Genomic DNA, 55,299 nt, shown 5'->3' on the forward strand with positions numbered 1-55,299 from the left:
CCTCATTTGTGTTGTCGGATCGAATTTGGAATCGCGTCGCGATGGCGCGGGAGTTGAGCGTCTTTTCCATGCCCTGTCAAAGCCAAAGCCGCCAAATTCCGCGCCTGGGCGGCGAATTGGCCGACATTTGACGCCGGGAGCGTCCCGCGCGGAAACAGAGCGTGCTTAACAGCGCGCTAAGGGTAGGACGGCGGCCACCGATTCGCTGCGCTGCAGCGCTCCTGCTGCGCGCGCTCAGTGAGCGGTCGTGGCAGTAGCCGGTGGGCTGCCCAACTGGCCAGGCTGACTGGCGAGATCGTCCGCCTCGGTCCATTCAATCGCTGCCGGCACCGCCGTCAACGCGACTTCGAGCACCTGGTCGACGTGTGCCACCGGGATGATCTCGAGCCCTTCGATCACATTGGCCGGAATCTCGGCAAGGTCCTTCACGTTGTCTTCTGGAATCAGGACGGTCTTGATTCCGCCGCGAAGCGCGGCGAGCAGCTTCTCCTTCAGCCCGCCGATAGCCAGTACCCGGCCGCGCAGCGTGACCTCGCCGGTCATCGCCACGTCCGGGCGCACCGGCACCCCCGTCAGGGTCGAGACGATGGAGGTGACCATGCCGACCCCGGCGCTCGGCCCGTCCTTCGGCACCGCCCCTTCAGGCAAGTGGATGTGGATGTTCTTGCGCTGAAAGATCGAAGGCTTGATGCCATAGGCCGGGGCGCGCGCCTTGACGAAACTGAACGCCGCGGCGACGCTTTCGGTCATCACTTCGCCGAGCTTGCCGGTGGTCTTGACCTCGCCCTTGCCGGGCACGGTGACGCTTTCGATCGTCAGCAGTTCGCCGCCGACTTCGGTCCACGCCAGGCCGGTAACCGCGCCGACCTGCGCCTCGTCCTCCGACATCCCGTGCTTGTATTTGCGAACCCCCGCGAATTCACCGAGGTTGTCCGGCGTGATAATCACGCGCTCGACCTTCTTCTCGAGGATTTGCCGCAGCGTCTTGCGCGCCAGCCGGGCGATCTCCCGCTCGAGCGTGCGCACGCCGGCTTCCCGGGTGTAGTAGCGGATCAGGTCGCGCAGGCCGTCTTCGGTCAGCTCGAACTCGCCCTGCTTGAGGCCGTGCGCCTCGACCTGCTTCTTGATCAGATGGCGCTGAGCGATCTCGACCTTTTCGTCCTCGGTGTAGCCTTCGAGACGGATGATCTCCATCCGGTCGAGCAGCGGCTGCGGCAGGTTGAGAGTGTTCGCGGTGGTCACGAACATGATGTCGGAAAGGTCGATGTCGAGCTCGAGATAGTGATCCTGGAACTTCGAGTTCTGCTCGGGGTCGAGCACCTCGAGCAGCGCGCTCGCGGGGTCGCCGCGGAAGTCCTGGCCGAGCTTGTCGATTTCGTCGAGCAGGAACAGCGGATTGCTGGTTCCGGCCTTGCGGAGGTTGGTGACGATCTTGCCTGGCAGGGAGCCAATGTAGGTACGCCGGTGGCCACGGATCTCGGCCTCGTCGCGCACGCCGCCGAGCGACTGGCGAATGAACTCGCGGCCCGTCGCACGGGCAATCGACTTGCCGAGGCTGGTCTTGCCGACGCCGGGAGGGCCGACGAGGCACAGGATCGGGCCCTTGAGCTTGTTGGTGCGCGCCTGGACAGCCAGGTACTCGATAATGCGGTCCTTGACCTTCGACAGGGCGTAGTGATCCTCGTCGAGGACCGCCTGGGCCTTGGCGATGTCCTTCTTGAGCCGGCTCTTCTTACCCCACGGCAGGCCGAGCAGCACGTCGAGATAGTTGCGGATCACCGTCGCCTCGGCGCTCATCGGCTGCATCGTGCGCAGCTTCTTGAGCTCGGCGCCGGCCTTCGCCTTGGCCTCCTTCGAGAGCTTGAGGGTCTCGATCTTCTGCTGCAGCTCGGCGAGTTCGTCGACCTCGCCCTCCTCCCCGCCGCCAAGCTCGCTCTGGATCGCCTTGAGCTGCTCGTTGAGGTAATATTCCCGCTGGGTCTTCTCCATCTGCCGCTTCACCCGGCCGCGGATCTTGCGTTCCACCTGCAGCACCGAGAGCTCGCTTTCCATCAGCGAGAAGACCATCTCGAGCCGCTTCAGCGCGTCCGTCTCGGTCAGCAACGACTGCTTGGTGGCGACCTTGCTGGTCAGCGCCCCGGCGATCGCGTCAGCGAGGCGGCCAGCATCGTCGATTTCGGCGAGCTCGGTCTCGATGTCGTCGGGCAGCTTCTTGTTGTGCTTGGCGTAATCGCCGAACTGCTCGAGCGCGCTGCGCATCAGCGCGGAAACTTGCGTGCCGCCGAGCTCTTCCTCTTCGATCAGCTCGGTCGTGGCGAGCACGTAGTCGTCGCGCTCCTCCAGATTGGTCAGCCTAGCGCGCTGCTGGCCCTCGACGAGAACGCGCACGGTGCCGTCGGGCAACTTCAGGAGTTGCAGCACCTGAGCGACCGTACCGATGTCGTAGAGATCGTCGCGTTCGGGATTGTCGCAGCCCTGATCGAGCTGGGCGACGAGGAGGATATCCTTGTCGCCGGCCATCGCCGCCTCGAGCGCCGTCACCGACTTGTCGCGCCCGACGAACAGCGGGACTACCTGGCCGGGGAACACGACCAAGTCGCGCAAGGGAAGCAGGGGAAACTGATTCATGAAGATATTCATCCGTCCAATATAACACCGCGCGGCAGAAAGCGCTCCAGCGCGCGTCTTGGCCCTGAATATGGGAAGCGCCGCGCACGCCCGCAACGGCGATAGCGGATTCGCTGTGGATGGAGGCGCGCTCCTGCCGTTTACGCGAATTTAGGGATGTCCCTTCATTCCCCGAGAATGTCCTTTGGCCGCGCAACCGCCCGCGATATTGCCGAACGAAGGGCCGAACCGCGCACTCCGCTGAATTGCCCCGCCCGATTGCGAACCTGCTTTGGCGACAGGACCGGTTCGCTGTCGGACCTGTCGGTCACGGGAACCCGCTTCCACACCGTCGATCCGCCGAGGGAGGGCACCACGGCGCTTCTTGAATGGGAGGGGCATGATTCGATCTGCCGCGTCGTCTGGACCAAGCCGGACACCTGCGGCCTCGTATTCGAGCCGCCGATAGCCCGCCACATCGTCGAGAAGTACGCACCGGCCGTCGGCCCCGTGGAGCCCCCGGCCGAGCTTGGCCGGATTGCGCCAGGAAAGCGCAGCTCGCTACGCGCGGTCCTGGTCAGAGGCGGCGACGAACCCTAGTCAGCCCATCCCCGGCAGCTTGAAACCGGGCGGCAGGCCCATTCCCGATTGCGCCTTGTGCATCTCGAGTTCGGCCGCGAGATCGGCCTTGGTGCGAGCATCGTTGAACGCGGCAGTCACCAGATCCTCGAGCATTTGCTTGTCCTCGGGCACGATCAGGCTGTCGTCGATCGACACCGACAGGATGCGGCCCTTGGCGGTAGCGCGGATCTTGACCAGCCCACCACCCGCGGAACCTTCAACCTCGAGCGAATCGAGCGTCGCCTGGACGTCACTCATCTGCTGCTGGATCTTCTCGGCGGCGGCTTGCGCGGCCTTGAGCATCTCTTCCATGTCCATCGCTTGATCCTAGGCTCTCTTGTTCCAGTTGCGGTTGCCTTGCGCGCCTTCCGCCTCGTCGACCAGCTCGGCGCCGGGGAACGCCGCGAACGCCGCCTCGACCAGCGGCGCGCTGCGGATCCGAGCGTCCTCGGCGGCCTTCACCGTCTCCGCCTGCTCGCGCAATGTGGGCAACGAAAGGCCCGTTCCCGCAGCGACCTGCCAGCGTTCGCCGGTCGCCTTGAGCAAGGCATCGCGCACTTCCGGCGCGGGGTCTTCGCCAAGTCCCGGCGCGACCTCGTAAACCAGCCTCCCGGGCGCCAGTTCGATGACCCGCAACCAGTCGCGCATGACTTGCGCAACCCTGATCGCGCCCGACTGTTCGACCCGCTCGACCAGCCGTTGCCAGCTTTCGAGCGACAGCGGGGCTGACGCAGACGCACCATTGCTTCCTTGCGGCGCAGCGGGAGCGTCGGCAACGCCGTTGGCGGCCATCGTCTCGAGCGCTTTTGCCAGCGTGCCCGGATCGGGCATCTCGGCGGCGTGAAGCACGCGCAGCAGCGCCATCTGCGCAGCGACCAGCGGGTCGGGCGCCTTGCGCACTTCGTCATGACCCTTGAGCAGCAACTGCCACAGCCGGTGGAGCTGCCCCGGCGAGAGCGACCCGGCCCACCGTTCGAGATCCTCGCGCTCCTCCTGCGTCGCCGCGTCGGCCGCGTTGCTGCCAATCTGGGCGACGGTGATGCCGTGGGCGAGCTCCATCATCGCCCGCATCAGCGCGAGTGGTTCGACGCCGAGCGCGTATTGCCGGTCGACCTCGGCGAGCAGCGCCTGCGGATCGCCTTCGAGCAGGGCCGCAAACAGCCGCCGCCGCGCGCCCTTGTCGGCGAGGCCGAGCATGTCCTGAACGCGTTCGGCGGTGATCTTGCCGCCGCCTTCGAGGTCGGCATGGGCGATCGCCTGGTCGAGGATCGACAAGCCGTCGCGGCTCGACCCCTCGGCCGCCGAGGCGATGATCGCCAGCCCCTCGGGCTCGGCCTCGACGCCTTCCTGGCGGCAGATCGAGGCGAACTGCTGCTCGAGAAGAGGCTTGGGGATGCGCTTGAGGTCGAAGCGCTGGCAGCGGCTGAGCACCGTCACCGGCAGCTTCTCGACCTCGGTGGTGGCGAAGAGGAACTTCACGTGCGGCGGCGGTTCCTCGAGCGTCTTGAGCAAGGCGTTGAACGCGTTGCGCGAAAGCATGTGGACTTCGTCGATGATGTAGATCTTGTAGCGCGCGCTGACCGCGGCGTAGCGCACCGCCTCGATGATCTCGCGCACGTCGTCGACGCCGGTGTGGCTGGCGGCATCCATCTCAATTACGTCGATGTGGCGGCCCTCGGCGATTGCGAGGCACGGTTCGCACACGCCGCAGGGATCGATCGTCGGCCCGCCCTGCCCGTCGGGGCCGACGCAGTTGAGCGCCTTGGCAATCAGCCGGGCGGTGCTCGTCTTGCCGACCCCCCGCACGCCGGTCATCAGGAAGGCGTGCGCCAGCCGGTCGCGAGTGATCGCGTTGGCCAGCGTCTTGACCATCGCGTCCTGCCCGATGAGCTCGGAAAAGGTCTGCGGCCGGTACTTGCGGGCGAGCACGCGGTAGGGAGTCGCCGCCGGTGCGGGCGCCGCCTTCGGAGCCTCCGGGGCGGTTTCGCCGAACATCGCCGCCTGGCCGGCGGATTCGAGCTCCGCCGCGCTAGGCTTGCTCTCGCCCTCCCCGTCCGGCGGCGGATCGTCGCCGAAGATGTCGCCGGAATCGGTCATGCCGGCAGGTTAGGGATTGGGGCGGAGAATGTCATGCGGTGAAAAAGGAGCCGGGCGACCCGCTGCCATCCGTTGTGGCTGCTTCCTTCCGGACCTGACCAGGTTGGCGGACGCGAACGCCCACCCGACTCCCGGGCGGGCATATGGCGGGAGTGGCGGCGATTTGCAAGTTAGCGGAAGTTGTCGGCGTAGGCCTGCAGCTTGAGCTTCCTCGGCGGCGTCTGGTGGACGATCGCGGAAATACCGCACTTCGTCGCGTAGGCCTGTGCCGCCTCGCAAGTGTCGAACTTGAGCCGCACCTGCTCGCGGGTGTCGCCGCTGCCGGCCCAGCCCATCAGCGGATCGGGCTTCTTCGCCTCGAGCGGAGCGAACTCGAGAATCCACTGGTCGGTTAGCGCCTTGCCCGACTGCATGGCATTCTTCGGGCGCTGGTAGATACGGGCTTGCATGCGGGTCCTCTATGTCAGCCGCGACTGTTTTGGAAGGCGTTCTTGGTCTTCAAGCTGGGTTTCTCCGCCCACGGTTCCTCGGGCCAGCGATGCTTCGGATAGCGGCCTTTCATTTCCTTCGCGACGTCCTTCCAGCTGCCCCGCCAGAAGCCCGGCAAGTCGCGCGTCGCCTGGATCGGCCGCCCAGCAGGGCTGGTGAGTTTGAGCAGCAACGGTGTGCTGCCGATCATGGGGTGAGCCTCAAGCCCAAACAGCGCCTGGACGCGTACCTCGACCGCGGGGGCATCGGGACCGGAGTAGTCGATCGCGTGGCTCGACCCGGCCGGCGTGGCAAACTCGCGCGGGGCCACGCGATCGAGCCGCTGGCGCGCGTCCCAGTCGAGCGGGGCGAGCAGCGCGTCGATCAGCTTTCCTTGAGGGATGGCAAGATCGCGCCGCCCCTGTAGCAAGGGAGCGAGCCAGTCCTCGGCGCTGGCGGCCAAAGTTTCCGGCGAAAGCGCATCGATGCCGGCGAACCGCGCGCGGGCGAGTAAGTCTTTCGGTAGGATATCCGCAAGGTTTTCCAGAGCCTTCGCCACCAGCAGCGCGGTGACCGCCTCCGCATCGGGCGTGGGATCCGGCCCGCTCGCCAGCGTTATCGCACCGAGCCGCCGTTCGAGCCGCGCTTCGGCGCGCTCGCCGGTCCACCTGAGCAGGCTGCGACGTTCCACGCGCTCCCCAAGCCACTGCTCGACTTCCGCGGTGGTCAGCGGAAGCGCGGCTGTGATCCTCGCGCCTTTGGCCTGACCCTGCGCGTCGCCGATGGCGAGCCACTCGGCGGAGGCTAGCGGCGAAGTGGAATCGAGGACGTAACCGCGCCCACCAGCCGAGAGCCAGCTTTCCCCCGAATTATCCCGGCGGCGCGCCAGATTATCCGGCAGCGCCATCGCCAGAAGAATGCCGAGCGGCGCGCCTTCGCCTTCCAATTTGCCGACGACAGCGCTTGCCCTCCTGGCCCAGCCCTGCGCCAGCTTCCGGCTTGCATCCGCCCGTGTTGAGCGATCGCCGTCCCACCGCGCCAGCCGCTGCGCCAGGTCTTCGCTGCGCCCGCCGAGGCCGCGTTCCTGTAGCAGGAGCGCGAGCTTGGCCGCCTGCTCGGCCGCCCCGTGCTCGGCGCCGTAGAGCAGCATGGCCGCTTGCCACGGGGCGATCGGCAACGAAGCGATCTGGCGTCCGCGATCGGTGATTTGCCCTGCCCCGTCGAGCGCAGCGAGCGCCTCCAGGCGCCCGCGCGCCGCGCTGAGCGCCGGCAACGGCGGCGGATCGAGCCACGGCAGCGAGGCCGGGTCGGCCACACCCCAATGCGCCAATGCCAACAGCAGCGGCGCGAGGTCGCTTGTGAGCATCTCGGGCGGATCGAACGGCGCGCGGCCGGGGTGCGCGGCTTCCTCCCACAGGCGATAGGCCACGCCGGGCCCCTGCCGCGCCGCTCGGCCCGCCCGCTGGGCCGCCGCGGCCTGGCTGGCGCGGTGGGTGACCAGGTGGGTCACGCCGGCGGCTAGATCGAACTCGGCGCGGCGCGAGAGGCCGGCATCGACCACCACCGAGACGCCGTCGAGGGTGATCGAGGTTTCGGCGATCGCGGTGGCAAGCACGATGCGGCGACGGCCTTGCTGATCACGCCGGATCGTCGCACGTTGGGCCGCGGGTTCGACCTGGCCGTGGAGCGGCAGGATCGGCACGTCGGGCAAGCGCTTGGCCAGACGCTCGCGCGTGCGTTCGATCTCGCCGACTCCGGGGAGGAAGGCGAGGACGTCTCCCTTCTCATCGCGCCATGCCTGCAACACCGCGCTAGCCATCGCTTCGTCGGTGCGCAGCTCGGGCCGGCTGCCGAGCCACTCGATACGCAGCGGGTATGCCCGGCCTTCGCTTCGGATCACTGGCGCGCCGTGCAGCAGGCGAGCAAATCGCGCTCCGTCGATAGTAGCCGACATCACCACGATCCGCAGGTCCTCGCGCAGGACCGACTGGCTTTCGATTGCCAGCGCTAGACCGAGATCGCTGTCGAGGTGTCGCTCGTGCGCTTCGTCGAACAGGACCGCCGACACGCCGGCCAGTTCCTGATCGCCGAGGATGCGGTTGACGAAGATTGCCTCGGTCACGACGAGGATGCGGGTGGCCGCCGATTGTTTGCTGTCGAGCCGGGTCAGGTATCCCACGCGCTGGCCGACCGGTTCACCGAGCAGTTCGGCCATGCGCTCGGCCGCCGCGCGCGCTGCCAGCCGCCGGGGGCTGAGGAGGATAACTTGCCCCGTGCACCAGGCCTCACCAAGCAGCGCGGGCGCGACGGCGGTAGTCTTGCCGGCGCCAGGTGGCGCGACCAGCACCGCGCCGGCACCATCGCGCAAGGAGGCGAGCAGGTCCGGCAGGATGGCGTGGATCGGCAGGTCTGTCACCAGTCCTGCCTTATCGAAATGGCGGGCGTCAGTAACCCCGGCTAACCGCGAACTGCGCCGCCTCGATCATCGCTGCCCTCGCACGGCCGTCACGGAAGATCGACAGCGCGTCGCAGGCGCGCTGAGCGAAGTGCCGCGCGCGCTCGCGGGTGGCAGCGATCGCGTCGTGGCGGCGGATCAGGTCGACCGCGTGGGCGAAGTCCTCGTCCTCGGTGCGGAAGCCGGCAATCGCGTCTTCCCAGAAGCGCCGTTCCTCGTCCGCACCGCGGGCGTAGGCGAGGATTACCGGCAAGGTCATCTTGCCTTCGCGGAAGTCGTCGCCGCGGTCCTTGCCCATGTCGGCGGTGCCGGTGTCGTAATCGATCGCGTCGTCGACCAGCTGGAAGGCGATGCCGAGATTGCGGCCGTAATCGTCGAGCGCCTGCTCCTCGGCCGCGCCGCATTCGGCGACGACCGCGGCGATGCGGCTGGCGGCGGCGAACAGCGCGGCGGTCTTGGCGCCGATGATGTGCAGGTAGCGCTCTTCGCTGGTCTCGATCTTGCGCTGGGCGGTGAGCTGGTCGACCTCGCCCTGGGCAATGATCGCGCTCGCGCCGCTGAGAATCTTGAGCACCTTGAGGCTGCCGTCCTCGACCATCAGTTCGAACGCGCGGGAGAACAGGAAGTCGCCGACCAGCACCGTCGCCGGGTTGCCGAAGACGATGTTCGCCGCCGACTTGCCGCGGCGCTGCTCCGAACCGTCGACGACGTCGTCGTGCAGGAGGGTGGCGGTGTGAATGAATTCGACCGCCGCGGCGAGCTTGTGGTGGCGCGTGCCGTTGTAGCCGACCAGCTCCGCCCCGGCGAGCGTGAGCATCGGCCGCATGCGCTTGCCGCCGCCCGCGATCAGGTGGCCGGCGAGCGCGGGGATCAGCGGGATCTCGCTCTGCATCCGGTCGAGGATGGTCGCATTGACCGCGTTCATCGCCGTGGCGGTCAAGTTAAGGATCGGCGCCAGCGTCGGCTCTTTGCGGGGAAGCGGGACGACCTCGGCGCTCATGGGGCGCACTTGGCGCTGCAACGGGCGCTTGGCAAGCGCGGAATCGCTGCTAGCGTCGCCGGCCTATGGCTGCCCAGGCGAACGACCAGAAACCCGACGAAGTGCTCGCGGGCTTCCGCAAGAGCATCGACAACATCGATGCCGCGCTGATCCATATGCTCGCCGAGCGCTTCCGCATCACCAAGGAAGTCGGTGCCTACAAGGCGCGCACCGGCATGGCCCCGGCCGACCCCGGACGCGAGGAGCAGCAGATCAAGCGCTTGCGCAGCCTGGCCGAGGAAGCCGACCTCGACCCTGAATTCAGCGAGAAGTTCATCCGCTTCGTGATCGACGAAGTGATCCGCCACCACCAGCGCGCGCAGCGAGGCTAACCCGCGCGCTGTCTAGTGGTGGTGATGACGCCCGCTGTCGCCGGAGCCAGGATCGTTTGAGCCATTTCGATCATGGCCGGGGTGGTGTCCGCCCCTCGAGCCGTGGCGCTCGTGATCGCCGGAGTGGTGGTCACCGCCGCGGTTGTGATCGCCGTCACGATGGCTGCGATTCCCTCCGCTCGAGTCCTGGCCGCCATCTCGGTGATAGCCGTTCCAATTTTCATGATGATCGCCGCCGCCCCGGCGCGACTGCCAATAGTGCCGCTGGCTGTCGCTCCAGCGATGCCGCGCGCCCGAGCGCTCGTACACGTAATAGCCGGTGCCAGGGTAATAGTAGTCGTCGTACCATCCATAGTACGGACTTGCGTAGCCGTACGACAGGCCGGTGTAGCCGTAGCCGCCATAGCCGTCGGTGGTGCACCCGCCGACGGCAAGCGCCGCGCCGCCGATGAGCGCGAAGCGCAGGATGGAGCTTTTCATGGGACCTCTCCTGATCGTCGTTGTGCGCCAAGAGTAGGAGAGGCCGGTTGTATCGGGCCTGAACCCAGGTCTTCAGCGGACCGCCGGTGCGCGCGGCAAACGTAGCCTCACAAGCAGCCCGCCGAGGTCCTCGCTCTCGTCGAGGTCGACGGTGCCGCCGTAGATCTTGGCCACGTCGCGAACGATCGCGAGGCCGAGGCCGGTGCCCGGCTTGTTGGTGTCGAGCCGTGCGCCGCGCCTGAACAGGTCACCGCGCTGCTCCTGCGGAATGCCGATCCCATCGTCCTCGATCCAGACCGAGCAGAGCGCCTCGTCGGGCTCGGGGTCGACGGTGACGAAGACGCTGCCGCCCCCGTACTTGGCGGCGTTCTCGATCAGGTTGCCGAGGATTTCGTCAAGGTCCTGCCGCTCGAGCGCAACTTCCGCGGTTTTCGAGCCATCGATGTCAAAGCGCACGGCGGGATAAAGCCGGGCGACGGCGCCTTCGACCCCTGCGGCGCTCTGCATCACGTTGGCCCGCGCGAGCCCGGTCGCGCGGCGGCCCACCGCGCGGGCGCGCGCCAAGTGGTGGTCCACCTGGCGACGCATCACCGTCGCCTCGCGCAGCACGGTACAGTCGAGGTCGGGCGAGTGCGCACTGGCGGCGTTGGTCAACACGGTCAGCGGCGTCTTCAGCGCATGGGCGAGGTTGCCGGCGTGGGTGCGCGCTTCCTCGGCCTGCTGCTCGGAATGCGCCAGCAAGGCGTTGAGCTCCTCGACCATCGGCTGCACTTCCAGCGGCAGCGGATCGGTCACGCGGTTGGTGCCCGTCGTGCGAATATGGGCGATCGCCTGGCGCACGCGGCGCAGCGGGCTGAGGCCGTACCATGTCTGCAGCATCGCCATCAGGAACAGCCCGATGCCGAGCACCGCGAACGACCAGGCGAGGATCGCCCGGACGTTGGCGATCTGCTGATCGACCTCGCTTCGCGCGCTCGCTACCATGAACCGCCAATGTGTCTTGCTCCCGGGGAGCATGACCGAGCGTTCGACGACCCGCAGCGGTTCGCCCGCGAACTGGTACGAATCGTAGTAGAGCGGTTCCTTGACGAAGCCCTTGACGGGGCTCTTGAGGGTGCGATCCCACAGCGATTGCGACGGGAACGGCTCGTGTCCCTCGCCGGTGATCTGCCAGTAGACGCCGCTGTTCGGCTCGAGGAAGCGCTGATCGCCGAGCGGTCGGGTAAAATAGACATCGCCATCCGGATAGAGCTCGGCCGAGCCGATCATCGCGGTCAGGACATAGCCGAGCTGCTCGTCGAACTGGCGATTGAGGAGGTTGGTAAGCGTGCGGTTCAGGGCAAGGCCGCCGAGCAGCAACAGGATGGTTATCCACCCTGCCGCGATCAGGATCATCCGCCGCGACAGGCTGCCGGTGTGGGGCACGGCAGCAGGAGCGCCCGCCGACGCCGCCTCCGCTGGCGCGCCGGACGCTTTCGCCGGCGCTTCGCCCGCGGGAGCGGCGCTATTCGCGCGGCGGTTCGTCGGGATCGTCGAGGCTATAACCGAGTCCACGGATGGTGGTGATGACATTGGCGCCCAGCTTCTTGCGAATCCGGGTGACGAAGACCTCGATCGTGTTCGAATCGCGGTCGAAATCCTGATCGTAGATGTGCTCGATCAGTTCGGTGCGGCTGACCACCTTGCCCTTGTGGTGCATCAGGTAGCTCAGCAGCTTGTATTCCTGCGCCGTCAGCTTGACCGGCTCGCCGGCACGGGTCACCCGGCCCGAACGGGTATCCAGCCGCACGTCCCCCGCGGTGAGTTCGGAACTGGCGTTGCCCGCGGCCCGGCGGATCAGCGCGCGCAGGCGGGCGATCAGCTCCTCGGTCTGGAACGGCTTGGCGAGGTAATCGTCGGCCCCGGCATCTAGTCCGGCGACCTTGTCCGACCAGCTGTCGCGCGCTGTGAGCACCAGGACGGGGAAGTTGCGCCCCTCCTTGCGCCACATGCCGAGCACGGTGAGACCGTCGATCTCGGGCAGGCCGAGGTCGAGAATCGCCGCGTCGTAGTCTTCGGTCGAGCCGAGAAAATGGCCGTCTTCGCCGTCGGTGGACAAGTCCACCGCATAGCCGTTCTGTTCGAGCGTGCTCTTGAGCTGTTGGCCCAGGGTCGGCTCGTCCTCAACGATTAGGATGCGCATTCACCGGTCCCCTGTAGTGTCGCGGCCTCGAAATGGGGCCGAAACATGAACGCGTCAACAGGCGGTCCGTTTCGCAAACGTTATTTCGAGATCCTGAGAATCCGGCCGGTCCGGCCGTCGACGTCGACCCAGATGACCTGGCCCCTCGCGTTATCGATGAACTTCAGGCGATAGGCGCGAGCCGCTTCGATGAATTCGGGCGTCAGGTATTCGATGCTGCCGCGGTTTTCGATCTGCGGCACGACCATGCGTTCGATCTCGCGCAAGGTGAGCAGGTTGCCGGCGCGCATTTCCTTGCGCGCGCTTTCCTGGTCACCGCGCTTCTGCTGGGCGAGCGCGGGCGTGGCGGAAAATCCGCCCGCCAGCAGCGCACCGGTCACAGCAAGGGTCAACAGCCTGCGCATCATGCGCTTGTGCCTAGCGGTACCGCTTTGAACAAGTTGTGAATGTCAATTGCGGGGTGCGTTCAGGCTGAGCGCTCTGCTCACCGGGTCATTTCGTACTTCAAGGTGAGGCTGACCGTGGTGCCGACCTCGCCTGCCTCGATCGGGGTCTTCGCGTCGGCCGCCTCGGCGCGCACGGCATAAGGCATGGGCGGAAGCGGGCCGCGGCTCTGTACGTTTTCCGAGACTTCGAGCAGCCGCACGCCGGTGTAGCCCGCCATCCGCGCATAGTCCTGTGCCATCGAACTACCACGCTGGAAGGCCTTGTTGCGCGCCGCCTGCTGCGGGGCGCCATCGTCGTCGAGCATGAAGGTCGGGCCGCTGATGTTGTTGGCGCCGGCGGCGACCAGCGCATCGAGGACGTCACCGACTTTGTCGACCTGGCGCACTTTCGCCGAAACCTGGTTGCTCGCCTCGTAACCGGCGAATACCGGCGTGCCGCCGCCGTTCGGATAATTGAACTGCGCGTTGAGGTTGAAGTTCGACGTCTGGATGTCCTTGGCGGCGATGCCGAGCGCCTTGAGCCGGTCGACAACCTTCTGCATCGCGGCGGCGTTGAGGCGGACGGCGTCCTTGGCGGTCCGCGCGCGGGTCGTCACGCCGGTGCCGACCTGGGCGATGTCGGGCGCCGAATTGACCGTTTCGCTGACCGACAGTTCGACCACCGGGGCCTGGGCCTGGATTTGCACTTCGGCGGCCGCGGCGGGCGCGGCAAGCGCGCTCATCGCAAGCAGGGGAATGGCATAACGGATCATCGATCTCTCCTTTGCAGCAGCAGCTGCCCTCGCAGTGATTACGCAGCGGTGAACCGGGTTGTTCCGCCCTTCTGCAGCCGCTAGGCGCGCCGCTCAATGGCGGAACCCCCGATCCTCTCCTGGGAAGGCCTCGGTCTGCAGCAAGGCGGGCGCTGGCTGTTCGAGAGCCTCGACCTGCACGTCGGGCCGCGCGACCGGCTGGCGCTGATCGGGCGCAACGGCGTCGGCAAGACCACTCTGCTGCGACTGATCTCGAACCGCATCGAAGCCGACCGGGGGACTCGCAAGATCAAGCCCGGCACGCGCATCGTGCTGCTCGAGCAGGATCCCGACTTCGCCGGCAACGCCACGCTGATGGACTTTGCGCTGAAAGGCGACGACGCGCCGCAGCGGCACGAAGTCGAAGCGATCGCCGGCCAGCTCGGCATCGACTTGGACCGCGAGGCGGCCACTGCCAGCGGCGGCGAGCGACGCCGGGCAGCGCTGGCCCGCGCGCTGGCGCAGGCGCCCAACCTGCTGCTGCTCGACGAGCCGACCAACCACCTCGACTTGTCGGCCATCGAATGGCTTGAAGCCTGGCTCTCGCGCCACAAGGGCGCGTTCATCGTCATCAGCCACGACCGCACCTTCCTCAAGCGGCTGACGCGAGCGACGCTGTGGCTCGATCGCGGCAGCCTGCGGCGCAAGGAGGTCGGCTTTGGCGGCTACGAGGCATGGGAAGAGCAGGTCTATGCGGAGGAAGCGCGCGCGGCCGAAAAGCTGGACGCCCGGCTCAAGATTGAGGCGCACTGGCTCGAGCGCGGCGTGACCGCGCGGCGCAAGCGCAACCAGGGTCGTCTCGAGCAGCTCCACAAGATGCGCACCCAGCGGGCGGCAATGCTCAATCCGCAAGGCGCCGCCAAACTGGCGCTGGCGACCGACGACGAATCGCGCTCGAAGACGGTCATCAACGCCGAACACGTGACCAAGCGCTATGGCGACCGCACGATCATCCGCGACTTCACCTTGCGCATCCAGCGTGGCGACCGGATCGGCCTCGTCGGCGCCAACGGCGCAGGCAAGACCACGTTGCTCAAGCTGCTCACCGGGGAACTGGCCCCCGACGAGGGCGAGGTCACGCTGGCGAAGACGCTCAAGGGCGTGATGATCGACCAGCAGCGCGCCCTGATGCAGCCCGAGCGGACGGTGCGCCAGATCCTCGCCGAGGGTGGCGACTGGATCGACGTGCGTGGGCACCGCAAGCACGTGCAGGGCTACCTCAAGGAATTTCTGTTCGATCCGGCAATCGTCGACATGAAAGTCGGCGTGCTCTCCGGCGGCGAGCGCTCTCGCCTGCTCCTGGCGCGCGAATTCGCCAAGGCCAGCAACCTGCTGGTGCTCGACGAGCCGACCAACGACCTCGACCTCGAGACGCTCGACCTGCTGCAGGAAGTGATCGCCGACTACGAAGGCACCGTGTTGATCGTCAGCCACGACCGCGATTTCCTCGACCGGACGGTGACGGTGACGCTCGGCCTCGACGGCTCGGGCACGGTCGACATCGTCGCGGGCGGGTACGAGGACTGGGAGGCCAAGCGAATGACACTCGCCGCTCCGGCGAAGAAGCCGCATAAGGCCGAAACCGCGCCGCCGCCACCTGCGTCTCCGCCATCCCCCAAGCCCGCCAAGCTCTCCTACAAGGACCAGCGCGACTACGATCTCCTGCCAGCGCGGATCGAGCAGCTTGAGGCGGAAATCGCCCGCGGCGAGGCGGCACTCTCCGACGCGGAACTGTTCACACGCAATCCCGCACGGTTCGAGCAGGTTCTCAAGGCGCTCGACGCCGCGCGCGCGGAGAAAGCCACGGCGGAAGAACGCTGGCTCGCCCTCGCCGAACTGCTCGAAGGCTGAAATCGTTTTGTAACAATTCGCTTGCGGCGTGGCCGCGATGCGCCGAGGGTCCGCGCATGAGCCACCCCCAGGCAATGGCCCCGCAACTCAATCGCATTCAGCAGACCGTGCTTTCCCGCGCCGAGCGACACTTGCTGAACTGGCTGTGCGCACGGTTGCCGCGCTGGGTCACGCCCGACATGCTGACCTCGCTGGCGCTCGTCGCCGCGGCGGTGATCTTCGTCGCCTATGCAATGAGCAACGCCAACCCGGCGTGGCTGTGGCTCGCCGTGACGGGCTATTTCGTCCACTGGTTCGGCGATTCGCTCGACGGCAGCCTGGCGCGGTTCAGGCGGATCGAACGGCCGCGCTACGGCTATTTCATCGACCACAGCTGCGACGGGCTGGCGATTCTGCTGATCCTCGGCGGGATGGGGGCGAGTCCCTACGTGCGGGTCGACATCGCGCTGTTCTCGCTCACCAGCTACCTGCTGCTGGCCGTGAACACCTTCCTCATCGCCAAGGTCATGGGCGATTTTCCCCTGTCGCACCTCGGGGGCGGACCTACCGAGCTGCGCCTGGTCCTGGTCGTGCTGACGATCACGATGTTCATTGCTGGGCCGGACGCCAACGTACTGCCGGGCTTCAGCGGCTTCGACCTGTTCGTCGGCGGCTTTTCCGCGATCCTGCTGGCGATCTTCCTCACCCAGACCTGGCGCACCGGGCGCCTGCTTTCGGCGCAGGACAGCCGGCGAAGTTGACACGTTGACACGGTCCAAGGCGGACGCGTCAGCTCACCCGATCCGGTAGAAGTCGGCGACCCGCTCGAGCGCGATCCTGAGCAACAGCTTGCCGCTGCGCGCGGGCCATTCGAGCGCCTTCTCCGCTGAGCTAACGGTCTCGCACGCGCATACCACTCGCCAGAGGATGTCCTCCAGCCCCTTGCCCGCGGCGGCGATAGCGCCGTCGAAACGCTGGCGGGCTGCGAATTGCCGCTCGCCCGGCGCCAGCCCGTTGCCGTTTGTGCCGCGGATGCGAACCGCTTCCCACCGCATGGTGACGCTTGGGCCCAACTGGGCGCGTTCGTAATCTGCGCGGAGGCACTCGCCGGCGGCGAACAGCCGGTCGTCGAGATGGCCGCGGGCGTGCAGCCAGGTGAGTGGCGATTCGGCGAGGTTGACCGTGACGCTCCGACGCCGTGGCGCCACGCCGTCACGCGTCCGGGGCCCCTCGCTGGTCAGTTCGCGTTCGACGAGATGTTGCTTCATGCGAATCTCCTCCTGTGACTCAAGTTGAGCACAGCCTTGACAAACTCGGTTCATGTAGGAAAGAGAAATAACCTGATTGGTTATAGGAGATCGTCCGTGATCAACCGCATCCGCGACGTGCGCAAAGAGAAGGGCATGACGCTGGCCGATGTGGCTGCCGCATGCGTCCCGCCGACCACCGCGCAGACCATCGGCCGGCTCGAAACCGGGATGCGCAATCTCTCCCTCGGCTGGATGAACAAGATCGCCGCCGCGCTCGGGGTCGAGCCAGAGATGCTGCTCAAGGGCAGCGAAGCGGCGCAACCGCAGATCGTCGCTCGGCTGACCGAAGCCGGGCCCGAGCCGCTGACCGCACCGCGGGATGCGATCCTGCCGACCGACCTCGACGCGGGTGCGGCGCTCGTTTGTCTGACCGTCGACGCTGCGCAAGGCGAATATCGCGCGGGCGACCAATTGTGGCTGCGCCAGCTTCCGCCCGACGAGGCGCCAAGGATGATCAACCGCGATGTCCTCGTGCCGCGCAGCGGCGGTCGCTTCGCCTTCGGCCGGCTGATCGATCGCAAGGGCACTCTGGTCGGCCTTCTCCCGCCGGGCGCCGGGCAACGCCAGCAGGTGATCGACAACCCCGGCTGGCTGGCGGTGGCGGAAATGCTGGTCCGCAAACTGTGAAGCGCCTGCTGTCGCTCGCGACGCTCTATCCCAACGCCTCGACCCCGCGCTTCGGCACCTTCGTCGCGCGCAGCCTTGAGGCGCTGGCGGCGCGCGGCGACTGGCGGGTCACGGTAATCAACCCGATCGGCGTGCCGCCGGTGCGCTTCGGCCGCTACCGCGCACTTGCCGAAGCGGCGGTTGAAGGCATCGAGCACCGGGTCGACGTGCATCGCCCGACGTTCCCGCTGATCCCGCGCTACGGCGCGGCGTTCAATCCGCGCCTGATCGCCCGCGCGGTGCTGCCTCTCGCGCACCGGCTCCACGCCGATGAGCCTTTCGACCTGGTCGACGCACAGTTTTTCTATCCCGACGGGCCGGCAGCAGCACGGATCGCCGAGGCGCTCGGTCTGCCGCTGGCGATCAAGGCCCGCGGTGCTGATATCTCGTATTGGGGCACGCGCGGCTATGCCTTGCGGCAAATGCGCGAGGCCGCCGGCCGGGCCGCCGTGCTGCTCGCGGTATCGCAGGCGCTGGCCGACGACATGGCGGCGCTTGGCCTGCCGCGCGACAAGATCCGCATCCACACGACCGGTCTTGACCGCGACTTGTTCCGCCCGCTCGACCGGATCGAGTGCCGCCGGCGCGCCGCCGCGCATTTCGGCTTCGAGCTGCCGGCCGGCGCCGCGCTGCTGGTCACCGTCGGCGCGCTGATCCCGCGCAAGGGGCAGGAACTCGTCATCCGCGCCCTGCCCTTGCTTCGCGCGGCGCAGCTGCTTCTCGTCGGCACCGGGCCGGATCGCGACAAGCTGCACGAGCTGGCGTTCGACCTCGGCGTGGCCGAACGGGTGCATTTCCTCGGCTCGCTCGACCACACGCTGCTGCCGGTGGTGCTCTCGGCCGCCGATGCGATGGTACTGCCCTCGGAGAGCGAAGGGCTGGCCAACGCCTGGGTCGAAGCGCTCGCCTGCGGCTGCCCGTTGGTGATCAGCGACGCCGGCGGCGCGCGCGAACTGCTGACAGCGCCCGAGGCGGGCCGGATCGTGGCGCGCGAGCCGGCCGCCATCGCTGCCGCGGTGCAGGCGCTATTGTCGGACGCACCCGACCGCGAAGCCGTCGCCGCGGCGGTGGAGCGGTTCAGCTGGCCGGCGCACGCCGAGACCCTCGACCGGATCTATTCGCCAGTAATCGCTTAGCTCTCGCCGCGGGCGAGCTTTTCCTGGCGGTCCACCGCGGTCTCGGTGGCGACGAAGCTCTGCCCGGTCACGCCGAGCCAGGTTAGCATCGGCGCAGCCGCGTAGATCGAGCTGTAGGTAGCGACGACGATGCCAACGATCAGCGCCGCCGAGAAGCCGAAGATCACCTTCGGCCCGAGCACCAGCAACGCGGTCAGGGTGATCAGCATCGTCGCCGCCACCATGATAGTGCGCGCGAGCGTCTCGTTGACCGACAAGTCGAGCAGCTCGTTCATCGGCATGCGGCGGTACTTCTTCAGGTTCTCGCGTATTCGGTCGTAGACGACGATGGTGTCGTTGAGCGAATAGCCGAGGATGGTCAGGATCGCGGCGACGATCGTCAGGTCGAACTCCATCTGGGTGACCGCGAACAGCCCCATTGTCAGCGAGACGTCGTGCACCAGGCTGACGAGGGCGCCGACGCCGAACTGCCATTCGAAGCGGAACCAGATGTAGATCGAGATGGCGAGCGCGGCGAAGCCAAGCGCCTTGAAAGCGGTCCATTTGAGTTCACCCGACACCTTGCCCGAAACCGAGTCCACCCCATCCACGCGGGCATCCGGGTGGTGCGACTTCAGATCGGCCCGGATGACCTTGACCATTTGGTCCGAAAGGCCCGGATTCGATTCCGCCCCGTGCGGCAGGCGCATGCGGATCGACACCTCATTGGGGTTGCCGACTCGCTGGATCACCGGCTCGCCGTAACCAAGCTTTTCGATCTCGCCGCGCAGCGCCGCGACCGGCGCGTTGGCGCTTTGGGTGAAGGTCACGCGGATCATCTGCCCGCCGACGAAGTCCACGCCGTAGTTGAGTCCTTCGGTGAACACGAGCGTCCAGCTGGCGATCATCAGCAGCACGCTGACAATCGTCGTCGGCCACTGCCACTTGAGAAAGTGGACATTGGTGTTGTCGGGGACGAGCTTGAGCAGGCGCATGGTTGCAGGCCTCTAGATGTTGATATCCGCCGGGCGCGCCCTGCGCAGCCACAGCGCCACCCACATGCGGGTGAGGTAAACGGCGGTGAACACCGAGGTGACGATGCCGATCATCAGCACCACCGCGAAGCCCTTGATCGGCCCGGAGCCGAACATGAACATCAGCGTTGCCGCGATCACGTGGGTGATGTTGGCGTCGAAGATCGTCCGGCTGGCTTCCTTGTAGCCGAGATCGACCGCCTGGAACGGCTTGCGGCCTCGCCGGCGCTCCTCGCGGATGCGCTCGTTGATCAAGACGTTGGCGTCCACCGCGGTGCCGATGGTGAGCACGAAGCCGGCGATGCCGGGCAAGGTCAGCGTGGTGTCGAACACCGCCATGACGCCGAGGATCATCAGCACGTTGATGATTACTGCGAGATCGGCATAGATCCCGAAGCGGCCATAGGCGGCGGCGATCAGCAGCACGATGATGACCGTGCCGACGAGCATCGCGATCGCGCCCTTGTGAATCGAATCCGCGCCAAGCTCGGCGCTTACGGTGCTTTCGTCGACGACCGTCAGTTTGACCGGCAAGGCGCCCGAACGCAGCTGGATGGCCAGCTCGTTGGCGCTCTGGGTCGTGAAGCTGCCGGAGATGATCGCGCTGCCGCCGAGGATCGGCTCGTTGATGTTCGGCGCCGAAAGCACCTGGCCGTCGAGAATGATGGCGAAGGGCTTGTTGACGTTCTCGGTGGTCAGGCGGCCGAACTTGTCCGCACCCTGGCCGTTGAACTGGATGCTGACCACCGGCTCGTTGGTTTGCGGCTCATTGGTCTGCTGGGCATTGGTCAGCGTGTCGCCGCGAATGCCGCCAAGCCGCTTGACCGCGATCGAGGTTCCGGCGCCCGGCGTGCCCGGCGCATAGGGAACGATCTCGTCGCCCGGCGGGACGATCCCCTGCGCGATGTCCGACTGCAGCGCGGTAGTGTCGACCAGCTTGAATTCGAGCTCGGCGGTCTTGCCGAGAAGGTCCTTCAGCTGCTGCGGGTTCTGCAGGCCCGGTACCTGGACCATGATGCGCTTGGCGCCTTCGCGCACGATGGTCGGCTCGCGCGTACCGAGCGCGTCGATGCGCTTGCGGACCACCTCGGTCGCGCTGTCCATCGCCTGGGTGACCGCCTGATCGAGCCCTTGCTGCGTCTGGCTCAGCACGAAGCGGCTGCCATCGACCACCTGCAGGTCCCATTCGCGCACGGAGCCGGTGCCGTTGAGCGCGGGAAGAAGGGCCTCGCGCGCGGCGTCGAGCTGTGACGGGTCCTCAAGCAGAAAGCTGAGCCGGCCGTTGGCCGTGGAGACGTCGCCGATCTGGATGCGCGGCTTGGCGTCGCGCATCCTGGTGCGAACGGTCTCGTTCATCGTCTCCAGGCGTTGCTTGGCGACGTCCGAGGGTTGTGCCTCGAGCAGCAGCTGGCTGCCGCCGGCAAGGTCGAGGCCGAGGTTGACTTGCGGGCTGGGCAACTGGCTGGGCCAGGTCCCGCCGAGCTGGGTAACCAGCGTCGGCAGCGAGCAGGCGGCGACGATCAGGGTCAGCGCCCACACCCAGATTCGCTTCCAGACGGGAAAATCTAGCATCGGTTCGGTGCGTCCGTCAGTCGTTTGCCGGCGTGCCGCCGGGCGGGATGATGTCGCCGATCGTGCTCTTCACGGCCTTGACCTTGACGCCCTGGGCGATCTCGATCTCGACATAGGCGTCGTCGACCCGGGTGACTTTGCCTACGAGGCCGCCGGCGGTGACCACCTGGTCGCCCTTCTTGACTCCCGCGACCTTCTCGCGGTGCTGCTTCTGCTGGCGCATCTGCGGGCGGATCAGCAGGAACCAGAAGATCGCGACCATACCGATGATCGGCAGGAATCCGGTCCAGCCCGGCGCGGCTCCCTGAGCAGCGGCGGCGGAAAGCATTTCAAGCATGGTGGTGATGGCCCATCAGGTGTGAGATCGTCTTTTCCAGCGGCGGTTCAAGGGGCCGGGTCCGGCCCCTCCCTCAAGCCGGCGGCGACTAGCAGCAAAGGTCTGGGCTGGCAATTGGAAGCCCCGCCTTGCCCCGCTTGCCTTGCCCTGCCCTCGCGCTTATAGGCGCCGCTCCACTGGCTCGGGACGTAGCGCAGCCTGGTAGCGCATCACACTGGGGGTGTGGGGGTCGCAGGTTCGAATCCTGTCGTCCCGACCAGTGGATTTCAGACCTTGCGGCGTATGATCAGGTTCCTGATCTCGCTCATGTCCTCCATCGCGAAGCGAATGCCCTCGCGGCCGAGGCCGGAGTCCTTCACTCCGCCGTAGGGCATGTTGTCGACCCGGTACGACGAGATGTCGTTGACCACCACCCCGCCGACCTCGAGCGTGTCCCACGCCTCGAGCACCTTGTGGATGTCGGCGGTGAAAATGCCGGCCTGGAGCCCGTAGCGCGAGGCGTTGACCTGCGCGAGCGCCTGCTTCCAGTCGGAGAACCTCGCCAGGTTGGCGAGCGGTCCGAACGCCTCCTCCTTGTTCGCGTCGCAGCCCGCGGGCACGTTTTCGAGCAGGGTCGCCTCCATCATCGCACCATCGAGCTTGCCGCCGCACAGCAGCGTCGCGCCGGCCGCGACGGCCTCGTCGATCCAGCCCTTGAGGCGCTGCGCCTCCTTCTCCGAGATCATCGGGCCGATGAAGGTCTTGCGGTCGTGCGGGTTGCCGGCGACGAGGGTCTTGGTCTTCGCGACGAGCATCTCCTTGAAACGATCGTAGATCGCCTCGTGAATGAGGATCCGCTGCACGCCGATACAGCTTTGCCCCGACTGATAGAACGCCCCGAACACGATCCGCTCGAGCGCGTGATCGAGGTCGGCGTCCTGGTCGACGATCACCGCCGCGTTGCCGCCCAGCTCGAGGGTGACCTTCTTCTTGCCCGCCTTTGCCTTGAGCGCCCAGCCGACCTCGGCCGAGCCGGTGAAGCTGAGCAGCTTGAACCGCTCGTCGGTGGTAAACAGGTCGGCGCCTTCGCGGTGCGCAGGGAGGATCGAGAACGCGCCCTCCGGCAACTCGGTTTCGGCCAGCACCTCGCCGATGATCAGCGCGCCGAGCGGGGTCAGACTCGCCGGCTTCATCACGAACGGGCAACCCATCGCGATCGCCGGGGCGATCTTGTGCGCGGCGAGATTGAGGGGGAAGTTGAACGGGCTGATGAAGCTGCACGGTCCGATCGGCACGCGCTTCCAGATGCCGAGATAGCCCTTGGCGCGGGGACTGATGTCGAGCGGCTGGACCTCGCCGTAATTGCGCGTCGATTCCTCGGCGGCGATGCGGAAGGTGTCGATCAGCCGGGTGACCTCGCCCTCGGAATCGCCGATCGGCTTGCCGGCCTCGACGCACAGCGCATAGGCGAGCTCGTCGAAGCGGTCGCGGAAGCGCGCGGCGCAATGGTCGAGCACGTCGCGCTTCTCGTAGCTTGCCAACCTGGCCATCGGCTCGGCCGCGCGTACCGCCCCGGCGATCGCCTGGTCGATGATCTCAGGGGTGGCTTGCGCCGTGCGGAAGGCGACCTCGCCGGTGAACTTGTCGGTCACCGCGAGGTCGGTATTGGGCTGCTCGGGCTTGTTGTTGAGATAGAGCGGATAGAAGTCCCGGAGATTCACCGCGGCCGGTCCCCAACCCGGTTCTCGAGGGCGCCGATGCCGTCGATCTCGCAGCGCACGACGTCGCCCGGATGGAGGAACCCGGGCGGGTCCATCGCCGCGCCGACGCCTTCGGGCGTGCCGGTGGCGAGCAGGTCGCCCGGCTCCAGGGTGAAGGCGGTCGACAGGTACTCGATCTGCTCGGCGACGCTGAAGCTCATGTCGGCGGTGCTGCTTTGCTGGCGAACCTCGCCGTTGACCAGGCAACGCAAGGCCAGCGCCTGCGGGTCGGGAATCTCGTTGGCAGTGACGATCCACGGGCCGATCGGTCCGTGGGTATCAAAGCTCTTGCCCATCGTGAAGGTCGGCGAATGGCGCTGCCAGTCGCGCGCCGAGACGTCGTTGGCGACGAGATAGCCGAACACGTGATCGAGCGCGTCGGCCGCCTTCACACCCTTGGCGGCGCGGCCGATGACCACCCCCAACTCGACTTCGTAATCGAGCATCTCGGTGACGCCCGGGTCGATCGCGTCGAACGGACCGTTGATGCAGGTGGTCTGCTTGTTGAACCAATACTGATGCCTGGGCCGTTCGGCGTGCCCCATCTCGGCGACGTGCTTGGCGTAGTTCATGCCGATGGCGAGGTACTTGCCCGGCCGCAGCGGTGCGAGCAGGCGGACGTCCTCGATCCGGCGGTGCGGAGCCGCGGAGGCGGTGCGCTGGCGGATCTCGTCGAGCACCTCGGCGCCGGCGGCGATCAGCGCCAGCATGTCGAAATAGCCGAACCCAACGCTATCGAGCGCGATCAGGCCGCCATCGCGAACCACGCCGAGTTCGATCCGTCCGCCGGCTTCGAAGCGGGCAATCTTCATGCAGGTATCTCTGTCCTCGCTCGGCGGCGAGCGCAATGCCGATTGTTGGATTCCGGCAGCAGATTTTGCTTTCCTACATGAACCTATATGGTTCAAATAATAGGCTACTGAGAACCAACGGAGCCACCATGCCCCTTCTCGAATCTCTCATCGCCCCCATCGCCTCGATCATCGACAAGGTCCTTCCCGACAAGGCCGCGCGCGACAAGGCCAAGCTCGAGCTGCTCGCGTTGCAAGGAACGCAGGAGCTGCAGCAAATCCAGACGCAGCTCTCGGCGATCGTCGCAGAAGCCAATTCGCGCGATCCGTGGACCAGCCGCGCCCGGCCGAGTTTCCTCTACGTGATGTACGTGATGATCCTCTGGGCCTTGCCGATGGGTGTGCTTGCGGCCTTCCGGCCGGACACCGCGCGCGACATCGCCGCCGGTATGAACGCCTACCTGAACGGACTTCCCGAGCCGCTCTACGCGCTCTTCGGCACCGGCTATCTCGGCTACACCGCGATGCGCCAGTAGGGCAAGGTCAAGGGCGTGGAGCAGTAGGGCTGATCGAAGCCGAGTAGAGCGCGTGATGGGTCAGGATGAACAGCGTGTTCCCACCGGGCCCGCCGATCACCAGCTGCAACGGGCGCGCCGGCACGTCGATGCGGCGGAGCAGCTTTCCATCGGTAGTGTAGACGAACACCTGCCCGTTCGCGACGTAGAGGTTGCCGCCCGCGTCGCGCACCACGCTCTCGCCACCACGGTCGGCGACCACGCGCAAGTCGGTCACGCTGCCTACGGCGCCTACCAGCCCGCTGTAGGTGAGGTTCTCGGAGCTGTTGGTCAGGAACACCCGCTCGCCGGGTTGCGCAGTGACGAGCCCATAGGCGTCCAGCGTGTCGGACCAGCGCCAGCCCTGGTGATCATCCGGCCCCTGGTTCCACACGCGGAAGGCGGGGAGGACCAGCGAGCCGTCGGGCGAGACGTATTCCTTCGCCTTGGGCGCGGCCAGCGCGCGGGTGAAGAATTCGCTCAGCGGCGGGTAGGCGTAAGTGACCGGGTCGATGCGGTCAGCGAATTCGCCGTTGGCCCACACGTTGCCCGGGAGCGCCATCCCCGCGCCCTCGTGCGAAACGGCGGGCGTGGCGGCGATTACCCTCACGTCGGCCGGTCTAGCCGGATCGATGCTGTAGACGGTGGCGTCGTGCCCCGCCGAAGAGAGGACCAACAGTCGGCCTGAGCGGTCGATCGCCAGGTTGACCGGATCGAGCGGCGCCTCAGCGACGATCGACAGGCCTTCCTCGGGCGACCAGCCATGGATGCGCTGGAAGAAGCGATCGATGAAGTAGAGCTTGCCTGAGCTGTCCACCGCGCCGCCGGCGATCGAATAGAAACCCTCGGCTATCTTCTCGACGCCCGGTGACGCGGCAGCCATGGTCGGAGTTGACTTAGCATTAGCCGGCACGTCGAGTCGGGCGAACTCGCGCTCGCGCACCTCACGGCCGCTCGCCATGTCGGTGATCGCGTTTTCGAACGGGTACTTGCTCGCGCGGGTGTAAGTACCGCAGCCCTTGTCGTCGCAGCTGGCAAACCCGCTTTCGGCATTCACGTGCACGTTGCGGAAACGGATATCGCCGGAATCGTACAGCCGCACCGCCGTTTCCATCGGCTTCATCGAGCGGGTGACCCGGTAGCCATGATAGTTGGCGAACAGGATGTTGCGCGAATTGCGCATCTCGGTCGAGATCGCATTGACGCCGTCGCGCACTTCCTGCTCGGTCTGCGGGGCGAGGAACTCCCAGTTCTCGACGTGGTCGAGCACGATCTCGACCCGGTAATGATGCTCGGCGGACAATTCGTAAACGTGGCCCGGCGTCTTGGTGTCCGAAACATAGAACCCCGACGAGGCCAGCGTATTGGGCGACCAGATCGCCGCGAAAGTGCCACCGCCGCCGTCGGTGACCCAGATGCTCGGATGCTGGCCGTCGAAGCGCGCTTTGGGACTATCGAACCCGATCGGGCTGCCCTTGGTCAGCACGGTGCCGCCGCCGCCCTGAATCTTGACGTCGTTGACCAGCGAGGCCTCGCCCGCACGCCACAGCAAGGCGGTGGCGCGCGGATTGACCCCGCCGGTCCACAGACCGAGTCCGGATACAATGGCATCGCCACCGCGCGCGCTCTCGATCAATGCCCTGGCAACTCCGACGCCCATGAAGGCCGGGCTCTCGTCAGCCAGGTAGACATGGGTCAGGCTGGGATGCAGCGCGACCAGCACGCTGTCAGACCGCAGCTTGAGTGTGTCACTGACGCGGTAGCGCCCCATCGGCAGATAGAGGACGCGGTGGGTATCGATCGCGCGCTGGAGCGCTGCGGTGTCGTCGGTCTCGTCGTCGCCCTTGACGCCGAGTTCGCGAACGTTGACCCACTCGCCGACCGGCGGCAGCGCGCGGATCGCCGGCGCCCGCCGGGCGGGCACGCGGGCGAGCGGGACCATGGTCACGTCGGTCGCAAACTGGCCCATTTCGCCCAGCGCGGCGAGCTTGAGGCCATGCGAGAAGTCGCTCACGCGGTACTGCCTGCCCTGGCCGGCCACGACCTTGCCGCTCTCACTGAAGCGGGCGAATACCGGGGTATCGCGCGCCACCGCGTTGTCGAAGCCGACCTGGGTAAAGACGCTGTTCTCGTTCGAGATCACCACAGCGGCCTGGCTGACGTTCTCGAAGCGGACGTCCTTGCCCCACAAGGAATCCGAATAACCCCGGTCGATCTCGATCCCGACCGGTACATCGCGGATGGCGACGTTGACCAGCGTCAGGTCGACCTCGTGCTCGCGGATTGCGGCGTCGCGCTGCCCCTCGAACTCCGAATCGATCAGGGTGAACTGCCAGGCGGGCGAGGTCTTCTCGGTCAGGATGCCGTAGCGGCCGCCATAGAAGCGCAAGTCCTCGCACTCGTTGCCGGCCTGGTAGATGCCGGCGAGGCCCGATCCGAGGTGGAAGTCGATATGCCGCAGGAAGCCGTGCTGCGCCACGCGCTGGCGCACGGCAACGGCCCCGGCGTTGCCAAGGCCGATCTCGAAATCCACATTCGACAGAGCCGAATAGAACGTGCTCGAGCTGGCGTCGAAAATGCCGGGATTGGCGGGCACGCTCGTCGGCGGCGGCACCGCGACCCGGCCAAGGCGATACTGGTCCTCGCCGGTGAAGCTGACCATCGCCGCCACGCCGGAAGCGAAACCCGGGGTGTCGTCGCCGAGGACAATGACCGGGCGGGTGGCGCCAACGCCGAACACGCGCACGGCCGAACGCAGGAAGATCGTCTTGCTGATCCGGTAACGGCCCGCAGGCAGGAAGACGACCCCCCCGTGCCCGCCGACAGCGGCGGCATCGATTGCTTGCTGGATCGCCTCGCTGTCGTCGGCGCGTCCGTCGCCGACGCCATGAACGGTTGCCGCCCGAGGATCGTCAGGTTGGGTGCGATAGACCGAAGTCGATGCGCCAGAAGCTGGAAGGGGCGCCAGCAACAGCGCAGCACACAGCACTCCGACGGCCTTGATCATTCCGGTACCCCCCCTGAGGCTCCACGATGCCGCGACGGCGAAGTGCCCGCAATTGCTCGCTGGCTTCCCCACTGCGCCGACACCCGCTAAGGCGCAGCGATGTCCAACGTCGTCTTCGTCCTCAACGGCCCCAATCTCAACCTGCTCGGGTTTCGCGAACCGACGATCTACGGCAATGACACGCTCGACGACATCGCCGGGATGCTCGAGGACCGCGCGCGCGACCTGGGGCTGGAGATCGACATGCGCCAGTCGAACCACGAGGGACATCTGGTTGACTGGCTGCACGAAGCGCATTTCGCGCAGGCTAAGGCCGTGCTGCTCAACGCCGCGGCTTATACACACACCAGCGTGGCCATCCTCGACGCCATCAAGTCCATCAAGGTGCCGGTAATCGAGGTGCACATCTCAGATCCTGTCATGCGCGAACCCTTCCGGCATATCTCGTACGTGGAGATGGGAGCGGTGGCGACCGTCAAGGGCATGGGCGCGCGCGGCTATGTCGTGGCGCTGGAGAAGGCGGCGGCGCTCTAGATTAGGTCCAACCCCTTGCCAGCCCGCCCCCGCTTGCGCATAGGCGGGCGCCTGAACTGACATGAGGCGCCAATGGCCCAACCGAAGGCAACTCCCGGGCGCGGCCCGGCGATGACGATCGATGACAAGCTGGTGCGCCAGTTGGCCGATATTCTGGCCGAGACCAGACTCACCGAAATCGAGATACAGGAAGGCGAGAAGCGCGTCCGCGTGTCGCGCGCCGTGCCGGCGGCCGCACCCGTCGCTGCCGTGACGGCTGCTCCCGCCCCTGCTCCGGCACAACCCGCTCCAACCCCCGCTCCGGCGCCCGAAGCGCCTGCCGCCAACGCGCTCAAGTCGCCGATGGTCGGCACCGTCTATCTCGCCCCCGAGCCGGGTGCCGCCGACTTCGTCAAAGTCGGTGACGCGGTGAAAGCGGGCGACACCGTGCTCATCGTCGAGGCGATGAAAGTGATGAACCCGATCACCGCCACCAGCGCCGGCACCGTCCAGGCGATCCTGGTCGAGAACGGCCAGCCGATCGAGTTCGACCAGCCTTTGCTCGTCATCGCCTGACCCCATGGCGATTTCGCGCATCCTGATAGCCAACCGCGGCGAGATCGCGCTGCGCATCCACCGCGCCGCGCACGAAATGGGGATCGAAACCGTCGCCGTGCATTCGACCGCCGACGCCGACGCGATGCACGTGCGGTTGGCCGACCACGCGATCTGCATCGGCCCGCCCCCCGCCAAGGACAGCTACCTCAACGTCGCCGCGATCATCTCGGCGGCCGAGATCAGCCACGCCGACGCGATCCACCCGGGGTACGGCTTCCTCTCCGAGAACGCCCAGTTCGCCGAGATCGTCGAGGCACACGACATCATCTGGATCGGCCCCAAGCCCGAGCACATCCGCACGATGGGCGACAAGGTCGAGGCCAAGCGCACCGCCGGGGCGCTCGGCCTGCCGCTGGTACCCGGTTCGGCCGGCGCGGTGTCCGACCCGAAGGAAGCGGCCAAGATCGCCGACGAGATCGGCTATCCAGTGATCATCAAGGCCGCCTCGGGCGGCGGTGGCCGCGGGATGAAAGTCTGCAACGAGCCCGAGCAGCTCGAAACGCTGATGAAGCAGGCCGGCAACGAGGCCAAGGCCGCGTTCGGCGACGACACCGTGTACATCGAGAAGTATCTCGGCAATCCGCGACACATCGAGTTCCAGGTTTTCGGCGACGGCAACGGCGCGGCGATCCACCTCGGCGAGCGCGACTGCTCGCTGCAGCGCCGGCACCAGAAGGTGCTCGAGGAAGCCCCCTCCCCGGTCATTACGCCGGAAGATCGCGCGCGGATGGGCGGTGTCTGCGCGAACGCGATGGCCGACATGGCTTATCGCGGCGCGGGAACGATCGAGTTCCTGTGGGAGAACGGCGAGTTCTACTTCATCGAGATGAACACGCGGCTGCAGGTCGAGCATCCGGTGACCGAGATGATCACCGGCGTCGACCTGGTCCGCGAGCAGATCCGCATCGCCGACGGCAAGCCGCTCTCGGTCAAGCAGGACGAAATCGAGTTCAAGGGCCACGCGATCGAGTGCCGCATCAACGCCGAGGATCCGTGGACGTTTGCGCCCAGCCCCGGCCTCGTCACCGCCTACCATGCGCCCGGGGGCATGCATGTGCGTGTCGATAGCGGTCTCTACGCCGGCTACCGCATCCCGCCGTACTACGATTCGATGATCGCCAAGCTGATCGTCTACGGCCGCACCCGCGAAGGCTGCATCATGCGCCTCAGGCGCGCGCTCGAGGAAATGGTCGTCGACGGCGTGAAGACCTCGATCCCGCTGCACTGCGCGCTGCTCGAGGAGGTCGACGTCTTAAACGGCGATTATTCGATCAAGTGGCTTGAGGACTGGATGGCGAAGCGGGAGGGCTGAACCTCTCGGCCTATTCGAGCGGCACGCCCGGTTCGTTTTTCGACGTCCTGATCGTCAGCGAGGTCTTCACGCTCGCCACGTTCGGCGCCGGGGTGAGCTTGCTGGTGAGCAGCTCCTGGAAGCTCTGCAGGTCCTGGCTGACGATCTTGAGGATGAAGTCGATCTCGCCGTTGAGCATGTGACACTCGCGGACTTCCGGCAGCGTTTGCACGTGATTTTCGAAGGCGCGCAGGTCTTCCTCGGCCTGGCTCTTGAGGCTGACCATGGCGAACACGGTGATCGCGAAGCCCAGCTTCGAGGCGTCGAGCTCGGCGTGGTAGCCCTTGATAACGCCGGCTTCTTCGAGCGCACGGACCCTTCTCAGGCACGGCGGCGCGGTGAGGCCGACGCGTTGCGCCAGTTCGACGTTGGTGACCCGGCCCTCGGCCTGAAGTTCGGCCAGAAGCCGCCGATCGATCGAATCCAGCGATGCCATTCTTCCTCGCAAGCCCCCTCGTCAACGCCGCGATCGTAACTAAGCGACAAAATGAGACCCCTCACGGTAACATTATTATCTATGGAAGCAATTGTCCCGGTTTGCAACGGTACCCAGCTTCCAATTCCGCCACTCGGCGATCTCGCTAAACGGCAGGTTCGCGCGCCTATCCCTGCGCCCGTTCGCGCGTGTGCCGGAGACCCGATGCAGTTTGACGACCGCCTAGCTACAGTGCTGCGCTCCGGCGCTGCGGGCGAGCGCGCCGCACGCACGCAGTTTCGCCAGCTGCTCGATCTGCTCGGCAGCGCGCCGACCGCGGCCGCCAGTCCTCTGCTGGAAGCGGCTTACGGGCGCCTTACCGAGATCTTCGACGAGCTGCCGGCGACCGAGCAGTCGCGGATCCTGCGGGAACCCGGTCTCAGGCTGCGCAACCCGCGGCTGGTCTCCCACCTCGCGAACGGTGATCCGCAAGTCGCCGCCGCTGCCATGGCCTCGGCGCGGCTGAGCGAGAATAACTGGCTTGAGCTGATCCCCGACTTGCCGGTGACCGCCCGGGGATTCCTGCGCCATCGCCGCGACCTGCCCGATACCGTGCGCCGCTTGCTTTCCCGGCTCGGCGTCCGCGACCTTACGCCGTCGCAGGCTGAGGCTCTGTCGGCATCCCCGAACGAAACGCCCGCACTGCGCGCAGCCGAGAGCGACACCAACGGCGGCATCGGCGCATTGGTGCGCCGGATAGAAGCCTTCCAGCAGGCCCGCCGCGGCAGCGCAGCGATCGCACCGCGCCTGCCGCTCGACATCGGCGAGCTGATGGCGGAGAGCGCGCAGCCCGAGGCGTTAGATTTCTCGACCGACCCGGGCGGTCGGATCGACTGGGCCAATTCGCACGTCGCCCCGTTGCTTGTCGGGCTTCGGCTCGCCGGCGGCGGAACGGCCGGCCAGCTTTGCGATCCATCCACCGGCCTCAGCTTGCGCCGCCGCGGCATCGTCCACTCCGGCCGCGTCGAGCTGCCCGGTGCCGCGTCCGTGGCCGGCACCTGGCGGCTCGACGCGGTGCCGCGGTTCGACGGCGAGACCGGCATCTTCCGGGGCTACGTCGGGCGCATGCGGCGTCCGTTGGCAACCGCCGGCGAAGCACCCGCGGATAACCCGGGCGAGCGAATGCGCCAGGTGCTGCACGAGCTGCGCACGCCGGTTAACGCGATCCAGGGCTTTGCCGAGATCATCCAGCAGCAGCTGTTCGGCCCGGCGCCCAACACCTACCGGGCGCTCGCGGGAGCGGTCGGGGTGGACGCCGCGCGGCTACTCGCCGGATTCGACGAGATCGACAGACTGGCCCGGCTCGAGAGCGCGGCGCTTTCGCTGTCCACGGACGGCTGCAACTTCCGTCTCGTGGTCGAGGCTACGCTGCGCCGACTCGAGGGTGTGACCCGCCCGCGCAGCGCGCACTTGCGGCTGCTGACTTCGGGCGAAATATTCTCGATCGGTCTCGGCCAGGACGACGGCGCGCTGCTGGCCTGGCGCTTGCTGGCTACGCTTGCCGGCTCGCTCGCGGCAGGCGAGGTGGTCGAGCTGACGCTGCGCGGCGGCGAGCGCGGGATCGAGCTCGAAACAGAGCTGCCGGTCGCCCTCGCCGGCGAGGGGGACCTTTTTGCCGCCGGCGCGCGCAGCGAAGGCGCTGCGGTCAGCGCGGGGATGTTCGGCACCGGATTCACCCTGCGGCTGGCGCGCGTCGAGGCGGAAGCAGCCGGCGGCTCGCTGGCGCTCCACGGAGAAACGCTCGTGCTATCGCTCCCCGGCTTGACCGGCGCGGCGCCCGACCATAGCCAAGGTGCGAACGGCGGCGCCTCGGCGGCCGCGTAGCGATCACTGAGTAGGTCCCTGGGGAGCGGCAATGACGGCAATTCCGGATCTGCCGCCGCCCGGCCGCAAGGCGCGCTTCGCGCCTGGGTTCGGCTGCCGCTTCATCGTGACCGTCGACACCGAGGAGGAGTTCGACTGGTCTAAGCCGCTTGCCCGCCACGGACACGGGCTCGACCACCTGCTGCAGCTGACGAAGTTCCAGGAGTTCTGCGAGGGGCACGGCGTCGTGCCGATCTACCTCGTCGACTGGCCCGTGGCGACCTCGTCTCTCGCTGCCGATATCCTGAGCCCGGCGCTTGCCGCCGGCCGCGCCGAGGTCGGCGTCCAGTTGCACCCGTGGGTCAACCCACCCTTCGACGAGGAAGTCACGCCCCCCAATTCATTCGCCGGCAATCTCCCGGCGGACCTCGAAGCGGCCAAGTTCCGCAACTTGCGCGAGACGATCGAGGACAAGTTCGGCGTCGCCCCGCTAATCTACCGCGCGGGGCGCTACGGCACTGGCCCCAACACGGCCCAACTGTTGACCGAATGCGGTCTGGCGATCGACACCTCGGTCCGCGCAAAGTTCGACTATTCCGGCGGCGGCGGGCCCGACTACCGCCACCATCCCCTCGAACCGTACTGGCTCGACGACGATCGCCATTTGCTCGAGCTGCCGTTGACGACGGTGTTCTGGGGCATGCTGCGGCGCCAGGGCGAATGGCTCTATCCAGCTCTGGCACGTCTGCCCAAGGCACGCGGGCTCCTGGCCTACCTCGGATTGCTCGAACGCATTCCGCTAACGCCCGAAGGGGTCAGCGTCGACGAAGCGATCCGCGGCATCGACATAGCCATCGACGACGGACTGGCGGTGCTGGTCTTCTCGTTCCACAGCCCGTCGCTGCAACCAGGGCACACGCCTTACGTGCGCAACGAGAACGATCTCGATGCGCTCTACGACTGGTGGCGGCGGGTGCTCACGTATTGCGACATGCGTGACATCAAGCCCACCAGCGTCGGCGAGATCATGCGATCGGTGGAGCGATAGCTTGCTATCGCCTGGCCCCGGAGCTACCGCGCGGCCCGCGCATGCGGCGAAGGGCCTGTAGCTCAGCGGTTAGAGCTGGCCGCTCATAACGGCTAGGTCCCAGGTTCGAATCCTGGCGGGCCCACCAACGCAGCGTATCGATCGAGGGTCGGGGAGTAGCGCAGCCCGGTAGCGCAGGTGCTTTGGGAGCATCAGGTCGCAGGTTCGAATCCTGTCTCCCCGACCAGTTTCATTTTAGTGTTATAATTCAGATATTTAAGATACTTTCGATCCAGCTTCTTGACAGTCTAATTGACAGATTCCCTTGACAGCGCCGGGATCGCAGAATCGGTCGCAGTGGCGGAGAGTGGTGGAGCCAGCCTGCGCTTTGCAAGCGCGCGCTCATCGAGCCGAGCGCCGAACGGGAAGCTGACCAACCCCAATTTTTCCACGTTTCCCGCGCCTTTGAGGCAGGGTCGTAGACAGCAACTTTAATGCAAGTTTGTAATTGATTCTTGTCCGCTCTTGCCAGACATCGATCTATCTTTGGCTCGATGTCCCGCCTTGGGTCCCGCGTTTTCAGGCAACTTAACGCGCCGCGTCCCAACGCCGAGCGGCATGTCGATACCGTCAGATGGTGAGCGTCACGTCCGCATAGCCGTAGACCGTGTCCCCAAAGTCGTTCGCGCTCGGCGCATTCTTGAGGAAGCGACCATCGAATAGCACGGCGCCACCGGTTTCGAACCGTAGCATCTTAGGGATGATCCAATAGCGCGCTCGAGCTTCGATCTGATGTCCCGCGAACTTGCCCGAGGTGCCGCCGGTGTCCTTCACCCCTGTCGACGCGAAGCTGTCTGTGGCGCTATTAAGCCATGCGGACCGATAGGCGATAAAGGCATCGAGGCGCTTCGATGGTTTTACCTCCAGGCGGGCACCGGGCGAATTGATATTGCTGCGGCCAAGCGGACCATAAATGCCGGTTGGCCCCCAATCCGATCGGCGCGGACCGAAGAGACTGTCGAAACGGCTGTAATTGCCACCGGGTTTGTCGCCAGTTGCCAAGTCGAAGTCGACGGCGAGCCGCGGTTGCCACGGACCTTTGAATTGATAGCCGAGTTCCGCGTGGAGCGTGTGAGCCGAGACGTGCTGCTGCGGCGCTCCAAGCGCGGTGCTCGTGCTAACATGGCCGAACTGGTAGGCGTATTCGAATTCGTAATCGAGCTTGCCCGGCGCCGGACTGCCGAACAGCCGCACGCCCGGTGTGAGCAAGTGCCTGTCGCGGGTGTTATGCGTTGGCGTGTCGCCTTCGTCGAGCGCATAGAAGTAGAGGTCGAGATTGGCCGCGCCGACGATTTTCGGCTTGTTGAAGAACCCGCCCCAGAAGACCAGATCATCGCCTTCGTGGTCCCATTCAACCTTGTTATCGAGGATGCTTGCCTTGTCGTCTGGCAGGCGCTGCTGCGGATACGTATAGAATAGCGTTAGCTGGCCCTTGTCCTTGCCGTGCCATTCGAATTTCACGCCGGTGAATGCATTCGTGGTGTTGCGGAAATTGTTTCGACCCACCAGCCGGCGCGAGCCCAGATTGAGGGTAAAGCGGCCCGCCTCGAGGCTGGCGCTGGTCCCTTTGCCAAAGACCGGCCCAAAGTCCGCCGCGACGTAAGCCTGCACTGGCTCGAGCGCATTGACGTCGCCGGTGCCGACCGAACTCCCGGTGTCGGCGTCGTATGCGCGAGCATCGACCAACTCACCACCAATGCGGACTGGGCCGCTGTCGTATTCCGCCGCGATGTCGGTCTGGAAGGTGAATAGGTCGTCGTTCTTGTCGAGACCGGGGCGGAATTGATTGTGCAGGGCCTCGTAGCGCGCCCTGACCGTGGCGGAAATCTTGAGACCCTCGGGGTTGCCGAGCGCCTCTTCGAGCGTCCAGGGTTTATCGTCGGCGGATGCCGAGCTGGCGGTGAGGGCGAGCGCGAGCAAGCCGGAGCCGGTCACCAGGCGAGCAATCATGATTCATCCTTTCGAGAGGGATCTTGACGCCTCCGGTGGTCCGGTCAGCATTGGTGGTCAGGAAGACTTGAGCCGTTTCTTCTCGGTTACATCGATCTGCACCACGCGGTCCTCGTGGATGGTGATCGCGACCGAGCCGTAGCGCAGCGCAAGCAGCGCTTCGCGCACGTCGGCGAGGCTTTCGTCGATGTGCTGTCGTTTGTCGGGGCGGACATGGATCGTCAATGGGCGCGCTCCACGGCGAACACACGTGCGCGGGTGATGGAGAATGCCAATTGGCTGCCGAGCTGTGGCGCCGGCTGGTCGGCATCGAGATCGATCTCGACGATCTGGCCCGAGCTGTTCACGGTGCCTTCGACGCGCCAACTCCCGCCGCGCCGATAAACTCCGCTGACGTGGAGGGGCAGGCCGTGGCCGTTCTCGCTCAAGACGACGTCATGGGGCCGAAAATCGAGGCGCGCGTTGCCGTCGCGCAGGCGGTCCACAGCGACGTCGAGCGCCTGGTCCTCGAACTGCGCGCGGCCGCCTCGCACCGTCACCGGCAGGCTGTTGCAGTCGCCGACGAATCCCGAGACGAAGCCGCTGCGCGGCGCCATGTAGACTTCTTCGGGTGTGCCGATCTGTTCGATTACGCCGCGATCGAGGACGACGACCCGGTCGGCCAGTTCGAGTGCTTCCTCCTGGTCGTGGGTGACGAAGATCGAGGTCAGGCCCATCTGCTCGTGCAACTGCCGCAGCCAGCGACGCAGCTCCTTGCGGACCTTAGCGTCGAGTGCGCCAAACGGTTCGTCCAGCAGCAGCAATTGCGGTTCGACCGCGAGAGCGCGTGCCAATGCGACGCGCTGTTGCTGGCCGCCGGAAAGCTGCGCCGGATACCGGTCGCCGAGGCCGTCGAGCTGCACGAGATCGAGAAGTTCGCGAGCGCGTGCGCGGATCTTTGCTCTCGACGGGCGCTGCGCGCGCGACCGGACGGAAAGACCGAAGCCGACGTTGTCGAGCACGGTCATGTGCTTGAACAGCGCATATTGCTGGAACACGAAGCCGACCTTGCGCTCTGCCACAGGCAGCTCGGTCACGTCCTCGCCATTGAAGCGGACATATCCCTCGTCCGGGAACGCAAGGCCGGCGATGATCCGCAGCAACGTCGTCTTGCCCGAGCCCGAGGGGCCGAGCAGCGCCAGGAATTCGCCGTCACGCACCGTCAGGTCAACATTGTGGAGGGCGGCGAACGCGCCGAAGCTCTTCGAAATATGGTGCAGGCTGATCATCGGGCACTCCGGTGCGAATAGCCGAACTTCCATTCGAGCGAGGTCTTGAGGACGAGCGTCACCAGCGCGAGCAGCGCCAGCAGCGAGGCGACGGCGAAGGCGGCGACGAAGTTGTATTCGTTGTAGAGAATCTCGACGTGCAAAGGCATCGTGTTGGTCAGGCCGCGCAGGTGACCCGAGACAACTGACACAGCACCGAACTCCCCCATGGCCCTCGCGTTGCACAGCAGCACGCCGTAGAGCAGCCCCCAGCGAATATTTGGCAGCGTCACCCGCAGGAACGTCCTGAAACCGCTCGCCCCAAGGGCGAGCGCGGCTTCCTCGTCATTGCGGCCTTGCTCCTGCATCAGCGGGATCAGCTCGCGCGCGACGAAGGGGAAGGTGACCAGGACCGTCGCCAGCACGATGCTGGGCACCGCGAAGATAATCCGCACCCCGTGGTCGATCAGCCATGGTCCCGCCCAGCCCTGCGCGCCGAACAAGAGCACGTAGACCAGGCCGGCAACGACCGGCGAGATCGAGAACGGCAGGTCGATCAGCGTGACCAGCACGCTCTTGCCTCGGAAATCGAACTTGGCGATCGCCCAGGCGGCGCACAGACCGAAGACCACATTGAGCGGCACGCTTATCGCCGCAACCAGCAGCGTGAGCTTGATTGCAGAGATCGCGTCGGGCTCGACCAGCGCCGCGCCGTAAGTCGCGAAGCCTTTCGACAGGGCCTCCGCGAAGACGGCGACGAGCGGCAGCACAAGGAAGAATCCGATGAAGACCAGCGCGCCGAGGATCAGGAGGCGTCGGACGGCGAGCGAATGGTTGGGGAGGCGCGCGCTCATTGATCGACCTTTCTGCGCGTCCACGCCTGGATCCCATTGATCACCAACAGCATCGCGAATGACGCGAGCAACATGACCGTCGCGATCGCGGTCGCCGCGGCGTAGTCGTATTGCTCGAGCTGGGTGACGATCAGCAGCGGGGCGATCTCGGACTTGAACGGCATGTTGCCGGCGATGAAGATTACCGAGCCATATTCGCCAATCCCTCTTGCCAACGCGAGCGCGAAGCCGGTCAGCAATGCCGGCATGATGGCCGGCAGGATGACCCGCGCGAACACCTGCCACGGCCGCGCGCCGAGCGAGAGTGCGGCGTCCTCGACGTCGACCCGCACGTCGGCCAGCACCGGCTCGACCGAGCGGACGATGAACGGCAATCCGATGAAGATCAGCGCAATGGTGATGCCGATCGGCGTGTAGGCGACCTTGATGCCGAGCGGCTCGAGGAAGCGCCCGACCCACCCGTTAGGCGAATAAAGCGCGGTCAGCGCAATGCCCGCGACCGCCGTAGGAAGCGCGAACGGCAGATCGACCATCGCGTTGAGCACACGCTTGCCGGGAAACTCGTAGCGAACGAAGACCCACGCGGTGAGCAGACCGAACACTCCATTGATCACCGCCGCCGCTAGAACCGTTCCGAAGCTGATCCGGTAGGCCGCCATGGCTCGTTCGGAGAACCCTACGGCGAGGAACTCCGACCAACCGAGTCCCGCCGCCCGCAGGAACAGCGCGCTTAACGGGATCAGCACGATCAGCGATAGCCACGCGAGCGTGAAGCCCATCGTTAGCCCGAAGCCGGGGATGATCGACTTGCGGCTGCGCCGGCGCCTTCGGGGGCGTTCGATCACGGCCTGCATCTGCAGTTGACTGCTCAACGCGATCTCCATGGCGGCTTACTTCTTGGCTCTCGAATAGATCGCGTCGAACACGCCGCCGTCGGCGAAAAAGCGTTTTTGCGCGGCCTGCCAGCCGCCGAACGCGCCATCGATCGTCACGAGGTTGATCCTGGGGAATTCGGAGGCGTGCTTCGCCTGCACCGCCGGATCGATCGGACGGTAATAGTTCTGCGCGATGATCTCCTGGGCCTCGGGCGTGTAGAGATACTTGAGATAGGCTTCGGCGACCTTCTCGGTGCCGTGGCGCGTGGCGTTGCCGTCGAGCACCGCGACCTGCGGCTCGGCGAGCACCGAGATCGAGGGAACGACGACCTCGAATTTGCCTTCGCCGAGTTCCTTCTGCGCTAGGAACGCTTCGTTCTCCCACGCCAGCAGGACATCGCCGATGCCCCGTTCGACGAATGTGGTGGTCGAGCCGCGCGCGCCGCTGTCGAGCACCGGCACGTTGGCGAAGAGCTTCTTGACGAAGTCCTGCGCTGCGGCATCGGAGCCGCCCCCTTGTTTGGCGTAGGCCCACGCGGCCAAGAAGTTCCAGCGCGCCCCGCCGCTGGTCTTGGGGTTGGGCGTAATGACCGCGATCCCAGGCTTCACCAGGTCGCCCCAGTCCTTGATGCCCTTGGGATTGCCCTTGCGCACGAGGAACACGATCGTCGAGGTATAGGGCGCGCTGTTGTGCGGCAGGCGCGCTTGCCAGCCCGGCGTCAGGGCCTTGGACCGCTGCGCGATCTCGTCGGTGTCATAGCCGAGCGCAAGTGTGGCAACATCGGCATCGAGCCCGTCGATCACCGCGCGGGCCTGCTTGCCCGATCCGCCGTGGCTCATGTTGATCTTCACGTCCTGGCCGGTCTCGGCCTTCCACGAAGCAGCGAATTTCGGGTTGATTGCCTCGTAAAGCTCGCGCGTAGGGTCGTAGGACACGTTCAGCAGCTGAACGGGTGCCGACGCCGCTGGCGCCTCGCTGTCCTTCGATTCGGTCTTGTTCGAGCAGGCGGCGAGGAGGGCCGCGCCGGACAAGGCCATGACGAACGAACGCCAATGCGTTGCGAATTTCATCCAGCAATCTCCCTAGAAAGGCCGGACGAACGCGCGTCCTCGAGCCGGGGTTTCTAATCCCCTTTATCTCTACCTGTTAAATAGGGATATGCAAGCGGACTTTTGATGCCCTAGCCGACGAGCCGGCGTTCTTGGCCGGCGTTGCCGCCGTAGGGCGAATCTGCCAGCGCGTCACCGATCGTGCGCGAATCAAGCACTTGGCGGCTGGCATCATAGGCGCGACCGAACTCGCGCCGGATCTCGCACGTCGCTTCGCTGACGCAATCCTCGCAGCGGCGATAGCTTTGCCGTGACAGGCAAGGCAACGGCGCGAGAGGACCCTCGAAAATCCGCAGAACTTCGCCGAAGCTGATCGTATCCGCCGGGCGAAGCATGACATAGCCCCCGCTCTTCCCGCGGCGACTGTCGAGGATGCCGGCTTTCTTCAAGTCGAGCAGGATCTGTTCGAGGAACTTGTGCGGAATGTTGTATCGGCGAGCGATCTCGGCACTGGTCAGGGACTCGCCTTCCGGCGCGGCGGCCACCGCCAGAAGCGCCCTGAACGCATATTTGGCTTTGTTCGAGATCACTGGTCAATTCCCTAGTCGCGAAGTCGGCATTTAGACCGGTGAAGCAAATTTTGCAAGCGATCAGCCGGGCAGCATCAGCGACAGCACGAACACCGCCAAGGCGAAGCAGAGGATGGTGAGGGGAACCCCGAGGCGCGGGAAGTCCATGAAGCGGTAGCCGCCGGCGCCCATGACCACGGCATTATTGTGATGCCCGAAGGGGGTGAGGAAATCGAGTGAGGCGCCGACCGCGACTGCCATCAGCAGGGGCTCGATCGGGGTTCCCGTGCGCGACGCCAGGCCGGCTGCGATCGGACTAAGCACAGCCGCCGTCGAAACATTGTCGATGAAGGGAGTAATCGCCACCGCCAGCAGCAGCATCGCGCTCCCCACCACCAGCGGCTGCGCCGACGGCAAGTAAGTGGCGATCTCGTTGGCGATCAGGCGCGCGGCTCCCGTATCTTCTACCGCCAGGCCCAAGGGAATCATGCAGGCGAGAAGGATCACGATGCTCCAGTTGAGGTCCTGCAGCGCCGTGCGCAGATTGAGGCTTCCGGCCATCGCCATCGCCACCACCACCGCGCCGAACGCGATCTCGGTAGGCGCCAGGTCGAATGCGGTGACCAGGATGCCAAGCGCGAAGATGCCAATGCTAAGCCACGCCCGCCCGGTGAAACGGCTCGGCCGGCGCGAGGATAACGGAAGAAGACTGCACTCTGCCGCTATCTGCCGCAGGTCGTCGCGCTCGCCCGAGAGCACCAGCATGTCGCCCATGCCGATCTGGAGATCGTCGAAGCTCCCCTCGATCCTGCCGCGCCGTATCGATATGCCAATGACGTAGAGCGAGTGTTCGGCGAATGAGGGGACGCTGCCGATGCGCGATCCAAGCAGCAGGCTCTCCGGCATGACGACGTATTCCTGCCGCTCGGCAGTATCGGAAATCGCGAGAGGATGGACCAGCCGTTCCGACTGCTCGAACTCGTCAAGCGTGACCAGGTCTGCCTCAACGACGATCGTGTCGCCCGCGGCCAGCGCAATGTCCGACCGACGGGCAAAGACATGGGCACCTTCCCGCATCACGCCATGGACGAACAGCCCCAGTTCCTCCTCGACCTGCGGCAAGCGCAGACCGATCAATGGAGACCCCTCGGGGACGCGCCGCTCGGCGAGGAAGTTCACCGGCGAGGGATCGGAAACGGTCGAGCTTTCGGTAAAGCGCGCGAAAGTTCGCGGCGATGCGGCGACAATCCAGACAAGCCCGGCGAGTGTGAGCGGCCCTCCCAGCATCGCGAGTTCGAAGTAGCCGAAGCCCCTGCCGATCTCGCCGATCAACCACTGGTTCACCACCAGATTGGCCGGCGTGCCGGTGAGCGAGCACATTCCGCCGAGCAGCGTCGCGAAGCTTAGCGGCATCAGCATCCGTGCCGGCGAAATATCCAGCCGCTGGCAGACAGACATCGTGACCGGGAACATGAGCGCCAGCGCGCCGATATTGTTCATGAATACCGACACCGCCGCACCGGTCAGGCAGACAATCGCCAGCACCGTTCGCTCGGTCTGAAAGTGATAAACGATTCTTCGCGCGAAGCTGTCGATCACCCGCGTGCGCGAAAGCGCCGCGACCACCAGCAGAACCTCGACCACGGTGATCACCGCCGAGCTGGCGAAGCCGGCGAAGACGTTCTGAACAGGAACAATGCCGGTGACGAAGCCGGCCGCAAGCCCACACAGAGCGACGAGTTCGACGCGAAATCGCTCGGTCGCATAGGCAACGAGCATGCCTAGCAGAATCGCGACAATGGCCGCTTGCGCGAATGTCATCAGGTTTGCGTCATCCTGCCGGTCAGCTGCGGATTCTCGTCATCTGTTCGCGCGAAGGCAATGGCACAAAGCAGAGTTCGCCAGTAAAGCCTAGTGATCCACTAGGGTTTAAAGAGGGCCGAATTATGGACGTGCAACTGGCAGTCATTTGCGGCCTCACCTTCGGCATCCAGCTGATCGGCGCCCTGGCATACGCGGCACGGATCGCCGGCGTTCGCACCGGACGGATCGCGATGTCGTTCGCACTGTTCAACGTGCTGGTCCTGCTTTCGCGGCTGTCGAACGGTTTCCTTGGGCCTTTCCTAGCCAGCCGCATCGAGAAGGCGCTCGCCGCGGGAACGGGCGACCATCTGCTCGGCGACTTCCGGTTGGTGCTTCTTTCCGCGACGCTGGCTACGATAGTTGGCACGATCATGGTGCCGACTGTGCAACGCTGGTTCTCCACCGCCATCGGCGATTTCCAGCAACATCGTTCAATCGCGCGCCTGCTGCTTCACGCCTTCGCCAGGGGAGGCATCGGATACCTCAAGCAAACGACCACGCCGCCCAAGCTGACGCACTTCAAAGACCTCGGGAAACCGCGCGGCGTGTCGCTCAAGGTCATCCTGCTCAATGTCGTCGCGCAAGCTTTGCTGACCGTCGGCGTGGTCGCGTCGCTTTACGCCGGTTACCTCTTTCCAGAATACCGCGTCACGGCCTCCCAGCTTTCGGCGATCGTCAACGGAATGGCGACGCTCATGCTGTTCATCCTGATCGATCCGCAGCTCTCGGTGATGACCGACGACGTCGTCGCGGGCCAGGTCAGCGAGCCGGTATTCCGGCGCACGATCGTCTGGCTCTCGCTTAGCCGGGTCGCCGGGACGGTTCTCGCGCAGGCATTGTTTCTCCCGGCGGCATGGCTCGTAGTCGCTGCCGCGAAGGCGTTTTAGCGCGACCCGAGCCCTTGCGTGCAAGGCGGTCCACGGGCCCGGTTCACATGAATTAATGAACGACCGCTGCCGCAAGTGTATGCTCGCGGCGAGAGGGGGGCGAGTCGCGAGAGGAGCCCGGCCGATGCCGAAGTACACGCTGCTGTTCACCCCTAAGGGCAACGAACCGGCGCAGCAGATCGACTGCGTCGCGCCCAATGCATGGCTGGCCTTGGAAAAGTCCCGCAGCGCCATCGGCCGCCGCACCATCGAGCTGCGGGAAGGCAGCCGCAGCCTCGGCCGGTTCCGCCACGGCTTTCCGAGCGGCACGGGCGTCTGGGAAATATCGCCCCGCGAAGCTTAGGCAGTTTCCCCCGCTTCCAGGTGGGCCTTCGTCAGGCGCGTCGCGCGCAGCGCCATTTCGCCGCGCTGGGTGCCGAACAGGCCGAACGCGAAGACCACGAAGGCGCTGTTGATCAGCCCGATGTCGATGGCGCCGGCATCGGCTTCCATGACCAGGCCCTCACGCAGCGCCATGCGCAGGACGAGCAGCACCACCAGAAACACCAGCGCCCAGCCCGATCCCTGGGTCATCAGGCCGCCGCTTTCGGGATCGACCCAGATCTTCATCAGCCGTCCGCGTTGCCAGCCGAGCGCCGCGCCGAGAAGCAGGGCGAGCGCGAGCCAGGCCCAGTCCAGTCCGTGCGGCGGGAACTGCGCCAGGGTGAGCCCACTGACGACGAGGAAGATCGCCGGCACGACCCACAGCGTGCCGAGCTTTAACGGCCGCTGCACTTTCATCCGCCGGACGCGGAAAAACAGCACCACACCGATCACCAGGATCGGGATGACGATCGAGTAGATGTTGGACGGGGGAGACGACTGCATGGGCAAGATCCTTTCAGGATCGCGGCGGTCGCCTTCCCTATCAGCTAAGCATCGGCGTAAACAGCGCCGGCGCGCCCGCTCACTTCTGCAGCGATTGCGCCGTCTCCAGATGCTTCTTGAGCGCGGCCAGCGCGTGCTTGCTCCGGGCGGCCGCAACCCCTATCTGCGCGCCAACTCCTGACACCACCCGATTACCCAAGGACCTCCGATGGCCGCCCAGTACGCATACGTCATGAAGAACATGACGAAGACCTTCCCCGGCGCGCAGAAGCCGGTGCTGTCGAATATCAACCTGCAGTTCTACCAGGGCGCCAAGATCGGCATCGTCGGCCCCAACGGCGTCGGCAAGTCGACGCTGATGAAGATCATGGCGGGCATCGACACCGAATACACCGGGGAGGCCTGGCCGGGCGAGTACATCACTGTGGGCTACCTCGCGCAGGAACCCGAGCTCGACCCGTCCAAGACCGTGCTCGAGAACGTCAAGGACGGCGCGCGCGAGATCGCCGACATGGTCGAGCGGTTCAACCAGATCGGCATGGAGATGGGCGAGGATGGCGCCGACTTCGACGCGCTCGGGGCGGAGATGGGCGAGTTGCAGGAGAAGATCGACGCGGTCGACGGCTGGACCCTCGATAACCAGCTCGAGATCGCCATGGAGGCCCTGCGCTGCCCGCCCGGCGATTCCGCGGTAGACAACCTCTCAGGCGGCGAGAAGCGCCGCGTCGCCCTCACCCGGCTGCTGATCCAGAAGCCGGGCATTCTCCTGCTCGACGAACCGACCAACCATCTCGATGCCGAAAGTGTCGAATGGCTCGAGAACCACCTCAAGGAATATGCCGGCGCGGTGCTGATGATCACCCACGACCGCTACTTCCTCGATCACGTGGTCGACTGGATTCTCGAGCTCGATCGCGGCAAGTACTTCCCTTACGAGGGCAACTACTCGACCTACCTCGAGAAGAAGGCCAAGCGCCTCGCCCAGGAAGAGCGCGAGGAAAGCGGCCGCTCGAAGGCCCTGCGCGAAGAACTCGAGTGGATCCGCCAGACCCCGGCCGCGCGCCAGACCAAAAGCAAGGCGCGCATCCGCAAGTTCGAGCAGCTGCAGGAAGCGCAGAACAACCGCAAACCGGGCAAGGCGCAGATCGTCATCCAGGTGCCCGAGCGGCTCGGCGGCAAGGTCATCGAGGTCAAGAACCTCTCCAAGGCCTATGGCGACAAGCTGCTGTTCGAGGACCTGAGTTTCACCCTGCCCCCGGGCGGCATCGTCGGCGTCATCGGCCCCAACGGCGCCGGCAAGTCGACGCTGTTCAAGCTGATCACCGGCAAGGAAACGCCCGACAGCGGCTCGATCGACATCGGCCCGACCGTGCGCCTCGGCTTCGTCGATCAGAGCCGCGATCACCTCGATCCCAAGCACAACGTGTGGGAGGAAATTTCCGACGGCCTCGATTACATGAAGGTCAACGGCATGGACATGAGCACGCGAGCTTATGTCGGCGCGTTCAACTTCAAGGGCCAGGACCAGCAGAAGAACGTCGGCAAGCTGTCGGGCGGCGAACGCAACCGCGTGCACATGGCCAAGATGCTCAAGACCGGCGGCAACGTGCTGCTATTGGACGAGCCGACCAACGATCTCGACGTCGAAACCCTCGCCGCGCTCGAAGACGCGATCGAGAACTTCGCCGGCTGCGCGGTGGTCATCAGCCACGACCGCTTCTTCCTCGACCGCCTGGCGACGCACATCCTCGCCTTCGAAGGCGACAGCCACGTCGAATGGTTCGAAGGCAACTTCGAAAGCTACGAGGAAGACAAGCGGCGCCGGCTGGGCGATGCAGCCGACCGGCCGACGCGGCTGGCCTACAAGAAACTCACTCGCTGAGGGCGCGACGGGCTCGCTCGCTCAGGCGGCGCATTCGATGACCGATTCGCGTGCCATGATCTCGAACGGCACCTGCTTGTGCTGGTTGGCGCGCGCGGGGTTGCGAAGCCGGTCGACCAGTATCTGGCAGGCGACCTCACCCATCTCCTCGAGCGGCTGACGCACCGAGCTGAGGCGCGGCCGCACCGTCCTGGCGATGGCGTTGTCGTCGAAGCCGGCCAGCGAGATGTCGCCGGGGATGTTGATCCCGGCCGAATTGGCAGCCTCGATCACGCCGACCGCCATTTCGTCGTTGCTGGCGAAGATCGCCGTCGGCTTGGCGGCAAACAGCTTCGCCGCCTGCTCTCGGCCGGACTGGCGTGAGAAGTCGCCCTGCACGATCAAGGCAGGGTCGATACGCAAGCCCTTCCCGCCCAAGGCGTTGGCGTAGCCGTTGTAGCGTCGCATGCTGACCAGGTGAACGTTCGGGCCGCGCACGAAGCCGATGCGCCGATGACCCTTCTGGAGCAGGAGGTCGGTTATCGCCCGGGCCGCGTCGTACTCGTCCATGACCACGGTGTTTCCGCGATCCGTATCGAGAAGAGGGGCGATCCGCACGTACGGCAGCCCGCGCTCCTCGATCAGGTTCAGCACATGGCGATCGTCCGACAACGGCGGCGTCAGGACGATCCCCGCCGGGGGATCGGACTCGAGAAAGTCGGCTACCGATTTGCCAGTGCCGAACAGGTTCTCGGCTTGCACCGGGAACCCGGAGGATTGGCCGAAGCGGCTCGCTCCTTCCTTGATCCGGGACACATACTCATTGCCGTTGTTGTCGAACAGAAGCAGGAATCGTGCACGGGCGTTCATGACCGAAATCCATCCATGACCAGAGCGTAAACTCTATCCGATAACCTTCAAAATTCTCTATTCGATGAAGCTGAATATTCTCTCAAGGCGGGCTGCGGCCCCGTGTAACGCGTCGCTCAGGTGTAGCGGCTCTCTTCCTCGATCACCGGAGGAGGGGATGTCGGTGCCGGCATGAAATCGCGCGCCAACGCGTGGTAGAGCCGCTCGCGGCAGACCAGAGCGCCGGCCCAGTCGCCGATCAGGCAGGTGGCGAACAGAGGCAGGATCGCCGAGGTCGTGCCGGTGGTTTCGCTGAGGATGATCACCGCGGTCAGCGGCGCGCGGACCACGCCGACGAAATAGCCGGCCATGCCGAGCAGCACGATCGCGCCGCTCTGGTCGGACGGAAACAGCGGCGTCAGCAGGTTGCCGACGCCCGCGCCGACCGCGAGCGAAGGCGAGAAGATGCCGCCCGGCATGCCGCTGACGCTGGTCGCCAGAACCGTGAGGAACTTTGCCGGCCCGAACCAGTAGCTGCCTTGCGCACCTTCCAGCAGCGCCCTGGTCGGAACGTAACCGGTGCCCCACGTCGTGCCGCCGCCGAACACGCCGATCGCGGCGACGATGACGCCGCAGCCTAGCGCGGCGAGCAACGGTCGCCTGCCGAGCAGGTCGCGCCAGCGGCCCCCCGGTCCGCGCAGCATCAGGAACGCGCGGGAAAACAATCCGCCGGCGATACCGCCCGCGAGCCCGCACAACGGGGCTGCGATCAGCACGACATGCAGCGGCAGAGCGGACGCCATGTGGCCGAAGTAGACGTAATCGCCCGCGATGCCCTGGCTGGTCAGCCCCGAGATCATCACTGCGCCCATCACCAGCACTGCGACTCGCTGCTCGTAAGCAACCGCCAATTCCTCGATGGCGAAAGCGATGCCCGCAAGCGGCGTGTTGAACGCGCCCGCGACACCCGCTGCTCCTCCGGCGATCAGCACGCCCGGCGTGACGCGAACGCGGAACAGTCGATGTACCTGGGTCATCGCCGCGGCGGCCACTTGCACTGTCGGCCCCTCGCGGCCGACCGAAGCGCCGCCGAACAGTGCAGCGATCGACAGCGCCAGCTTGGCGAAGGCGGTGCGCGCCGAAAGCAGTCCGGCAGTGGTCTCGCCGTCGGGATTGCGGCTCGCGGCGATCACTTGCGGAATGCCCGAGCCTCGCGAAGCGGGAGCCAGCGAACGAGTCAGCGCGGCGATGACCACAAACAGCAACGGTGTGAGCAATAGCGGGGCGTAGGGTTCCTCGCGCACCAGACCGGCGAAATTCCGCTGCGCGAAATCGGCGGCCCAGGCGAACAGCGTGGCTAGCACGCCGATCAGCAGCGCCGACGTAAGCATCGCCAGCCGCCGGCGCCATTCATCCAATTCGATCAGGTCCTGGGGGACCATCGCGGCGAGGCGCTGAAAGACGGCGGAGTAAGGCTTCATCGACCCGGCCCTAACGGCGCAGGATGGCGAAATCCACCCGGCGAAATACGTTCAGGTTGGCGGAGACAAACATGAACAATAGGCCACACGGACAGTTCAGATATCGGACAGGACGACTGGCTTAGTCATCCTCTCATCACGCGCCGCTCCCACTCGCGGCAGACCAGGAGATGCCGCAATGCAATTCAAGTTCTTCACCGGCGGGGCATTGGCCGCAGTGGCCGCGACCCTTGCCCTCACCGCCGTTCCGGCCTCGGCCCGCGAGGCTGACCGCCATGACGACCGCGGCAGGCACCAGCAGGAGACGACCGATAACGGCCAGCAGACCCAGCGCTGGGGCGGGCGGGATCAGCCCACGGCCCGGCCGGATCGGGCCGCGCCCCAGGCGCAGCGCCAGCGCGACTGGACGCCGCAGGCGCGCGAGCAACAGCCGCAGCAACGGCGCACCCGGACCCGCCAGGAGGCTCCGCAGCAGGTGCAACGGCAGCAGCAACGGGGCTGGGCACAGCGGGGCACCTGGAGCGATCCCGCGCAACAGCGGCAGCAGGCGCAAGCGCAGCAGACGCAGCGGTGGGCCGGAAACGATCAGCGAGCCGAACGCAACCGCACCTACGTCGACCGCGAGCGGACCACGACATACGGCACCAATGGCAGCAATTGGCGCGACCGCCGGAGCGGCAGCGACGGCAACTGGCGCGACAACCGCCGCGGCGACGACAGCAACTGGCGCGACAACCGCAACGGCAGCGATCGCAACTGGCGTGACGGCGATCGTGACGGCCAACGCTGGGACCGTAACTGGCGCAGCAGCAGCCGCTACGACTGGCAGCGGTACCGCACAACCAACCGCAACGCCTACCACATCGGCCGCTACTACGCGCCGTACCGCAACTACAGCTACCGCCGCCTGGGCATCGGGTTCTCGCTGAACTCGCTGTTCTACTCGGACCGCTACTGGATCAACGATCCGTGGCAGTACCGCCTGCCCGACGTCTACGGCCCCTATCGCTGGGTCCGCTACTACGACGACGCGCTGCTGGTCGACATCTACAGCGGCGAAGTCGTCGACGTGATCTACGACTTCTTCTGGTAAGCCGCTCGGCCGGCTTGCTGCCGGATTGAGTGGACCGGCACAAGCGAAGCCCCCGGCCGAAAGGCCGGGGGTTTCTGCGTCTTAGCGCCTCAGGGCTTCGGTGTACCGAACGGCAGCATCCGGTAGAGGTTGCCATCCTTGTCCCAGAAGTGGTGCTTAAGCGCGCCGAGCACGTGCAGCACGATCAGGTAGAGCATGACCTCGCCGAGAGTGCCGTGGAGTTCCTGCAGCTCATGGCCGAGCCCGCGGTTCTCGCCGAAAGGCAGGTTGGGGATCGTGAACAGCCCGAAGAAGTCGGTCGGCTGGTTCCACATCGAGGTGCCGATCCACGCCATCAGCGGCAGGCCGACGAGCAGGACGTAGAAGACGAAGTGCACCGTGCGCGCAAGGACGCGCTCCCACGCCGCAAGGTCGCTCGAGAACGGCGGCGCGCGGTGGGTCAGGCGCCATACCAGACGCAGCACCGTGAGGACGAGGATCGCCATACCGAGCGCAAAATGCGGCTGGAGCACGGCGAAGTGCTGGCCGCGCGGCGCGTGCTCCGCAGCGTCGGCCAGGCGCCAATCGACGATAACGGCAATGGCGATCAGCCAGTGGAGCGTCATCGCTCCGATGGAGTAGCGGTTCGTCGGCATGTCCTTTCCTTTCGCCCTGCAACCTAGCGGCCAAGCTGCAGCGGGCAAGAGCGCCTCTTGCATCGGCTGCTCGGGAATGGATATGCCAGACTCATGGCCCGTTTCATGATCCGCAACAAAAAGCCCGAAATTGCCGACCAGACGGCGCTCAAGCACGTCGGCGAGCAGGTCCGCAAGCGGCTGGCGGCGAACAAGGCGATCTACCGCTTGCCGACCGAGAAGGCCGAGATCTTCGCGATGGGTGATTTCATGAGCCCTGACGAATGCGCAAGGATGATCGCGATGATCGACCAGGTCGCGCGGCCGAGCTCGGTGTTCGACGTCGAATACGGCGCCGATTATCGCACTTCGTACTCCGGCGACGTCGATCCTCACGATCCGTTCGTCAAGAAGATCAGCCGTCGGATCGACGACCTGCTCGGACTCGAATCCGCATGGGGCGAGACGGTCCAGGGCCAGCGCTACCTGCCCGGCCAGCACTTCAGCCCGCACTGCGACTGGTTCTACACCGAGGCCGGGTACTGGCCCAAGGAGTCCGCCCGCGGAGGGCAGCGCAGCTGGACGGCGATGGTCTACCTCAATCCGGTCGAAGCCGGCGGATCGACCGACTTCACCCAGATCGGCCTGTCGATCGAGCCCAAGCCCGGCGCGATCCTCATGTGGAACAACGCCGACGCGGAGGGCGAGCCCAACCGCTGGACCCTGCATTCGGGCACGCAAGTCACCGCCGGGGTCAAGTACATCATCACCAAGTGGTATCGCACCCGGAAATGGAACTGACCGGCTAGAGGGAAGTCAGCGCCATCGCGACCACCGCCGCCGCCATCACCGCGGTGGCCAACCACCCGAGCCACCGCAGCGGACCGCGCACGGTGAACCGGCCCATCACGTCGGCGCGCGCGGTGAGCAGCATCATGATCGCCATCACCGGCACCGCGACCACGCCGTTGATCACCGCGGTCCAGTAGAGCGCCTTGATCGGGTTGATCGGGGTGAAGTTGATGACCATTCCCACGGCCGTGGCGAACACGATGGCGCCGTAAAAGGCCTTCGCCTGCAGCGGCTTGCGCGCCAGTCCGACCGGCCACCCGCCCGCCTCGCCGAGGGCATAGGCAGCCGATCCGGCAAGCACCGGCACCGCCAGCAGCCCGGTGCCGACGATACCCAGCGCGAAGATGATCGTCGCGCCGGAACCCGCGATCGGCCGTAGCGCCTCGGCCGCCTGGGCCGACGTCTGGATGTCGGTGATCCCGGCGCCGTGCAGTGTGGCGGCGGTGGCGAACACGATGGCCAGCGCCACGAGGTTCGAGGCGGCCATTCCGCCGAGCGTGTCGTATTCGATCCGCTCCAGCTCGGCCTCGCCCTGCTCCGGATCCCTGGTCAGCGCCTGGCGGTCGGGGTTCTCGGCAACGTCTTGGGCTTCTTCCGATGCCTGCCAGAAGAACAGGTACGGGCTGATCGTCGTGCCGAACACGGCGACGATCGTGGTCAGGTAGCCGGTGCTCCAGGCGAAATCGGGGACCACGAGCCGAAGCAGCGCCTCGCCCCAGTCCACTTTCACCAGCACCAGCGTCACGACGTAGGCCAGCAGGGTCAGGCTCAGCCATTTGAGCACCGCGACGTAGCGCTGATAGCTCATGACCACCTGGGTTACCGCGCAGAACGCGGCGAAGCCGACCAGGTAGGCGGCGTCGGGCCCGCCCAGCACCAGGCGCGTCGCGTCGGCCATCGCGCCGAGGTCGGCGCCGATGTTGATCGTGTTGGCGACCAGCAGCAGGGCGACCACGGCGTTGAGCAGCGGGCGCGGATAGTACCGCCGCAAGTTGCCGGCGATGCCGTGCCCGGTCGTGCGGCCGATCCGCGCGCTGATCATCTGTACGGCGGCCATCAGCGGATAAGTCAGCAGCAGGGTCCAGCCGAGGGCGTAGCCGAACGCCGCACCGGCCTGGCTATAAGTGGCGATTCCGCTCGGGTCGTCGTCGGAGGCGCCGGTGATCAACCCTGGGCCGATGATCCGGCGCAGGCGCTCGCGCAGCGTATCCGAGCCGTCCTTGTCCGCGCGACCTTTCACCGCGCCTAATCGCCCAGCTCGTGGATCAGCGACTGGATGTCGTCGACCAGCCGTTCGTCATCCTCGGATTTCCGGGCGGCGCGCAGCATCATGTGGGTGAAACGATCAACGCGGCGAGAAAGGCGCAGAATTTCCAGCTGGGTCCGCAGATTGACCTCGTAATCGTGCCGCGCGGCGATGCGATCCTTCTTCGCTTGACGGTTCTGGCTCATCATGATCACCGGCGCCTGGATCGCGGCGAGCATCGACAGCATCAAGTTGAGGAAGATGAAGGGATAGGCGTCGAACGGCTTGGCCCCCATCTCCTGCAGCACGCCGCTGTTGAGGATCATCCACCCGAACAGCACCACGCCGAAGGCGATGATGAAGCCCCAGCTGCCGCCGACCGCCGCCACCCGGTCGGCCAGGCGGTCGCCGAAGCTCATGTTGAGCTGCGCCGCCTCGTTGGCGTCGACGCCGATGTAGTTGCCCGCCGCGACGCGCTCGAGCACGCTTTGCTCTTCCTCCTCGAGATCGCAGAGTTCGCGCCCGAGCAATTCGCGCGCGAGGCTGTCCGGATCCGACGGGCGGATCATCGCGCGAGCGCCTCGGCGATCAGCTGGCGAGTGTTGGCCACTCCGTAAAGCGCGATGAAGCTGCCCATGCGCGGGCCTTGCGAGCTGCCGAGAAGCGTCTCGTAAAGCGCCCGAAACCAGTCGCGCAGGCTTTCGAAGGCGTAGGTCTCGTCCTTGCCGATCTCGTAGATCGCCGTCTGCAGCTCTTCGGCGGGTGTATCGTCGGGGGCTTCGGCGAGCATGGCGTCGAGAGCCATAAGCGCTTTCGCCTCGTTCGGTTCCGGTGCGCGCCTGACCAGCGTCGGCGCGACGAAGTCGCGATTGTAGGCCAGGGCGCGGTCGACCAACGCCTCGAGCGCGGGATGATGCCGCGGGTCGAGTTCGGCGATGTAGTTGCCGAGATAGGTCCACACCTGCTCGTGCGTCGCATGGGTGCCGAGCACGCCGACGAGGTTGAGCAGCAGGCCGAAGGTCACCGGCAGCGTGTCGCCGTCGCCGCCGTGGTAACCGTTGGTGCGCAGCAAGTGCCAAGCCGGGTTGCCGAGCCGCTGCTCGAGCGGCTGCTCGGGGATCTTGGCGCGAAACTGCCAGTATTCGTCGACCGCTTTCGGAATGACCCCGATGTGCAGGCTCTTGGCGCTTTTCGGCTCGCGATAGATGTAGAAGCCGAGGCTTTCCTCCGTGCCGTAAGTCAGCCATTCCTCGATCGTCAGGCCGTTGCCTTTCGACTTTGAGATCTTCTCGCCCTTTTCGTCGAGGAACAGCTCGTAGATCAGGCCTTCGGGCCGCTGACCGCCGAGCACCTTCACGATCCGCCCCGACTGGGTGACGCTGTCGGTCAGGTCCTTGCCGCACATCTCGTAGTCGACGCCGAGCGCGAACCATCGCATCGCCCAGTCGACCTTCCACTGCAGCTTGGACATGCCGCCGAGCGCCGACTGCTCGACCACCGTCCCGTCCTCGTCCTCGAACCGTATAATTCCCGCGGCGGGATCGATCACCTCGACCGGCACCTGCAGCACGACGCCGCTGTCGGGGCTCACCGGCAGGACCGGCGAATAAGTCCGTCGCCGCTCTTCGCGCAGGGTCGGCAGCATGATGTCCATGATCGAGTGAAAGTGCGTGAGGACGTTGCGCAAGGCGTCGTCGAACGCGCCCGAATTGTACTGATCGGATGCCGAGACGAACTCGTAGTCGAAGCCGAACTGGTCGAGGAAACTGCGCAGCCTGGCGTTGTTATGGTGCGCAAAGCTTTCGAACCCGGCGTTGAACGGGTCGGGAATGCGCGTCAGCGGCTTGCCGAGGTTGGCGGCGAGCAGCGCGTGGTTGGGCACGTTGTCGGGCACCTTGCGCAAGCCGTCCATGTCGTCGCTGAAAGCGACGAGCCTGGTGGGAGCGCCGCCCGAGACGATCTCGTAAGCGCGCCGCACCAGCGTGGTGCGCAGCACTTCCTGGAAGGTGCCGATGTGCGGCAGGCCCGATGGGCCATAGCCTGTCTCAAACAACACGGGCGCCCCGCCCGGTTTTCCGTTGGGATAGCGTTTGACGAGCTTCATCGCCTCCTGGAACGGCCAGGCCTTGGACACGCGGGCGGCTTCGATCAGCGTCTCGTCAATCATCCCGCGCGCTCTTGCGGATGCAGCGCCTGCGCGCAAGCGCGGACTGGCGTCCTTGCGTGGTCGAGAGCTCGCCGGTAGACCTTTCCACCACCGGGGCAAAGCAACCTCCCGGATAGGCTCGGCGCCCAAGCGTTGCCTTCACTTCCGCCGCGGCGGGCATGGAGGTATTGCGAATGGCCAGCGGTCCCCTTCACCATCCCACCTTCTCAGAGCTGACGCGCGTCTCGGCGCGGATCGGCTTTCTCAGCTTCGGCGGACCGGCCGGCCAGATCGCCCTGATGCACCGCGAGCTGGTCGATGAGCGACGCTGGCTGGACGAGGACGAATACCTCCAGGCGCTCAACTTGTGCCACCTCCTCCCCGGACCCGAGGCGCAGCAGCTGGCCACGTGGATCGGCTGGAAGCTCCACGGCTGGAAGGGCGGCGTGATCGCCGGCGGGTTATTCGTCTTCCCCGGCGCGTTCGTCATGCTCGGCCTGTCGATCCTCTACGCGCTCGCCGCCGACCTCGCCTGGTTCGCCGCGCTGTTCCTCGGCATCAAGGCGGCGGTGCTGGCGATCATCGCCCAGGCCTTGGCGCGGATCGCCGGGCGCGCGCTCAAGACCCGGCTGCAGTGGGCCATGGCGCTGGCAGCATTCGCCGCGCTGTTCGCGTTCCAGGCGCCGTTTCCGCTGGTGGTTCTCGGCGCACTGGCGATCGGCCTGTGGGCCGGGGCGAGGCGGCCCGACCTGCTCGCCCTCAAACCGGTGGAGCCCTTGACTGGCCGCGGACGCGCTCCGTGGCGCGCGACCATCGCCGCCGCGCTCGTGTGGGGCACGATCTGGGCGGCGCCGATGGTCCTGGTGCTGGTCCTGCTCGGCCGCGACCACGTTCTATGGCACATCGGCGTGTTCTTCTCGCAGCTTGCGGTGGTGACGTTCGGCGGCGCCTACGCGGTGCTCGCATACATGGCGCAGCAGGCCGTCAGCGGCTTCGGCTGGCTCGGCGCGGGCGAGATGGCCGACGGCCTGGGCCTGGCCGAAACTACGCCCGGCCCGCTGATCATGGTCACCCAGTTCGTCGGCTTCCTCGCCGCCTTCCGCTCGCCCGCGCCGTTCGGACCGATCTTCGCTGGCGTACTCGGCGCGGTGCTAACCACCTGGGTGACCTTCGCGCCATGCTTCCTGTGGATCTTCGCCTTCGCGCCGTGGATGGAGCGCCTCCAGCGCGCGCCCGCGCTCAAGGGCGGGCTGGCGGGGGTGACGGCATCCGTCGTCGGCGTGATCGCCAATCTCGCGCTGTGGTTTTCGCTTCATGTCCTGTTCGTGAGGATCAGGGATTTCGCCTTCGGACCGGTACACCTGCAGGCGCCGGATCTCGCCAGCTTCGATTGGCGGGCCGGGGTGATTTCGGTCGTGGCGGCGGGGCTGATCTTCGCCTTCCGGCGTGGCATCATCACCACGCTGGCGGTTTCGGCAGCGCTCGGCCTGGTGCTGGAGCGACTGGTCTGACGCATCAGCACCGTCCGCCAGTGGATACTGGCGGAAGGCCGAGCGAACCTGTCAGGCCTCGGCGACGTGCCGGACATGCTTCGCCCGGCGCATCAGCGAGCCCAGCGCGAGAGCGATGATCAGCAGCGCCGGCACGTCGCCGACAAGGTGGCCGCGGTGCATCG

At 66.0% G+C, this 55,299-nt stretch carries 54 protein-coding genes, 3 tRNA genes and 1 other RNA gene (1 of these 58 only partly in view); 22 read left to right on the forward strand and 36 right to left on the reverse strand.

The genetic code is table 11. The features are described 5' to 3' along the window. Positions 1-234 precede the first annotated feature (234 nt). The gene (gene lon, locus G7B69_RS02945; protein WP_166175917.1) at positions 235-2,628 is read right to left on the reverse strand and encodes an endopeptidase La; all 2,394 of its coding nucleotides are present in this window, start codon (positions 2,626-2,628) and stop codon (positions 235-237) included. Between the two features lie 177 nt (positions 2,629-2,805). On the opposite strand from lon, the gene G7B69_RS02950 reads away from it, so the two are divergent. After that, positions 2,806-3,207, forward strand: a complete 402-nt coding sequence (locus tag G7B69_RS02950; RefSeq protein ID WP_166175919.1) for a PilZ domain-containing protein — start codon at positions 2,806-2,808, stop codon at positions 3,205-3,207. On the opposite strand, the gene G7B69_RS02955 is transcribed toward G7B69_RS02950, so the two are convergent. The 6 genes from G7B69_RS02955 to G7B69_RS02980 all read right to left on the reverse strand — a co-directional run bounded on the left by G7B69_RS02955 (position 3,208) and on the right by G7B69_RS02980 (position 9,248). After that, positions 3,208-3,546: a YbaB/EbfC family nucleoid-associated protein gene (locus tag G7B69_RS02955; protein WP_166175921.1), complete on the reverse strand. Its 339-nt coding sequence runs from the start codon at positions 3,544-3,546 to the stop codon at positions 3,208-3,210. Positions 3,547-3,555: 9 nt separating this feature from the next. Beyond that, positions 3,556-5,325, reverse strand: coding sequence for a DNA polymerase III subunit gamma/tau (locus G7B69_RS02960; protein ID WP_166175923.1), 1,770 nt, complete (start codon positions 5,323-5,325; stop codon positions 3,556-3,558). Between the two features lie 40 nt (positions 5,326-5,365). After that, an RNA gene (gene ffs / locus G7B69_RS02965) (signal recognition particle sRNA small type) lies at positions 5,366-5,460 on the reverse strand. Positions 5,461-5,495: 35 nt separating this feature from the next. After that, entirely contained in the window at positions 5,496-5,774 is a 279-nt protein-coding gene (locus G7B69_RS02970; RefSeq protein ID WP_166175925.1) for an ETC complex I subunit, read from the reverse strand. A gap of 14 nt (positions 5,775-5,788) precedes the next feature. Further along, on the reverse strand, positions 5,789-8,209 hold the full coding sequence (hrpB, locus tag G7B69_RS02975) for an ATP-dependent helicase HrpB (RefSeq protein WP_166175927.1): 2,421 nt from the start codon (positions 8,207-8,209) through the stop codon (positions 5,789-5,791). A 28-nt stretch (positions 8,210-8,237) separates the two neighbouring features. After that, on the reverse strand, positions 8,238-9,248 hold the full coding sequence (locus G7B69_RS02980; RefSeq protein WP_166175929.1) for a polyprenyl synthetase family protein: 1,011 nt from the start codon (positions 9,246-9,248) through the stop codon (positions 8,238-8,240). Between the two features lie 65 nt (positions 9,249-9,313). Between G7B69_RS02980 and G7B69_RS02985 the strand changes: the two genes are divergently transcribed. Continuing rightward, a complete protein-coding gene (locus G7B69_RS02985; RefSeq protein ID WP_166175931.1) occupies positions 9,314-9,619 on the forward strand; it encodes a chorismate mutase in 306 nt (101 codons plus the stop codon). Positions 9,620-9,631: 12 nt separating this feature from the next. Here G7B69_RS02985 and G7B69_RS16675 read toward each other — a convergent pair whose 3' ends face one another. The 5 genes from G7B69_RS16675 to G7B69_RS03010 form a co-directional block, all read right to left on the reverse strand. Further along, positions 9,632-10,099 (reverse strand): hypothetical protein, encoded by a 468-nt coding sequence (locus G7B69_RS16675; protein WP_207785934.1) that lies wholly within the window; start codon positions 10,097-10,099, stop codon positions 9,632-9,634. Between the two features lie 72 nt (positions 10,100-10,171). Beyond that, positions 10,172-11,671: a sensor histidine kinase gene (locus tag G7B69_RS02995; protein ID WP_166175933.1), complete on the reverse strand. Its 1,500-nt coding sequence runs from the start codon at positions 11,669-11,671 to the stop codon at positions 10,172-10,174. Next, positions 11,604-12,281: a response regulator transcription factor gene (locus G7B69_RS03000; protein WP_166175935.1), complete on the reverse strand. Its 678-nt coding sequence runs from the start codon at positions 12,279-12,281 to the stop codon at positions 11,604-11,606. Before G7B69_RS03000 ends, G7B69_RS02995 begins: the two co-directional genes overlap by 68 nt. A gap of 80 nt (positions 12,282-12,361) precedes the next feature. Beyond that, complete coding sequence (locus G7B69_RS03005; RefSeq protein WP_243415005.1) at positions 12,362-12,688, reverse strand: hypothetical protein; 327 nt, start codon at positions 12,686-12,688, stop codon at positions 12,362-12,364. Positions 12,689-12,765: 77 nt separating this feature from the next. Then, a complete protein-coding gene (locus G7B69_RS03010; protein ID WP_166175937.1) occupies positions 12,766-13,479 on the reverse strand; it encodes an SIMPL domain-containing protein in 714 nt (237 codons plus the stop codon). 96 nt (positions 13,480-13,575) lie between these two features. Here G7B69_RS03010 and G7B69_RS03015 point away from each other — a divergent pair, with 96 nt between their 5' ends. Continuing rightward, entirely contained in the window at positions 13,576-15,369 is a 1,794-nt protein-coding gene (locus tag G7B69_RS03015) for an ABC-F family ATP-binding cassette domain-containing protein (protein ID WP_166175939.1), read from the forward strand. Between the two features lie 56 nt (positions 15,370-15,425). Then, on the forward strand, positions 15,426-16,109 hold the full coding sequence (locus tag G7B69_RS03020; protein WP_166175941.1) for a CDP-alcohol phosphatidyltransferase family protein: 684 nt from the start codon (positions 15,426-15,428) through the stop codon (positions 16,107-16,109). 33 nt (positions 16,110-16,142) lie between these two features. Here the strand turns inward: G7B69_RS03020 and G7B69_RS03025 are convergent, their stop codons facing one another. Continuing rightward, positions 16,143-16,616, reverse strand: a complete 474-nt coding sequence (locus G7B69_RS03025) for a DUF6456 domain-containing protein (protein ID WP_166175943.1) — start codon at positions 16,614-16,616, stop codon at positions 16,143-16,145. Between the two features lie 96 nt (positions 16,617-16,712). On the opposite strand from G7B69_RS03025, the gene G7B69_RS03030 reads away from it, so the two are divergent. Both G7B69_RS03030 and G7B69_RS03035 read left to right on the forward strand, forming a co-directional pair. Beyond that, positions 16,713-17,285 carry a helix-turn-helix domain-containing protein gene (locus G7B69_RS03030; protein WP_166175945.1) on the forward strand — a complete coding sequence of 191 codons (573 nt, stop codon included), beginning with the start codon at positions 16,713-16,715 and terminating at the stop codon, positions 17,283-17,285. Further along, entirely contained in the window at positions 17,282-18,460 is a 1,179-nt protein-coding gene (locus G7B69_RS03035; RefSeq protein WP_166175947.1) for a glycosyltransferase, read from the forward strand. The genes G7B69_RS03030 and G7B69_RS03035 overlap by 4 nt, the downstream gene beginning before the upstream one ends. On the opposite strand, the gene secF is transcribed toward G7B69_RS03035, so the two are convergent. Genes secF through yajC form a run of 3 tightly spaced genes read right to left on the reverse strand, consistent with a single transcriptional unit; the run spans position 18,457 to position 21,382 of the window. Continuing rightward, positions 18,457-19,434, reverse strand: a complete 978-nt coding sequence (gene secF / locus G7B69_RS03040) for a protein translocase subunit SecF (RefSeq protein ID WP_166175949.1) — start codon at positions 19,432-19,434, stop codon at positions 18,457-18,459. The genes G7B69_RS03035 and secF overlap by 4 nt on opposite strands. 12 nt (positions 19,435-19,446) lie before the next feature. After that, positions 19,447-21,045, reverse strand: coding sequence for a protein translocase subunit SecD (gene secD, locus G7B69_RS03045; RefSeq protein WP_166175951.1), 1,599 nt, complete (start codon positions 21,043-21,045; stop codon positions 19,447-19,449). A gap of 16 nt (positions 21,046-21,061) precedes the next feature. Further along, on the reverse strand, positions 21,062-21,382 hold the full coding sequence (gene yajC / locus G7B69_RS03050) for a preprotein translocase subunit YajC (RefSeq protein WP_207785935.1): 321 nt from the start codon (positions 21,380-21,382) through the stop codon (positions 21,062-21,064). 182 nt (positions 21,383-21,564) lie between these two features. On the opposite strand from yajC, the gene G7B69_RS03055 reads away from it, so the two are divergent. Next, a tRNA-Pro gene (locus G7B69_RS03055) sits at positions 21,565-21,641 on the forward strand. Between the two features lie 7 nt (positions 21,642-21,648). Here the strand turns inward: G7B69_RS03055 and G7B69_RS03060 are convergent. After that, positions 21,649-23,082, reverse strand: a complete 1,434-nt coding sequence (locus G7B69_RS03060; RefSeq protein WP_166175954.1) for an aldehyde dehydrogenase family protein — start codon at positions 23,080-23,082, stop codon at positions 21,649-21,651. Next, the gene (locus G7B69_RS03065; RefSeq protein WP_166175956.1) at positions 23,079-23,933 is read right to left on the reverse strand and encodes a fumarylacetoacetate hydrolase family protein; all 855 of its coding nucleotides are present in this window, start codon (positions 23,931-23,933) and stop codon (positions 23,079-23,081) included. Before G7B69_RS03065 ends, G7B69_RS03060 begins: the two co-directional genes overlap by 4 nt. A 128-nt stretch (positions 23,934-24,061) precedes the next feature. On the opposite strand from G7B69_RS03065, the gene G7B69_RS03070 reads away from it, so the two are divergent. Beyond that, a complete protein-coding gene (locus tag G7B69_RS03070; RefSeq protein WP_166175958.1) occupies positions 24,062-24,448 on the forward strand; it encodes a holin family protein in 387 nt (128 codons plus the stop codon). Between the two features lie 7 nt (positions 24,449-24,455). Here the strand turns inward: G7B69_RS03070 and G7B69_RS03075 are convergent, their stop codons facing one another. Further along, on the reverse strand, positions 24,456-27,473 hold the full coding sequence (locus tag G7B69_RS03075) for a glycosyl hydrolase family 28-related protein (protein WP_166175960.1): 3,018 nt from the start codon (positions 27,471-27,473) through the stop codon (positions 24,456-24,458). A gap of 99 nt (positions 27,474-27,572) precedes the next feature. Here G7B69_RS03075 and G7B69_RS03080 point away from each other — a divergent pair, with 99 nt between their 5' ends. The 3 genes from G7B69_RS03080 (at position 27,573) to accC (ending at position 29,916) form a co-directional block, all read left to right on the forward strand. Next, entirely contained in the window at positions 27,573-28,007 is a 435-nt protein-coding gene (locus tag G7B69_RS03080; protein WP_166175962.1) for a type II 3-dehydroquinate dehydratase, read from the forward strand. 72 nt (positions 28,008-28,079) lie between these two features. After that, positions 28,080-28,562 carry an acetyl-CoA carboxylase biotin carboxyl carrier protein gene (accB, locus tag G7B69_RS03085; protein WP_243415006.1) on the forward strand — a complete coding sequence of 161 codons (483 nt, stop codon included), beginning with the start codon at positions 28,080-28,082 and terminating at the stop codon, positions 28,560-28,562. A gap of 4 nt (positions 28,563-28,566) precedes the next feature. After that, on the forward strand, positions 28,567-29,916 hold the full coding sequence (gene accC / locus G7B69_RS03090; RefSeq protein ID WP_166175964.1) for an acetyl-CoA carboxylase biotin carboxylase subunit: 1,350 nt from the start codon (positions 28,567-28,569) through the stop codon (positions 29,914-29,916). A gap of 10 nt (positions 29,917-29,926) precedes the next feature. On the opposite strand, the gene G7B69_RS03095 is transcribed toward accC, so the two are convergent. Beyond that, positions 29,927-30,391: an Lrp/AsnC family transcriptional regulator gene (locus G7B69_RS03095; RefSeq protein WP_166175966.1), complete on the reverse strand. Its 465-nt coding sequence runs from the start codon at positions 30,389-30,391 to the stop codon at positions 29,927-29,929. 204 nt (positions 30,392-30,595) lie between these two features. Between G7B69_RS03095 and G7B69_RS03100 the strand changes: the two genes are divergently transcribed. From G7B69_RS03100 to G7B69_RS03115, 4 genes are all read left to right on the forward strand, one after another. Further along, entirely contained in the window at positions 30,596-32,254 is a 1,659-nt protein-coding gene (locus tag G7B69_RS03100; protein ID WP_166175968.1) for a histidine kinase dimerization/phospho-acceptor domain-containing protein, read from the forward strand. A gap of 31 nt (positions 32,255-32,285) precedes the next feature. After that, positions 32,286-33,281: a polysaccharide deacetylase family protein gene (locus tag G7B69_RS03105; RefSeq protein WP_166175970.1), complete on the forward strand. Its 996-nt coding sequence runs from the start codon at positions 32,286-32,288 to the stop codon at positions 33,279-33,281. A 51-nt stretch (positions 33,282-33,332) separates the two neighbouring features. After that, positions 33,333-33,408, forward strand: a tRNA-Ile gene (locus G7B69_RS03110). Positions 33,409-33,430: 22 nt separating this feature from the next. Continuing rightward, a tRNA-Pro gene (locus G7B69_RS03115) sits at positions 33,431-33,507 on the forward strand. Positions 33,508-33,890: 383 nt separating this feature from the next. On the opposite strand, the gene G7B69_RS03120 is transcribed toward G7B69_RS03115, so the two are convergent. From G7B69_RS03120 to G7B69_RS03155, 8 genes are all read right to left on the reverse strand, one after another. Continuing rightward, positions 33,891-35,270: an alginate export family protein gene (locus tag G7B69_RS03120; RefSeq protein WP_243415007.1), complete on the reverse strand. Its 1,380-nt coding sequence runs from the start codon at positions 35,268-35,270 to the stop codon at positions 33,891-33,893. Positions 35,271-35,327: 57 nt separating this feature from the next. Then, positions 35,328-35,495, reverse strand: coding sequence for a YezD family protein (locus tag G7B69_RS03125; RefSeq protein ID WP_166175972.1), 168 nt, complete (start codon positions 35,493-35,495; stop codon positions 35,328-35,330). Next, a complete protein-coding gene (locus G7B69_RS03130; protein WP_166175974.1) occupies positions 35,492-36,538 on the reverse strand; it encodes a sulfate/molybdate ABC transporter ATP-binding protein in 1,047 nt (348 codons plus the stop codon). Before G7B69_RS03130 ends, G7B69_RS03125 begins: the two co-directional genes overlap by 4 nt. Continuing rightward, positions 36,535-37,371: a sulfate ABC transporter permease subunit CysW gene (gene cysW / locus G7B69_RS03135; protein WP_166175976.1), complete on the reverse strand. Its 837-nt coding sequence runs from the start codon at positions 37,369-37,371 to the stop codon at positions 36,535-36,537. Before cysW ends, G7B69_RS03130 begins: the two co-directional genes overlap by 4 nt. Further along, a complete protein-coding gene (cysT, locus tag G7B69_RS03140; protein WP_243415008.1) occupies positions 37,368-38,243 on the reverse strand; it encodes a sulfate ABC transporter permease subunit CysT in 876 nt (291 codons plus the stop codon). The genes cysW and cysT overlap by 4 nt, the downstream gene beginning before the upstream one ends. Before the next feature lie 18 nt (positions 38,244-38,261). Further along, positions 38,262-39,317 carry a sulfate ABC transporter substrate-binding protein gene (locus G7B69_RS03145; RefSeq protein ID WP_243415009.1) on the reverse strand — a complete coding sequence of 352 codons (1,056 nt, stop codon included), beginning with the start codon at positions 39,315-39,317 and terminating at the stop codon, positions 38,262-38,264. A gap of 110 nt (positions 39,318-39,427) precedes the next feature. Then, the gene (locus tag G7B69_RS03150; RefSeq protein ID WP_166175978.1) at positions 39,428-39,886 is read right to left on the reverse strand and encodes an RrF2 family transcriptional regulator; all 459 of its coding nucleotides are present in this window, start codon (positions 39,884-39,886) and stop codon (positions 39,428-39,430) included. A 60-nt stretch (positions 39,887-39,946) separates the two neighbouring features. Then, positions 39,947-41,686, reverse strand: a complete 1,740-nt coding sequence (locus G7B69_RS03155) for an SLC13 family permease (protein ID WP_166175980.1) — start codon at positions 41,684-41,686, stop codon at positions 39,947-39,949. A 125-nt stretch (positions 41,687-41,811) separates the two neighbouring features. Between G7B69_RS03155 and G7B69_RS03160 the strand changes: the two genes are divergently transcribed. Then, on the forward strand, positions 41,812-42,615 hold the full coding sequence (locus tag G7B69_RS03160) for a lipid II flippase Amj family protein (protein WP_166175982.1): 804 nt from the start codon (positions 41,812-41,814) through the stop codon (positions 42,613-42,615). Positions 42,616-42,739: 124 nt separating this feature from the next. Continuing rightward, entirely contained in the window at positions 42,740-42,958 is a 219-nt protein-coding gene (locus tag G7B69_RS03165) for a hypothetical protein (RefSeq protein WP_166175984.1), read from the forward strand. On the opposite strand, the gene G7B69_RS03170 is transcribed toward G7B69_RS03165, so the two are convergent. Then, positions 42,955-43,482: a CcdC protein domain-containing protein gene (locus G7B69_RS03170; protein WP_166175986.1), complete on the reverse strand. Its 528-nt coding sequence runs from the start codon at positions 43,480-43,482 to the stop codon at positions 42,955-42,957. The two genes, G7B69_RS03165 and G7B69_RS03170, sit on opposite strands and share 4 nt — an antisense overlap. Between G7B69_RS03170 and G7B69_RS03175 the strand changes: the two genes are divergently transcribed. Then, complete coding sequence (locus tag G7B69_RS03175) at positions 43,481-43,663, forward strand: hypothetical protein (RefSeq protein ID WP_166175987.1); 183 nt, start codon at positions 43,481-43,483, stop codon at positions 43,661-43,663. The genes G7B69_RS03170 and G7B69_RS03175 overlap by 2 nt on opposite strands. Positions 43,664-43,690: 27 nt before the next feature. Beyond that, the gene (ettA, locus tag G7B69_RS03180; protein ID WP_166175989.1) at positions 43,691-45,364 is read left to right on the forward strand and encodes an energy-dependent translational throttle protein EttA; all 1,674 of its coding nucleotides are present in this window, start codon (positions 43,691-43,693) and stop codon (positions 45,362-45,364) included. Positions 45,365-45,385: 21 nt separating this feature from the next. On the opposite strand, the gene G7B69_RS03185 is transcribed toward ettA, so the two are convergent. Both G7B69_RS03185 and G7B69_RS03190 read right to left on the reverse strand, forming a co-directional pair. Continuing rightward, positions 45,386-46,213: a substrate-binding domain-containing protein gene (locus G7B69_RS03185; RefSeq protein ID WP_166175991.1), complete on the reverse strand. Its 828-nt coding sequence runs from the start codon at positions 46,211-46,213 to the stop codon at positions 45,386-45,388. A gap of 116 nt (positions 46,214-46,329) precedes the next feature. Beyond that, positions 46,330-47,673, reverse strand: a complete 1,344-nt coding sequence (locus G7B69_RS03190) for a chloride channel protein (protein ID WP_166175993.1) — start codon at positions 47,671-47,673, stop codon at positions 46,330-46,332. Between the two features lie 178 nt (positions 47,674-47,851). Between G7B69_RS03190 and G7B69_RS03195 the strand changes: the two genes are divergently transcribed. Further along, positions 47,852-48,766 (forward strand): RcnB family protein, encoded by a 915-nt coding sequence (locus G7B69_RS03195; RefSeq protein WP_166175996.1) that lies wholly within the window; start codon positions 47,852-47,854, stop codon positions 48,764-48,766. Between the two features lie 89 nt (positions 48,767-48,855). Here the strand turns inward: G7B69_RS03195 and G7B69_RS03200 are convergent, their stop codons facing one another. Then, positions 48,856-49,401 carry a cytochrome b gene (locus G7B69_RS03200; protein ID WP_166175998.1) on the reverse strand — a complete coding sequence of 182 codons (546 nt, stop codon included), beginning with the start codon at positions 49,399-49,401 and terminating at the stop codon, positions 48,856-48,858. A gap of 93 nt (positions 49,402-49,494) precedes the next feature. Here G7B69_RS03200 and G7B69_RS03205 point away from each other — a divergent pair, with 93 nt between their 5' ends. Next, complete coding sequence (locus G7B69_RS03205; RefSeq protein WP_243415011.1) at positions 49,495-50,181, forward strand: prolyl hydroxylase family protein; 687 nt, start codon at positions 49,495-49,497, stop codon at positions 50,179-50,181. 4 nt (positions 50,182-50,185) lie between these two features. On the opposite strand, the gene G7B69_RS03210 is transcribed toward G7B69_RS03205, so the two are convergent. The 3 genes from G7B69_RS03210 to G7B69_RS03220 are packed head-to-tail and all read right to left on the reverse strand — an operon-like array spanning position 50,186 to position 53,645. Further along, positions 50,186-51,472, reverse strand: a complete 1,287-nt coding sequence (locus tag G7B69_RS03210; RefSeq protein ID WP_166176000.1) for an NRAMP family divalent metal transporter — start codon at positions 51,470-51,472, stop codon at positions 50,186-50,188. A 5-nt stretch (positions 51,473-51,477) separates the two neighbouring features. Beyond that, a complete protein-coding gene (locus tag G7B69_RS03215; protein WP_166176002.1) occupies positions 51,478-52,047 on the reverse strand; it encodes a DUF1003 domain-containing protein in 570 nt (189 codons plus the stop codon). Continuing rightward, complete coding sequence (locus G7B69_RS03220) at positions 52,044-53,645, reverse strand: lysine--tRNA ligase (protein ID WP_166176004.1); 1,602 nt, start codon at positions 53,643-53,645, stop codon at positions 52,044-52,046. Before G7B69_RS03220 ends, G7B69_RS03215 begins: the two co-directional genes overlap by 4 nt. Before the next feature lie 173 nt (positions 53,646-53,818). Here G7B69_RS03220 and chrA point away from each other — a divergent pair, with 173 nt between their 5' ends. Next, positions 53,819-55,135 carry a chromate efflux transporter gene (gene chrA, locus G7B69_RS03225; protein WP_166176006.1) on the forward strand — a complete coding sequence of 439 codons (1,317 nt, stop codon included), beginning with the start codon at positions 53,819-53,821 and terminating at the stop codon, positions 55,133-55,135. A gap of 51 nt (positions 55,136-55,186) precedes the next feature. On the opposite strand, the gene G7B69_RS03230 is transcribed toward chrA, so the two are convergent. Beyond that, a protein-coding gene (locus G7B69_RS03230) for a DUF6632 domain-containing protein (RefSeq protein WP_166176008.1) crosses the window boundary here: on the reverse strand, positions 55,187-55,299 show its end. Its footprint extends 286 nt past the window's final position; the window shows 113 of its 399 coding nt (coding positions 287-399); its start codon lies beyond the right edge, outside the window — the gene reads right to left on this strand; its stop codon occupies positions 55,187-55,189.

The organism is Croceibacterium segetis (genome assembly GCF_011320115.1).
Taxonomy (GTDB): Bacteria; Pseudomonadota; Alphaproteobacteria; order Sphingomonadales; family Sphingomonadaceae; genus Croceibacterium_B; species Croceibacterium_B segetis.

Bases quoted from the DNA above. Each gene is read 5' to 3' on its own strand.
- G7B69_RS03020 (WP_166175941.1), top strand. From the start codon at position 15,426: ATGAGCCACCCCCAGGCAATGGCCCCGCAACTCAATCGCATTCAGCAG.
- G7B69_RS03165 (WP_166175984.1), top strand. From the start codon at position 42,740: ATGCCGAAGTACACGCTGCTGTTCACCCCTAAGGGCAACGAACCGGCG.
- G7B69_RS03095 (WP_166175966.1), bottom strand. From the start codon at position 30,391: ATGGCATCGCTGGATTCGATCGATCGGCGGCTTCTGGCCGAACTTCAG.
- G7B69_RS03190 (WP_166175993.1), bottom strand. From the start codon at position 47,673: ATGAAGCCTTACTCCGCCGTCTTTCAGCGCCTCGCCGCGATGGTCCCC.
- G7B69_RS02950 (WP_166175919.1), top strand. From the start codon at position 2,806: ATGTCCTTTGGCCGCGCAACCGCCCGCGATATTGCCGAACGAAGGGCC.
- G7B69_RS03000 (WP_166175935.1), bottom strand. From the start codon at position 12,281: ATGCGCATCCTAATCGTTGAGGACGAGCCGACCCTGGGCCAACAGCTC.
- G7B69_RS02955 (WP_166175921.1), bottom strand. From the start codon at position 3,546: ATGGACATGGAAGAGATGCTCAAGGCCGCGCAAGCCGCCGCCGAGAAG.
- G7B69_RS03160 (WP_166175982.1), top strand. From the start codon at position 41,812: ATGGACGTGCAACTGGCAGTCATTTGCGGCCTCACCTTCGGCATCCAG.
- G7B69_RS16675 (WP_207785934.1), bottom strand. From the start codon at position 10,099: ATGAAAAGCTCCATCCTGCGCTTCGCGCTCATCGGCGGCGCGGCGCTT.
- G7B69_RS03010 (WP_166175937.1), bottom strand. From the start codon at position 13,479: ATGATCCGTTATGCCATTCCCCTGCTTGCGATGAGCGCGCTTGCCGCG.
- G7B69_RS03170 (WP_166175986.1), bottom strand. From the start codon at position 43,482: ATGCAGTCGTCTCCCCCGTCCAACATCTACTCGATCGTCATCCCGATC.
- G7B69_RS03130 (WP_166175974.1), bottom strand. From the start codon at position 36,538: ATGATCAGCCTGCACCATATTTCGAAGAGCTTCGGCGCGTTCGCCGCC.
- G7B69_RS03185 (WP_166175991.1), bottom strand. From the start codon at position 46,213: ATGAACGCCCGTGCACGATTCCTGCTTCTGTTCGACAACAACGGCAAT.
- G7B69_RS03100 (WP_166175968.1), top strand. From the start codon at position 30,596: ATGCAGTTTGACGACCGCCTAGCTACAGTGCTGCGCTCCGGCGCTGCG.
- G7B69_RS02980 (WP_166175929.1), bottom strand. From the start codon at position 9,248: ATGAGCGCCGAGGTCGTCCCGCTTCCCCGCAAAGAGCCGACGCTGGCG.
- G7B69_RS03145 (WP_243415009.1), bottom strand. From the start codon at position 39,317: ATGAAATTCGCAACGCATTGGCGTTCGTTCGTCATGGCCTTGTCCGGC.
- accB (WP_243415006.1), top strand. From the start codon at position 28,080: ATGGCCCAACCGAAGGCAACTCCCGGGCGCGGCCCGGCGATGACGATC.
- lon (WP_166175917.1), bottom strand. From the start codon at position 2,628: ATGAATCAGTTTCCCCTGCTTCCCTTGCGCGACTTGGTCGTGTTCCCC.
- cysW (WP_166175976.1), bottom strand. From the start codon at position 37,371: ATGAGCGCGCGCCTCCCCAACCATTCGCTCGCCGTCCGACGCCTCCTG.
- G7B69_RS02995 (WP_166175933.1), bottom strand. From the start codon at position 11,671: ATGTCATCACCACCATCCGTGGACTCGGTTATAGCCTCGACGATCCCG.
- G7B69_RS03120 (WP_243415007.1), bottom strand. From the start codon at position 35,270: ATGATTGCTCGCCTGGTGACCGGCTCCGGCTTGCTCGCGCTCGCCCTC.
- G7B69_RS03175 (WP_166175987.1), top strand. From the start codon at position 43,481: ATGGGCAAGATCCTTTCAGGATCGCGGCGGTCGCCTTCCCTATCAGCT.
- G7B69_RS03105 (WP_166175970.1), top strand. From the start codon at position 32,286: ATGACGGCAATTCCGGATCTGCCGCCGCCCGGCCGCAAGGCGCGCTTC.
- G7B69_RS03205 (WP_243415011.1), top strand. From the start codon at position 49,495: ATGGCCCGTTTCATGATCCGCAACAAAAAGCCCGAAATTGCCGACCAG.
- yajC (WP_207785935.1), bottom strand. From the start codon at position 21,382: ATGCTTGAAATGCTTTCCGCCGCCGCTGCTCAGGGAGCCGCGCCGGGC.
- ettA (WP_166175989.1), top strand. From the start codon at position 43,691: ATGGCCGCCCAGTACGCATACGTCATGAAGAACATGACGAAGACCTTC.
- G7B69_RS03200 (WP_166175998.1), bottom strand. From the start codon at position 49,401: ATGCCGACGAACCGCTACTCCATCGGAGCGATGACGCTCCACTGGCTG.
- G7B69_RS02970 (WP_166175925.1), bottom strand. From the start codon at position 5,774: ATGCAAGCCCGTATCTACCAGCGCCCGAAGAATGCCATGCAGTCGGGC.
- G7B69_RS02985 (WP_166175931.1), top strand. From the start codon at position 9,314: ATGGCTGCCCAGGCGAACGACCAGAAACCCGACGAAGTGCTCGCGGGC.
- G7B69_RS03195 (WP_166175996.1), top strand. From the start codon at position 47,852: ATGCAATTCAAGTTCTTCACCGGCGGGGCATTGGCCGCAGTGGCCGCG.
- G7B69_RS03155 (WP_166175980.1), bottom strand. From the start codon at position 41,686: ATGACATTCGCGCAAGCGGCCATTGTCGCGATTCTGCTAGGCATGCTC.
- G7B69_RS03025 (WP_166175943.1), bottom strand. From the start codon at position 16,616: ATGAAGCAACATCTCGTCGAACGCGAACTGACCAGCGAGGGGCCCCGG.
- secF (WP_166175949.1), bottom strand. From the start codon at position 19,434: ATGCGCCTGCTCAAGCTCGTCCCCGACAACACCAATGTCCACTTTCTC.
- secD (WP_166175951.1), bottom strand. From the start codon at position 21,045: ATGCTAGATTTTCCCGTCTGGAAGCGAATCTGGGTGTGGGCGCTGACC.
- G7B69_RS03215 (WP_166176002.1), bottom strand. From the start codon at position 52,047: ATGATCCGCCCGTCGGATCCGGACAGCCTCGCGCGCGAATTGCTCGGG.
- G7B69_RS03080 (WP_166175962.1), top strand. From the start codon at position 27,573: ATGTCCAACGTCGTCTTCGTCCTCAACGGCCCCAATCTCAACCTGCTC.
- G7B69_RS02960 (WP_166175923.1), bottom strand. From the start codon at position 5,325: ATGACCGATTCCGGCGACATCTTCGGCGACGATCCGCCGCCGGACGGG.
- G7B69_RS03065 (WP_166175956.1), bottom strand. From the start codon at position 23,933: ATGAAGATTGCCCGCTTCGAAGCCGGCGGACGGATCGAACTCGGCGTG.
- G7B69_RS03005 (WP_243415005.1), bottom strand. From the start codon at position 12,688: ATGATGCGCAGGCTGTTGACCCTTGCTGTGACCGGTGCGCTGCTGGCG.
- G7B69_RS03220 (WP_166176004.1), bottom strand. From the start codon at position 53,645: ATGATTGACGAGACGCTGATCGAAGCCGCCCGCGTGTCCAAGGCCTGG.
- G7B69_RS03075 (WP_166175960.1), bottom strand. From the start codon at position 27,473: ATGATCAAGGCCGTCGGAGTGCTGTGTGCTGCGCTGTTGCTGGCGCCC.
- accC (WP_166175964.1), top strand. From the start codon at position 28,567: ATGGCGATTTCGCGCATCCTGATAGCCAACCGCGGCGAGATCGCGCTG.
- G7B69_RS03070 (WP_166175958.1), top strand. From the start codon at position 24,062: ATGCCCCTTCTCGAATCTCTCATCGCCCCCATCGCCTCGATCATCGAC.
- chrA (WP_166176006.1), top strand. From the start codon at position 53,819: ATGGCCAGCGGTCCCCTTCACCATCCCACCTTCTCAGAGCTGACGCGC.
- G7B69_RS03015 (WP_166175939.1), top strand. From the start codon at position 13,576: ATGGCGGAACCCCCGATCCTCTCCTGGGAAGGCCTCGGTCTGCAGCAA.